This is a genomic window from Streptomyces sp. NPDC003247 (assembly GCF_042888135.1).
Classification (GTDB): Bacteria; Actinomycetota; Actinomycetes; order Streptomycetales; family Streptomycetaceae; genus Streptomyces.
Window position 1 is genome coordinate 111,854 of record NZ_JBIAPF010000002.1, and the last position, 57,671, is coordinate 169,524.

Below are 57,671 nucleotides of genomic sequence, written 5' to 3' on the forward strand. Positions count from 1 at the left end.
GTTCGCGGACGCCCGCACCCCCGCCGCCCTCGCCGTCGGCGAAGTCGAACCACACGGTGACGACCGCCCCGCGCGGTACCCCGGCACCGGGCGGCGGGTACTGCCGTACGACGTAGTCCACGACGGTGCGGTGGAAGTCGGGCCGGTCGGGCGCGGCCAGCAGCACTCCCTGTGCCGTGGCCGTCTCGCGCGCGTCCATGGCCATCAGGCCGACGAGTTTCGGCACGCGCACTTCGGGTGTTTTGGGCTGTATGAGCACAGATGTCACCCCCAGTGGTACCGGAAGAGTAGCCGCACGGCGGCGCCATCCGGAAGTGTTCGGTGCCTATCCGTAGTAATTTCCGCGCCTATTGGCTACACAGGGTAATCGCCGGTGAGGTCGAGGCGGTAGCAGTGCCCCTCCCGCCCGGCCCCCGGTGTCGTGAAGACCTCCGCCAGCCGCATACCGAGCCGCCGGGTGACCGCGATCGAACGGGCGTTGCGCGCGTCGACCATGGCCACCACACCCGGCACCCCGGCCGCCCGCACCCGCTCCAGCGTCATCCGCGCGGCGGCGGTCACATACCCCTGGCCCCAGTGGTCCCGGCCGAGCCGCCAGCCGATCTCGATCTCCCCCGTTGGCCCCCACTCCCGCTCCCAGGGCTGGGCGCCGGTGAAGCCGACGACCTGACCCGACGCGTCGAGCACGGTCCACAGGCAGAAACCGCGCTCGGCGTCGTGCCGGCGCTGGCGGGCGGTGAGCTCCTCGTAGACGGACAGTCCCGCGGGCCTGCCGCCGTGGAACTCCATGACGTCCGGGTGGGCGAAGGACCGGTGCCAGGCCACCGCGTCCTCGTCCGTGGGGACACGCAGCCGTACGACGGGGAGAACTCGGTTCACGGAGGCAGCCCTTCAGCCGGGTGATCGGTACCGCTGAATAGACTGCCCATGTCCCGTGCCGGCCGGCACACAGATGTCGAACTTGGGGAGATCCCGCCGTGACCGTCGAGACCGAGCCCCTCTCCGGAAACGCCGCCGACGTGATCGTCGTCGGGGCGGGCCCGGCCGGATCCACGACCGCGTACCACCTCGCCAAGGCCGGACTCGACGTACTCCTGCTGGAGAAGACCGAGTTCCCCCGCGAGAAGGTGTGCGGCGACGGTCTCACCCCGCGCGCGGTCAAACAGCTCGTGGCCATGGGCATCGACATCTCCGAGGAGGCCGGCTGGCTGCGCAACAAGGGCCTGCGCATCATCGGCGGCGGGGTCCGCCTCCAGCTGGACTGGCCGGATCTCGCCTCCTTCCCCGACTACGGACTCGTCCGCAAGCGCGACGACTTCGACGAACAGCTGGCGCGCCAGGCGCAGAAGGCGGGCGCGCGGCTGTACGAGCGCTGCAACGTCGGCGCCCCGATCGTCGACGACCGCACCGGCCGGATCACCGGCGTGCGCGCCAAGCTGGGCGAGGAGAAGCGCGACGTCACCTTCCACGCCCCGCTGGTCGTCGCCGCCGACGGCAACTCCACCCGGCTGTCCCTGGCCATGGGCCTGCACCGCCGTGAGGACCGTCCGATGGGCGTCGCGGTCCGCACCTACTTCACCTCCCCGCGCCACGACGACGACTACCTGGAGTCCTGGCTGGAGCTGTGGGACCGGCGGGGACCGGGCGAGGACCGGCTCCTGCCGGGCTACGGCTGGATCTTCGGCATGGGCGACGGCACCTCCAACGTCGGCCTGGGCGTCCTCAACACCTCCGCCTCCTTCAAGGAGCTGGACTGGCGCGAGGTCCTCAAGGCCTGGTGCGCCTCCATGCCGGAGGACTGGGGCTACACCCCGGAGAACATGACCTGCCCCATCCGCGGCGCCGCCCTGCCCATGGCCTTCAACCGCAAGCCCCACTACACCAAGGGCCTGCTCCTCGTCGGCGACGCCGGCGGCCTGGTGAACCCCTTCAACGGCGAGGGCATCGCCTACGCCATGGAGTCCGGTCAGATCGCCGCCGACGTCATCGTCCAGGCGCACGCCCGCGCCACCCCCGGCCAGCGCGAACTGGCCCTCCAGCGCTACCCGCAGATCCTCAAGGACACCTACGGCGGCTACTACACGCTGGGCCGCGCCTTCGTGAAGCTCATCGGCAACCCGAAGGTCATGAAGATCGCGACCCAGCGCGGCCTGACCCACCCCCTGCTGATGAAGTTCACCCTGAAGATGCTGGCGAACCTGACCGACCCGACGGGCGGCGACGCGATGGACCGCATCATCAACGGCCTGAGCAAGGTGGCGCCCAAGGCGTGACCGGCTCGACCGGCTCGACCGGCGGGGGCGAGACCCCTGCCGGTCCCGTGGGAAGCCCGAAGGGCCGCTGCCCCCGAGCGGCAGCGGCCCTTCGTCCCGTGTGCCGGGCGCGGTGGCGTGTCAGAGCACGCGCACCGCACCGGACGCCGGGTAGCCGGAGAGGTCCTGGATGACGACGCCCTTGGACGGGTTGGCCGCGTCCAGGTACTGGCCGTCGCCGATGTACACGCCCACGTGGTACGCGGAACCCTTGCCGCCCCAGTAGAGGATGTCACCGACCTGGAGGTCGGACAGGGAGACATCGGTGCCGGCCATCGACTGGTCCTGCGAGACACGCGGCAGGTCGACGCCGACCTGCCGGAACGCGGCCTGCACGAGCGAGGAGCAGTCCCACGCGTTGGGCCCGGTGGCACCCATGACGTAGGCGTCGCCCACCTGCGCCTTGAGGAAGGAGATGACCGTCGCCACGCTGCCGCTGGCCGGGGCGGAGACGGTCGTGGAGGCGGTGGTCAGGGTGGTCCGCTCCGAGGAGCGGGAGACGGCGGCCTCGGCGGCGGCCTTGCGGGCCTCCTCGGCGGCCTTCTTCTTCGCCTCGGCCTTCTTGGCGGCGGCGAGGTCCTTCTTGGCCTCCGCGGCCGCCGCGGCGGCGGCCGCGTCGCGCTCGGCCTCCAGCTGGTAGTTCGCCGCGGCCTGCTGCGTGGCCTCGGCGGACTGCGCGACCTGGGCGGCCAGGTCTCCCGTCAGCACGGGCAGTTCGAGCGTCTGCGTCACCGGCTCGGCGGCGTTGGCCGATCCTGACGCCGTGGCGACGGCCAGCGTGCCGAGAACACCACTGGCGACTCCGGCCCGCATCGCGATCGTGGACGCGCTGCGGCGGGGCTTCCGGTGGCTGCGTATGTGAGCGGTGTGGGACATGAGTACAACCGGTACCAGGGGCTCCTTCATACCTACAAGAAACGTGTGCTGCGCCACAATTGCTCAACCGCACCCCTGAATACCTGGTGGGGCGCTCCTTATTGACGCCTTAACGGGCAATGCGGACGCGGGCGCCCAAGCCTGTGATCATGGGCTTTCGCTGTTACGCCCGAATTGCCCCGCGCCTACCACTGGTTGCGACCGTTGGCCAAGCCCGGCTTTCGGGCGCCCCCTGTCGGTGTGGCGGAGGTCACGGAACGGTCGCCGATGCGCCGGCGTTCCGGGCGGGCGGGCCGCCGGGCTCCGCTCGTGAACGCGTGCACACGTCCACGCCCGGCCCTTCGACTCCTCCCAGTGTGTGTGCGTGCCCCCTATCAGGGACCCGCGTCCAACGCCAATTTGCATGCAAGGGAAGTTTCTTGATATTGAGACGCACCCCGCCGCCTGCGGTGACGAGCGCAAATGTCACCTCTTGTGATCACTCCGACGCTTCTTGTACGAAGATCACTGCTGATATGACTTCATGATCCATCGTCAGGTGGTGGAGATCACAAAGCTTGTGGAATACCCCGTGTCGCAGATCACAGAGCGGCAGGCATAAGATGCGGAGCAGTTGGGCTTGTGACCTGCTTCACATGTTCGCGATCTTCGCCGGGACGGGCGGGACTCGTGAGCCGGGTGGGGCGCGAGTGAGCCCACGCCATCGCCAGCAGTCAGTGCCGACTGAGAGGAGCGAGGAGCGGTGAACGCGTATGCGCCCATCCTCGTACTGGGAGCCCTCGGGGCAGGCTTTGCGATCTTCTCCGTGGTCATGGCCACGTTGATCGGGCCGAAGCGGTACAACCGCGCGAAGCTCGAGGCCTACGAGTGCGGAATCGAGCCGACCCCCACGCCGGCCGGCGGCGGGCGCTTCCCCATCAAGTACTACCTGACGGCGATGCTCTTCATCGTCTTCGACATCGAGATCGTCTTCCTCTACCCCTGGGCCGTCACCTTCGACGCCCTGGGGCTTTTCGGGCTCGTGGAGATGCTGCTCTTCGTGCTCACCGTCTTCGTCGCCTACGCGTACGTGTGGCGGCGCGGCGGCCTGGAATGGGACTGAGGGGCCTTTAGTCATGGGACTCGAAGAAAAGCTGCCGAGCGGCTTCCTGCTGACCACCGTCGAGCAGGCCGCGGGCTGGGTGCGCAAGGCGTCCGTCTTCCCCGCCACGTTCGGCCTCGCCTGCTGCGCCATCGAGATGATGACCACCGGCGCCGGCCGCTACGACCTGGCGCGCTTCGGCATGGAGGTCTTCCGCGGTTCGCCCCGCCAGGCGGACCTGATGATCGTCGCGGGCCGGGTCAGCCAGAAGATGGCGCCGGTGCTCCGGCAGGTCTACGACCAGATGCCGAACCCCAAGTGGGTGATCTCCATGGGCGTGTGCGCGTCCTCGGGCGGCATGTTCAACAACTACGCGATCGTCCAGGGCGTCGATCACATCGTCCCCGTCGACATCTACCTCCCCGGCTGCCCGCCGCGCCCGGAGATGCTGATGGACGCGATCCTCAAGCTCCACCACAAGATCCAGAACTCCAAGCTGGGCGTGAACGCCGAGGAGGCGGCCCGCGAGGCGGAGGAGGCGGCGCTCAAGGCCCTGCCCACGATCGAGATGAAGGGGCTGCTGCGGTGAGCGACGCGAACGGCACCCACGGCGGGAAAGCGACGAACGGACCCGGCGGGTCGTCCGGCACCCCGGGCGCGCCGGGCGGGTCGGGTACGCCGGGCGGGTCCGGCACCCCGAGTGGGCCGGCGACGGCGAACGGGCCGGAGACGGCGAACGGCTCGGGCAAGGCCGGTGGGTCGGAGACGGCGAACGGGTCGGGCGCGGCCGGCGGGCCGGAGACGGCGAACGGGTCGGGCAAGGCCGACGGACCCGGGCCCGGGAAGGCCAACGGGTCGGAGACGGTGAACGGGCCGGGCAAGGTGGACGGGGCGAACGGGGCGAATCCCGAGAAGGACCTCTCCGCCTCCAACCTCCCCGGCCAGCGCGGCGAGGGCGGCGAGGAGGTCCGCGTCCAGCGCGGCATGTTCGGCGCGAACAACGGCGGCGACACCTCCGGCTACGGCGGCCTGGTCCGCTCGGTCCGCCTCCCGGGACCGGCGAGCCGGCCCTACGGCGGCTGGTTCGACGAGGTCGCCGACGAACTGGAGGGCGCGCTGGAGGAGCAGGGCCTCCTCCCCGAGAACGCCATCGAGAAGACGGTCGTCGACCGCGGCGAACTGACCTTCCACATCGAACGCGAACACCTGCCGCGCGTCGCCCGCACCCTGCGCGACGACCCGGCCCTGCGCTTCGAGCTCTGCACCGGCGTCAGCGGCGTCCACTACCCGAACGACAAGGGCCGCGAGCTGCACGCCGTCTACCACCTGCGCTCGATCACCCACAACCGGCTGATCCGCCTCGAAGTCAGTGCCCCGGACACCGACCGGCACATCCCGTCCCTCGTCCCGGTCTACCCGACCAACGACTGGCACGAGCGCGAGACGTACGACTTCTTCGGCATCGTCTTCGACGGTCACCCGGCCCTGACGCGGATCATGATGCCGGACGACTGGCAGGGACATCCGCAGCGCAAGGACTACCCCCTCGGCGGCATCCCCGTCGAGTACAAGGGCGCCCAGATCCCGGCTCCGGACCAGCGGAGGTCGTACTCGTGAGCACTTCGCACGCCTCCCCTCGGGAGACCACCGAGGGCACCGTCTACACCGTCACCGGTGGCGACTGGGACGAGGTCGTCCAGTCCGCGTCCCGCGCCGACGACGAACGGATCGTCGTCAACATGGGTCCTCAGCACCCCTCCACCCACGGGGTGCTCCGCCTCATCCTGGAGATCGAGGGCGAGACCGTCACCGAGGCCCGCTGCGGCATCGGCTACCTCCACACCGGCATCGAGAAGAACCTCGAGTTCCGGACGTGGACGCAGGGCACCACGTTCGTGACGCGCATGGACTACCTGACGTCCTTCTTCAACGAGACCGCCTACTGCCTCGGCGTCGAGAAGCTCCTCGGCATCGAGGACCAGATCACCGAGCGAGCGAAGATCATCCGGGTGCTCCTGATGGAGCTGAACCGGATCTCCTCCCACCTGGTGTGCATCGCCACCGGTGGTATGGAACTCGGCGCCACCACGATCATGATCTACGGATTCCGTGATCGTGAACTGATTCTCGACATCTACGAGCTCATCACGGGCCTGCGGATGAACCACGCGTACATCCGCCCCGGCGGACTCGCCCAGGACCTGCCGCCCGGCGCGGTGGACCAGATCCGCGAGTTCGTGAAGAAGATGAGGAAGAACCTCCCGGAGTACGACAAGCTCGCCACCGGCAACCCCATCTTCAAGGCCCGCATGCAGGACATCGGCCACCTCGACCTGGCCGGCTGCATGGCCCTCGGCGCCACCGGCCCGATCCTGCGCTCCACCGGCCTGCCGCACGACCTGCGCAAGGCGCAGCCCTACTGCGACTACGAGACGTACGACTTCGACGTCCCGACCACGGACTCCTGCGACGCCTACGGCCGCTTCCTGATCCGCCTCGAGGAGATGCGCCAGTCCCTCGGGATCATCGAACAGTGCCTGGACCGGCTTCAGCCCGGCCCGGTCATGGTCGGCGACAAGAAGATCGCCTGGCCGGCCCAGCTCGCCCTGGGCCCGGACGGCCTCGGCAACTCCCTCGACCACATCAAGAAGATCATGGGCACCTCCATGGAGGCCCTGATCCACCACTTCAAGCTGGTCACCGAGGGCTTCCGCGTCCCGCCGGGACAGGCGTACGCGGCCGTCGAGTCGCCCAAGGGCGAGCTCGGGGTGCACGTCGTGTCCGACGGCGGCACCCGCCCCTACCGGGTCCACTTCCGCGACCCGTCCTTCACCAACCTTCAGGCCATGGCGGCGATGTGCGAGGGCGGCCAGGTCGCCGACGTCATCGTCGCCGTCGCGTCCATCGACCCCGTGATGGGAGGCGTCGACCGGTGACCACCTCTTCTTCGGAGCGGGCCGTCAGCCTGGGCATGCCCGAGCTGCCCGCGCCCGCCTACCCGGACGACGTCCGGGCCCGGCTCGAGCGGGACGCGCGCGACATCGTCGCCCGCTACCCCGACTCCCGCTCCGCGCTCCTGCCGTTGCTGCACCTCGTGCAGTCGGAGGAGGGACACGTCACGCGCACCGGGATGCAGTTCTGCGCGGACGTGCTCGGACTGACCACCGCCGAGGTCACCGCGGTCGCCACCTTCTACACCATGTACCGGCGCCGGCCGAGCGGTGACTACCAGGTCGGGGTCTGCACCAACACCCTCTGCGCGGTGATGGGCGGTGACGCGATCTTCGAGGAGCTCCAGGAGTACCTGGGCGTCGGCAACGGCGAGACCACCGACGACGGCAAGGTCACCCTGGAGCACATCGAGTGCAACGCGGCCTGCGACTTCGCGCCGGTCGTGATGGTCAACTGGGAGTTCTTCGACAACCAGACCGTGGAGAGCGCGAAACGCCTGGTCGACGACCTGCGGGAGGGACGGACCGTCTCGCCCACGCGCGGGGCGCCGCTGTGCACCTTCAAGGAGACCGCCCGGATCCTGGCGGGCTTCCCCGACGAGCGGGACGGCGCCGTGGAGGCGAGCGGCAGCGCGGGACCCGCGTCGCTGGCGGGCCTCCGCCTGGCCAGGGGAGAGACCGCACCCGCGCGTGTGGTCCACCCCCGCGACGGTGGACCGCACGACGAACCGCGCGACGGGGCCGTGCACGAGCCCTCGCCGACCGCCCACCTCAGTTCGCACGACGCGCCGCAGAACACATCGGCCTCCGACCCCGCCCACCCGGCAGGGCCCACCGCCGAGGAGGGGGAGTGATGACCTTGGCACCCGAGCTGAAAGGCAGCAGCCCCGAGAAGCTGCTCGCACCCGTGCTGTCGGCCTTCTGGGACGAGGACCGGTCCTGGACTCTGGACGTCTACCGGAGGCACGAAGGGTACGAGGGGCTCCGCAAGGCGCTCGCCATGTCCCCGGACGACGTGATCGCGTACGTCAAGGACTCCGGTCTGCGCGGGCGCGGCGGCGCGGGATTCCCGACCGGAATGAAATGGCAGTTCATTCCGCAGGGTGATGGAAAACCGCACTATCTAGTTGTCAACGCCGACGAATCGGAGCCGGGCACCTGCAAGGACATCCCGCTCCTGTTCGCGAACCCGCACAGCCTCATCGAGGGCATCGTCATCGCGTGTCACGCCATCAGGTCGTCTCATGCCTTCATCTATCTGCGGGGTGAAGTCGTCCCAGTTCTGCGGCGGTTGCACGAGGCCGTGCGTGAGGCCTACGCGGCGGGCTACCTCGGCGAGAACATCCTGGGCAGCGGACTCGACCTCGAACTCACCGTGCACGCGGGCGCGGGCGCGTACATCTGTGGTGAGGAGACCGCGCTGCTCGACTCGCTCGAAGGCCGCCGTGGTCAACCGCGGCTCCGTCCTCCTTTCCCTGCCGTCGCGGGCCTCTACGCGTGCCCGACTGTGGTGAATAACGTCGAATCGATCGCGTCAGTTCCCGCGATCCTGAACAACGGCAAGGAATGGTTCAGGTCGATGGGCAGCGAGAAGTCCCCGGGCTTCACGCTCTACTCGCTCAGCGGCCATGTCGCCGGCCCCGGCCAGTACGAGGCCCCGCTCGGCATCACCCTCCGTCAGCTCCTGGAGATGAGCGGCGGCATGCGACCGGGCCACCGCCTCAAGTTCTGGACGCCGGGCGGCTCCTCCACCCCGATGTTCACCGACGAGCACCTCGACGTCCCCCTCGACTACGAAGGAGTGGGCGCCGCGGGTTCCATGCTCGGCACGAAAGCCCTCCAGTGCTTCGACGAGACGACCTGCGTCGTCCGCGCCGTCACCCGCTGGACCGAGTTCTACGCCCACGAGTCCTGCGGCAAGTGCACGCCCTGCCGCGAGGGCACGTACTGGCTGGTGCAGCTGCTGCGGGACATCGAGGCCGGCAAGGGCGTCATGTCCGACCTCGACAAGCTGAACGACATCGCCGACAACATCAACGGCAAGTCCTTCTGCGCCCTCGGCGACGGCGCCGCCTCGCCGATCTTCTCCTCGCTCAAGTACTTCCGCGAGGAGTACGAGCAGCACATCACGGGCCGCGGCTGCCCGTTCGACCCGGCCAGGTCGACGGCCTGGGCCGACCGCACGGAGGTGAACGCATGACCGTGACCACCAGCGCTCCCGCGGGCGGAGGAGAGGCGGCGGTCCCGCCGGAGGACCTCGTCACGCTGACCATCGACGGCGCGGAGATCAGCGTGCCCAAGGGCACCCTGGTCATCCGGGCCGCCGAGCAGCTCGGCATCGAGATCCCGCGCTTCTGCGACCACCCCCTCCTCGACCCGGCCGGCGCCTGCCGCCAGTGCATCGTCGAGGTCGAGGGCCAGCGCAAGCCCATGGCGTCCTGCACGATCACCTGCACGGACGGCATGGTGGTGAAGACCCACCTCACCTCGCCGGTCGCCGAGAAGGCCCAGCACGGCGTGATGGAGCTGCTCCTCATCAACCACCCGCTGGACTGCCCGGTCTGCGACAAGGGCGGCGAGTGCCCCCTGCAGAACCAGGCCATGTCGCACGGCAACGCAGAGTCCCGCTTCGAGGGCCGGAAACGGACCTACGAGAAGCCCGTCCCCATCTCCACGCAGGTCCTGCTCGACCGCGAGCGGTGCGTGCTGTGCGCCCGCTGCACCCGCTTCTCCAACCAGGTCGCGGGCGACCCGATGATCGAGCTGATCGAGCGGGGCGCGCTCCAGCAGGTCGGCACCGGTGAGGGCGACCCGTTCGAGTCCTACTTCTCCGGCAACACCATTCAGATCTGCCCGGTCGGCGCGCTGACCTCGGCGGCGTACCGCTTCCGCTCCCGCCCCTTCGACCTCGTCTCCTCGCCGTCGGTCTGCGAGCACTGCGCCGGCGGCTGCGCCACCCGCACCGACCACCGGCGCGGCAAGGTCATGCGGCGGCTCGCCGCCGACGACCCCGAGGTCAACGAGGAGTGGATCTGCGACAAGGGGCGGTTCGCGTTCCGGTACGCGCAAGCGCGGGACCGGCTCGAGACGCCGCTCGTGCGGGACGCCGAGGGCGCCCTGGTACCGGCGTCCTGGCCGGAGGCGTTGCAGATCGCGGCCCAGGGACTGCTCGCCTCGCGCGGCCGGACCGGTGTCCTGACCGGCGGCCGGCTCACCATCGAGGACGCCTACGCGTACAGCAAGTTCGCGCGCGTGGCGCTCGACACCAACGACATCGACTTCCGCGCGCGCGTGCACAGCGGCGAGGAGGCCGACTTCCTGGCGGCGAGCGTGGCCGGACACGGCCGCGACCTCGACGGTACGGGCGTCACGTACGCCTCCCTGGAGAAGGCGCCCGCCGTCCTGCTGGTCGGGTTCGAGTCCGAGGAGGAGGCACCGGGCGTCTTCCTGCGGCTGCGCAAGGCCTGGCGCAAGCGCGGACAGCAGGTGTTCTCGCTGGCCACGCACGCCACCCGAGGCCTGGAGAAGGCGGGCGGCACGCTGCTGCCGGCCGCCCCGGGCACCGAGACCGAGTGGCTGGACGCGCTGGCCGGCGGCGTCGGCCTGGAGGACGCCGGCAGCCGGGCCGCCGAGGCGCTGCGCGCCGAGGGCGCGGTCATCGTCGTGGGCGAGCGGCTGGCCGCCGTGGCCGGCGGGCTCACCGCCGCCGTACGGGCCGCGAACGCGACCGGCGCCGGGCTGGTGTGGATTCCGCGCCGGGCCGGGGAACGGGGCGCGATCGAGGCCGGCGCCCTGCCGTCACTGCTGCCGGGCGGACGCCCGGCCATCGACCCGCGCGCGCGGGACGAGGTCGCGGCCGCCTGGGGCCTTGCCGTGCTCCCGCCCCGCTACGGCCGTGACACCGGGCAGATGATCGAGGCCGCGGTGGCGGGTGAGTTGCAGGCGCTGCTCGTCGCGGGCGTGGAGGTCGCCGACCTGCCCGACCCGGCACGCGCGCGTGAGGCGCTCGACGAGGTCGGCTTCGTGGTCTCGCTGGAGCTGCGGCCCGGCGAGGTCACCGAGCGCGCCGACGTCGTCCTGCCCGTGGCCGCGGTCGCCGAGAAGACGGGCGCCTTCCTCAACTGGGAGGGCCGCGTGCGTTTCTTCGAGGCCGCGCTCAAGCCCGACCAGATGACCCGCCGCCCGGCGCAGTCCGACGCACGGGTGCTGCAGATGCTGGCCGACGCCATGGACGTCCACCTGGGCCTGCCGGACCTGCGGACCGCCCGCGCGGAGCTGGACCGGCTCGGTGCCTGGGACGGGCCGCGGGCCGTCGAACCGGCGGAGAGCGCCGGCGTCCTGCCGCGGCCCGCCGCCGGTGAGGCCGTGCTCGCCGGGCACCGGCTGCTGCTCGACCAGGGGCTCCTCCAGCAGGGCGACGAGGCGCTCGCCGGAACCCGGCACGCCGCCCACGCGCGCGTGTCGGCCGCCACGGCCGCCGAAGCCGGCGTCGACGACGGCGGCGTACTCGCCGTGACCGGTACCGCCGGCACGGTCGAACTGCCCCTGCGGATCACCGAGATGCCCGACCGCGTGGTGTGGCTCCCGCTGAACTCCGTGGGCGGGGGCGTCGCCTCCGACACCGGGGCCCGGCCCGGGTCCCTCGTCCGCATCGGCCCGGCGACGACCGCCGCCGCAGCCCCCCAGGAGGTGGAGGCATGAGCCCGTACCTCGCCGCGGAAGACCTCTCGATGTTCGGCCGCGACCCGTGGTGGCTGGTCGTGGTCAAAGCGGTCTTCTGCTTCGCCTTCCTGATGGTGACCGTGCTGTTCTCCATCGTCTGGGAGCGCAAGGTCGTGGCCTGGATGCAGCTGCGCATCGGCCCCAACCGGCACGGGCCCTGGGGCATGCTCCAGTCGCTCGCCGACGGCATCAAGCTGATGCTGAAGGAAGACGTCATCGTCAAACGCGCCGACAAGGTGGTGTACGTCCTCGCGCCGATCGTCGCGGCCATTCCGGCCTTCATGGCGATCGCGGTGATCCCCTTCGGCCCGGCCGGCAACGAGATCTCGATCTTCGGCCAGCGCACCACGATGCAGCTCACGGACCTGCCGATCGCGATGCTCTACATCCTCGCGGTCGCCTCGGTCGGCATCTACGGCATCGTCCTCGCCGGCTGGAGCTCCGGATCCACCTACCCGCTCCTGGGCGGGCTGCGCTCCTGCGCGCAGATGATCTCCTACGAGATCGCGATGGGCGCCGCCTTCGCCTCGGTGTTCCTCTACTCCGGCTCCATGTCGACGTCGACGATCGTCGAGCAGCAGCAGGACCGCTGGTACATCCTCCTGCTGCCGGTCTCCTTCATCCTCTACATCGTCACGATGGTCGGCGAGACCAACCGCGCCCCCTTCGACATGCCGGAGTCCGAGGGCGACCTGGTCGGCGGCTTCAACACCGAGTACTCGTCGATCAAGTTCGCGATGTTCATGCTCGCCGAGTACGTGAACATGGTGACGGTCTCGGCCGTGTCGGTGACGCTCTTCCTCGGCGGCTGGCGGGCCCCCTGGCCGGTCAGCACCTTCTGGGAGGGCGCGAACCACGGCTGGTGGCCGATGCTCTGGTTCACCGTCAAGGTCCAGCTGCTGCTGTTCTTCTTCATCTGGCTGCGCGGCACGCTCCCCCGCGTCCGTTACGACCAGCTGATGAAGCTCGGCTGGAAGGTCCTCATCCCGGTCTCGGTGACGTGGCTGATGCTCGTCGCGACCGTGCGGACGCTGCGCAACGAGAACTACGACTTCGCCGACATCGCCCTCTACGTCGGCGGCGCCGTCCTGGTCCTGCTGCTGCTCTCCTTCGTCGCCGACATGTTCCGCGACCGCGGCAGGCAGCCCGAGGCCCCCGCCGAGCCGGCCGGCTTCGACCCGATGGCGGGCGGGTTCCCCGTTCCGCCGCTGCCCGGACAGGAGCTGCCGCCGGTGCCGAGGCGCCGCCCGCGCCGCGAGCGGGAGCTGATTGTCAGTGGTGGGTCCGATACTCACAGTGACGGAACTCTGGAGGGAAAGGAGGCGTCCGATGGCTGAGGAGCCCCAGGAGACCAAGCCCGGTTTCCAGAACCCGGTGGCCGGCTTCGGCGTGACCTTCAAGGCCATGTTCAAGAAGCGGCTGACCGAGCAGTACCCGGAGCAGCAGAAGACCACGGCTCCGCGGTTCCACGGACGGCACCAGCTCAACCGCCATCCGGACGGCCTGGAGAAGTGCGTCGGCTGCGAGCTGTGCGCGTGGGCCTGTCCCGCCGACGCCATCTACGTCGAGGGCGCGGACAACACCGAGGAGGAACGCTACTCGCCGGGCGAGCGGTACGGCCGCGTCTACCAGATCAACTACGCCCGCTGCATCCTGTGCGGCCTGTGCATCGAGGCCTGCCCCACGCGCGCGCTGACGATGACCAACGAGTTCGAGCTCGCCGACTCCAGCCGCGCCAACCTGATCTACACCAAGGAGCAGCTGCTGGCCGGCCTCGAGGACGGCATGGTCGACACACCGCACGCCATCTACCCCGGGACGGACGAGCAGGACTACTACCGGGGCCTGGTGACGGAGGCCGCGCCCGGCACCGAGCGGCAGGTCGCCGTCTCCAAGGGCGAGGCGCCGCAGGAGGCCGCCTCGACCTTCGGTGAGGGCGAGCCCGCCGCGGGGGAGGTGATCGGCCGATGAGCGCGCAGCTCGCCGCCCACTCCACCGTGCAGCTCGCCGCCTACTCCACTTCCACCGGGGAGGCGTTCCAGTTCTGGGTGCTGGGCACCGTCGCGGTGATCGGCGCCCTGTGCACCGTCTTCATGAAGAGGGCCGTGCACAGCGCGCTCTGCCTCGCCGCAACCATGATCGTCCTGGCGGTGTTCTACCTCGCCAACGGCGCCTACTTCCTGGGCATCGTGCAGATCGTCGTCTACACCGGCGCGATCATGATGCTGTTCCTGTTCGTGGTGATGCTCGTCGGCGTCACCGCGGCGGACTCCCTGAAGGAGACCATCAAGGGCCAGCGCTGGCTGGCCCTGCTGTGCGGGCTCGGCTTCGGCGTCCTGCTGGTCGCGGGCATCGCCAACGCCTCCCTGACGGAGTTCGACGGCCTCGCGGCGGCCAACGCCGGTGGCAACGTGGAGGGACTGGCGGCCCTCATCTTCACCAAGTACGTCTTCGCCTTCGAGATCACCGGCGCCCTGCTCATCACGGCCGCCGTGGGCGCCATGGTGCTCACCCACCGCGAGCGGACCGAGCGGGCCAGGACCCAGCGCGAACTGGCCGAACAGCGGGTGCGCGAGGGCAAGCACGTGCCGCCGCTGCCGGCACCGGGCGTGTACGCGCGGCACAACGCCGTCGACATCGCGGGCCTGCTGCCCGACGGCACCCCGTCGGAGCTCACGGTCAGCAGGACGCTCCGCGAGCGCGGCCAGATCCGTGACGTGTCCGCCGAGGCGCTGAGCGACCTCAAGGCGCTGGAGCGGCGCGCGGAGGAACGCCTGGAGCGGTCCGCGATCGAGCCGCCGCACGGGCGGAACTCCCGTCGCACCGAGGAGGCGTCCCAGTGAACCCGGTCAACTACCTGTATCTCGCGGCCCTGTTGTTCACGATCGGCGCGACCGGCGTGCTGATCAGGCGCAACGCGATCGTCGTGTTCATGTGCATCGAGCTGATGCTCAACGCCTGCAACCTCACGCTCGTCGCCTTCTCCCGGATGCACGGCAATCTCGACGGCCAGATCATCGCCTTCTTCACGATGGTCGTCGCCGCCGCGGAGGTCGTGGTCGGACTCGCGATCATCGTGTCGCTGTTCCGTTCCCGCCACTCGGCCTCGGTCGACGACGCCAGCCTGATGAAGCTGTAAGGGGTCGGAAGAATCGTGGAGAACCTGATCGCGCTGCTGATCGCGGCGCCCCTGCTCGGAGCGGCCGTCCTCCTGGTCGGCGGCCGCCGGCTCGATGCCGTCGGCCACTGGATCGGCACCCTGCTCGCGGCCGTCTCCTTCGTGATCGGCCTCGTCCTCTTCGCCGGTCTGCTCGGCAGGGACGCCGACGACCGGACGCTGACGCAGTACCTGTTCAGCTGGATCCCGGTCGAGGGCTTCCAGGCGGACGTCGCCTTCCGCCTCGACCAGTTGTCGATGACGTTCGTGCTGCTGATCACGGGCGTCGGCTCGCTGATCCACCTGTACTCGGTCGGGTACATGGAGCACGACGAGCGGCGCCGCCGCTTCTTCGGCTACCTCAACCTGTTCCTCGCGGCGATGCTGCTGCTCGTCCTCGCCGACAACTACCTGCTGCTGTACGTCGGCTGGGAGGGCGTCGGGCTCGCCTCCTACCTGCTCATCGGCTTCTGGCAGCACAAGCCCAGCGCCGCCACCGCCGCGAAGAAGGCCTTCCTGGTCAACCGCGTCGGCGACATGGGCCTGTCGATCGCCATCATGCTGATGTTCACCACCTTCGGCACCTTCGCCTTCGGCCCGCTGCTCGGCACGCACGAGGAGGCGGGGCTCGCCGGTGACGCGTCCGAGGGCCGGCTCACCGCCATCGCCCTGATGCTGCTGCTCGCGGCCTGCGGCAAGTCCGCCCAGGTGCCGCTGCAGTCCTGGCTCGGGGACGCGATGGAGGGCCCGACCCCGGTCTCGGCCCTCATCCACGCGGCGACGATGGTGACCGCGGGCGTCTACCTGATCGTCCGTTCCGCGGCGATCTTCAATCTGGCGCCCGACGCGCAGCTCGTCGTCACCGTCGTCGGCGCGGTCACGCTGCTGTTCGGTGCGATCGTCGGTTGCGCGAAGGACGACATCAAGAAGGCGCTGGCCGGCTCGACCATGTCCCAGATCGGCTACATGGTGCTGGCCGCGGGCCTCGGCCCCATCGGCTACGCCTTCGCGATCATGCACCTGGTCACGCACGGCTTCTTCAAGGCAGGCCTGTTCCTCGGCGCCGGCTCGGTCATGCACGGCATGAACGACGAGGTCGACATGCGCAGGTACGGCGGCCTGAGGAAGTACATGCCGGTCACCTTCGTCACCTTCGGCCTCGGCTACCTCGCCATCATCGGCTTCCCGGGCCTGTCCGGCTTCTTCTCCAAGGACAAGATCATCGAGGCGGCGTTCGCCAAGGGCGGCACCGAGGGCTGGATCCTCGGCGGCTGCGCGCTGCTGGGCGCGGCCGTCACCGCGTACTACATGACGCGCGTGATGCTGATGACGTTCTTCGGTGAGGAGCGCTGGAGGAACCGGCCCACGCGCTCGCCCGAGGCGCCGAGCGCGGAGCCCGCGGCCGCGCACCACGGCGAGACCGCTTCCGGCCACGCCGCCGCCGCGACGGCCGAACCGCACCCGCACGAGTCGCCCAAGATCATGACCGTCCCGATGGTCGTGCTGGCCGTCGGATCGGTCTTCGCCGGAGCCTTCTTCGGCATCGGCGAGCGCTTCGTGCACTGGCTCGAGCCCGTCACCGGGTTCGAACACGGCCACCCGCCGGTCAGCGCCCTCACGATCACCCTGTCCACGGTGGCGGTGATGGTGATCGGGGTGGCCGTCGCCTACGGGCAGTACGGGCGCCGCCCGGTCCCCGCGGTCGCCCCGCGCGGGTCGCTCCTCACCCGGGCCGCCCGGCGCGACCTGCTCCAGGACGACTTCAACCACGTCGTCCTGGTCCGCGGCGGCGAGCACCTCACACGGTCCCTGGTGTACGTCGACCACACCCTGGTGGACGGCGTCGTCAACGGCACGGCGGCCTCGGTCGGCGGCCTCTCCGGACGCATGCGCAAGCTGCAGAACGGCTTCGCGCGGTCGTACGCGGTCTCGATGTTCGGCGGTGCGGCGGTCCTCATCGCCGCGACCCTGCTGATGAGGGCGGTCTGATACCGATGTCCTTTCCTCTGCTGACAGCGACGGCGGCGCTCCCCGCGATCGGGGCGGTCGCCACGGCCGCCGTGCCGGCCGCGCGGCGCAACGCCGCCAAAGCGCTGGCGCTGCTGTTCTCGCTCGCCACCCTGGTCCTGGCGATCGTCGTCCTGGTCCGCTTCGACCCGGACGGCGACCGTTACCAGCTCACCGAGTCCCACTCCTGGATCGCGGACTTCGGCGTCCGCTACGAACTGGGCGTGGACGGCATCGCGGTGGCGCTCATCGCGCTCACGGCACTGCTGATCCCGTTCATCGTCCTGGCGGGCTGGCACGACGCCGACCCGCTGGAGACGGGCAGCAAGCGGTGGCGCCCGACCCAGGGCTTTTTCGCGCTGATCCTCGCCGTCGAGGCGATGGTGATCCTCTCCTTCGAGGCCACCGACGTCTTCCTCTTCTACATCTTCTTCGAAGCCATGCTGATCCCGATGTACTTCCTCATCGGCGGCTTCGGGGACCGGGCCCACGAGCACGGCGAGCAGGCGGCCGCCACCCAGCGGTCGTACGCGGCCGTGAAGTTCCTGCTCTACAACCTGGCCGGCGGGCTGATCATGCTGGCCGCGGTGATCGGGCTGTACGTGGTCGCCGGGAGCTTCTCGCTCACGGAGATCGCCGAGGCCCGGGCCAACGGTTCGCTCGACATGGCGACGACCACCGAACGCTGGCTGTTCCTCGGCTTCTTCTTCGCCTTCGCGGTGAAGGCGCCCCTGTGGCCGCTGCACACCTGGCTGCCCAACGCCATGGGGGAGTCCACCGCCCCGGTCGCCGTCCTCATCACGGCGGTCGTCGACAAGGTGGGCACCTTCGCGATGCTCCGCTTCTGCCTCCAGCTCTTCCCGGAGGCCAGCAAGTGGGCGACGCCCGCCATCCTCGTCCTCGCCCTGATCAGCATCATCTACGGGGCACTGCTCGCCGTCGGACAGCGGGACATCAAGCGGCTGGTGGCGTACGCGTCGATCTCGCACTTCGGCTTCATCATTCTGGGCATCTTCGCGATGACCAGCCAGGGCCAGTCGGGCGCGACGCTCTACATGGTCAACCACGGCATCTCGACGGCCGCGCTGATGCTGGTCGCCGGCTTCCTGATCTCGCGGCGCGGCTCCCGGCTCATCGCCGACTACGGCGGGGTGCAGAAGGTCGCCCCGGTGCTCGCCGGAACCTTCCTGATCGGCGGCCTGGCGACGCTGTCGCTGCCCGGCCTCGCGCCGTTCGTGAGCGAGTTCCTCGTCCTGGTCGGCACGTTCGCGCGCTATCCGGTGATCGGCATCATCGCCACCTTCGGCATCGTCCTCGCCGCGCTGTACACCCTCGTCCTCTACCAGCGGACGATGACGGGCCCGGTGAAACCCGAGGTCTCGGCGATGCCGGACCTCCGTGCGCGGGAGCTGCTGGTGGTCGCCCCGCTGATCGTGCTGCTGATCTTCCTGGGCGTCTACCCGAAGCCCGTCACGGACATCGTCGACCCGGCGGTGCAGCAGACGCTGTCCGACGTACAGAAGAAGGACCCCCAGCCCGAGGTGGAGGCGGCCAAGTGAGCGCAGCAGCCGTCCACAGCCTGTGGACAACAGCGGCCGACCCGATCACGAAGATCGACGCGCCGAAGATCGAATACGCGCAATTGTCGCCCACCCTGATCGTCGTCGGCGCGGCGGTCGTCGGGGTGCTGGTCGAGGCGCTCGTACCGCGCAAGTCCCGCTACGTCGCCCAGCTCTTCGTGTCCGTCGTCGCCCTGGCCGCCGCGTTCGCCGCGGTGGTGGCGCTGGCGGCCGACGGGTACGGCACCACCAAGGCGCGCATCGCCGCGATGGGCGCGATCGCCGTCGACGGACCCGCCCTGTTCCTCCAGGGCACGATCCTGCTGGCCGCCCTGGTCGGCCTCTTCACCTTCGCCGAACGGCGGCTCGACCCGGTGGCGCACGGCAACCGCGTCGACTCCTTCGCCGCGCAGGCCGCCTCCGTGCCGGGCAGCGACAGCGAGAAGGCCGCGGTCAGGGCCGGTTTCACGACCACCGAGGTCTTCCCGCTGCTGCTGTTCGCGGTCGCCGGCATGCTGGTGTTCCCGTCGGCCAACGACCTGCTGACCCTCTTCATCGCCCTGGAAGTCTTCTCCCTGCCGCTGTACCTGCTGTGCGCCCTGGCCCGCCGCAAGCGGCTCATGTCGCAGGAGGCCGCGGTCAAGTACTTCCTGCTCGGTGCCTTCGCCTCCGCGTTCACCCTGTTCGGCATCGCCCTGCTCTACGGCTACGCCGGCTCGGTGTCGTACGCGACCATCGCGCAGGTCGTCGACGGCACGGTCACCGGAGTGACCCCGGCGCTCGCCGACACCATGGGCAACGACGCGCTGCTGCTCGTCGGCGCCGCGATGATCGTCATGGGTCTGCTGTTCAAGGTCGGCGCGGTCCCGTTCCACATGTGGACGCCGGACGTCTACCAGGGCGCGCCGACCCCGGTCACCGGCTTCATGGCCGCCGCGACCAAGGTGGCCGCCTTCGGCGCGCTGCTGCGGATCCTGTACGTCGTGCTGCCCGGCCTGCGCTGGGACTGGCGGCCGGTCATGTGGGGTGTCGCGATCGTCACCATGCTGGGCGGCGCGATCGTCGCGATCACGCAGACCGACATCAAGCGGCTGCTGGCGTACTCGTCCATCGCGCACGCGGGATTCATCCTCGCGGGTGTCATCGCGACCACGCCGGACGGCGTCTCGTCCGTCCTCTTCTACCTCGGCGCGTACTCCTTCGTGACGATCGGGGCGTTCGCGGTGGTGACGCTGGTGCGGGACGCCGGCGGCGAGGCGACCCACCTGTCGAAGTGGGCGGGGCTCGGCCGTCGCTCGCCGCTGGTGGCGGCCGTGTTCGCGGTGTTCCTGCTCGCCTTCGCCGGCATTCCGCTGACCTCCGGGTTCGCCGGGAAGTTCGCCGTGTTCAAGGCGGCGGCGGAGGGCGGCGCGGCACCGCTCGTCGTGGTCGGTGTGATCTCGTCGGCGATCGCGGCGTTCTTCTACATCCGCGTCATCGTGCTGATGTTCTTCAGCGAGCCGAGGCCCGAGGGCCCGACCGTCGCCGTGCCGTCGCCGCTGACGACGACGGCGATCGCGGTGGGCGTGGCGGTCACCCTGGTGCTGGGCGTGGCGCCGCAGTACTTCCTGGACCTGGCGGGACAGGCGGGGGTGTTCGTGCGCTGAGCGCCGAGCATCCCGCAGGCCGGCCCGGCACCCGTTCCCGCGGTGCCGGGCCGTCGCCGTGCCGGCAGGCGGACGGCGGGGGACCGCCCCGCCCCGCGCCGCTCGATTCCGGCGAGCGACCTGTGGATAACTCCGAAGCTGTCAGTCCGGGCCCCTATCGTGGAGGCAGTGGTCGAAGGACGACGTACGGGGGCCATGCGATGGGCGGGACGGGCGGAATCAAGGAGATGACAGCGATCACCGGGACAATGGGGACGACAGACAGCGAGGCGCTGGCCACGCTGCACCGCGTCTTCGGCTACGACGCCTTCCGCGGCGAGCAGGAAGCGGTCATCGAGCACGTGGTGGCCGGCGGTGACGCCGTCGTCCTCATGCCGACCGGTGGCGGCAAGTCGCTCTGCTACCAGATTCCGGCCCTGGTCAGACCGGGTACGGGGATCGTCGTCTCGCCGCTGATCGCGCTGATGCAGGACCAGGTGGACGCCCTGCGGGCGCTCGGTGTGCGCGCCGGCTTCATGAACTCCACGCAGGGCTTCGACGAGCGGCGCGTGGTCGAGGCCGAGTTCCTGGCCGGTGAGCTGGACCTGCTGTACCTGGCCCCGGAGCGGCTGCGCCTGGACTCCACGCTGGACCTGCTCTCCCGTGGCAAGATCGCCGTCTTCGCCATCGACGAGGCGCACTGTGTCTCCCAGTGGGGCCACGACTTCCGCCCCGACTACCTGACCCTCTCCCTGCTCGGCGAGCGCTGGCCGGACGTCCCGCGGATCGCGCTCACGGCGACGGCCACGCACGCCACGCACCAGGAGATCACCCAGCGGCTGAACATGCCGGCGGCGCGGCACTTCGTGGCCAGCTTCGACCGGCCCAACATCCAGTACCGGATCGTGCCGAAGTCCGACCCGAAGAAGCAGCTGCTGAGCTTTCTGCGGGAGGAGCACGCGGGCGACGCGGGCATCGTGTACTGCCTCTCCCGCAACTCGGTGGAGAAGACCGCCGAGTTCCTCTCCCGCAACGGCATCGAGGCGGTGCCGTACCACGCCGGCCTGGACGCGGGCACGCGCGCGGCGCACCAGTCCCGGTTCCTGCGGGAGGAAGGCCTGGTCGTGGTGGCGACCATCGCCTTCGGCATGGGCATCGACAAGCCCGACGTGCGGTTCGTCGCCCACCTCGACCTGCCCAAGTCCATCGAGGGCTACTACCAGGAGACCGGCCGCGCGGGCCGCGACCGGCTGCCGTCGACGGCCTGGATGGCATACGGCCTCAACGACGTCATACAACAGCGCAAGCTGATCCAGTCCGGAGAGGGCGACGAGGCGTTCCGGCGGCGGGCGGCGGCCCACCTGGACTCGATGCTGGCGCTGTGCGAGACGGCCCGGTGCCGCCGAGGGCAGCTCCTCGCCTACTTCGGCCAGGAGCCGGACCCGGCGGGCTGCGGCAACTGTGACACCTGCCTCACCCCGCCGGAGACCTGGGACGGCACGGTCGCGGCGCAGAAGGTGCTGTCGACCGTCGTACGGCTTCAGCGCGAGCGGGGGCAGAAGTTCGGCGCGGTGCAGATCGTCGACATCCTGCTGGGCAAGCGCACCGCCAAGGTGATCCAGTTCGACCACGACCAGCTGTCGGTGTTCGGCATCGGCGAGGAGCTGACCGAGGGCGAGTGGCGCGGTGTGGTGCGGCAGCTGCTGGCGCAGGGACTGCTCGCCGTCGAGGGGGAGTACGGCACGCTGGTGCTGACGGAGGCCAGCGGGGCGGTGCTGCGGCGCGAGCGGGAGGTGCCGCTGCGCAAGGAGCCGAAGAAACCGACGACCGCGAAGACGGGCTCGTCCTCGTCCGGCCGCGGGGACCGCAAGGCCAGAACGACAGCCGCGGAGCTGCCCGAGGCACTGCTCCCCGCCTTCGAGGCCCTGCGCGCCTGGCGCGCGGAACAGGCCCGCGAGCAGGGCGTCCCGGCGTACGTCATCTTCCACGACGCTACGCTCCGGGAGATCGCCACGGTGTGGCCGGCGTCGGTGCGCGAGCTCGCCGGGGTCAGCGGAGTCGGCGAGAAGAAGCTGGCGACGTACGGGGAAGGCGTGGTCGCGGTGCTGGCGTCGCTGGGCGGAACCTCCGGCCCGGCCCCGGGCGCCTCCCCGGAAGCGGAGGGCCCGGACGGCCCGGTGGACTGGCCCGAGATGGAGGCGGAACCGGAGCCCGAGGACTGGATGTAGACGGCCGGACACCGGGACACGCCCGGGACGCGGCGGCTGCGAGCGGCAGCTTTCGGCCTACGCAGCCCTCGGCGTACGCAGCTTTCGGCGTACGCAGCTCTCGGCCTCCGTAGCCCTCGACGTACGCGGCTCTCGGCCTCCGTAGCTCTGGTGGTCCGCAGCCGGCCACGGCCTCTCAGCGGCCTCGGGCCGCGTACGCCCTGACGTCGGCGTCGGAGTCGGTCGTGGCCGTGGCGAGGGCCGCCCGGGCTCCCTCGGAGGCGCGGTGCCGGGTCAGGGCGAGGACGGCGGCCTTGCGGACGTCCGCGTTGGGGTCGGCCAGTGCCTTGGCGAGTGCCGGGACCGCGGTGTCTGCGGAGGCGGCCGCCAGGGCCGTGGCGGCCCCGGCGCGTACCTGCCACGCCGGGTCCGCCAGGGCCGTCACGGCGCGGGCGGCGAGCGGTGCGGGGCAGCCGACGGTGCCCAGGGCCCCGTAGGCGGCCGCGCGGACCAGGGCGTCGGCGTCGGTGGTGAGGGTGCTCAGCGCCGTGTGGACAGGGGCCACGTCGAAGGCGGTGCCCGTGTCCGTGCCGGGGCCGGTCGCGGAGGCGGCGTCCAGGTGTGCCGCGGTCACCGTGGCCAGCGCCTTGGCCACGGTGACGCGCACCTCGCGGGACGGGTCGGTGGAGGCCGTGCGGGCCAGTTCGGCGGCGGCTCCCACGGAGACCAGGGCGCGGACGGCCTCGATGCGGACGGCGATGTCCGTGTCCGTGAGGGCGGCCGTGAACAGGCCGGCGTCGCCCAGGCGCAGGGCGCGCAGGACGTCGAGCGCGGCGGCGCGGACGACGGGGTCGGGCTCGGCCAGCGCCGCGGCGAGGCCGTCGCGCAGGGCGGGCTCGGGCGGCAGGGTCTCGACCAGCTCGCGCAGTGAGGCCGCCGCGGCGGCACGCACCTCGGCGGCGGTGTCGCGCAGCGCCTCGGCGAGCGCGGGGCCACTGCCCGGCGGCACGGTCTCCGTGAGGACGGTGACCGCCTCGCGCCGCACGGCGGGGGCCGGGTCGCTCAGGTAGGGCCGCAGGGCGTCGAGGCCGGGCTGCTCGTCGGCGAGGGCGACCAGGGCCAGCAGACGGGACGAGGACTGCTCGGCGGAGGGCTCGGACTCCGCAGGGGGGAGAGGGACGGAGCCGACGGGGGCGGGCGCGTGGTCCGGTCCGGTTCCCGGAGCGGGGGACGCCACCGGAGCCACGTCGCGTGAGCCGGCCGTGGCCACGTTCTCGGGGCGGACCTCGCCGAGACGCCGGGACGGACCGCCGACCGGGGTGAACTCGTCGACCGGAACCAGATAGGGAGCCACGGGGCGGGCCGTGAACTCCATCGCACCGGAGGGGGACTTGTGCAGGTCGAGGTGGTGGAACCAGGACACGTCGTCACGGCGGGGGTGGTCGAGGCGGTCGTGGTAGAGGCCCCAGCGGGACTCCGTGCGGGCCAGGGAGGCCCGTGCGGCCATCTCCGCGCAGTCACGGATGAAGGTGACCTCGGCGCAACGCATCAGCTCGTGCGGGGTGGCGGCCCCCATCGCGGCGATGTCGTCCCGCATCCGCTCGAACGCCTCCAGGGCGAGGGAGAGCCGGGCACCGGACTTCGGCGGCGCCACGTAGTCGTTGACGAAGCGGCGCAGCTTGTACTCGACCTGGGTCTGCGGCGGGCCGTCCGGGTTGCGCAGCGGCCGGTAGACCAGTTCGTGCGCCTCGCGCAGCTGGTCCTGCGGCAATTCGCCCTCGTAAGGCTGGTACTGGGAGGCGTCCGCGCCCGCGAGGTCCCCGTACACGAACGCGCCGATCATGTAGTTGTGCGGCACGCACGCGAGGTCGCCGGCGGCGTACAGGCGCGGGACGGTGGTGCGGGCGTGGTCGTCGACGCGGACGCCGGAGGCCGAGTGGCCGCCGCACAGACCGATCTCGGAGATGTGCATCTCGACGTCATGGGTGCGGTAGTCGTGGCCGCGGCCGGAGTGGAAGGTGCCGCGGGTGGGGCGCTCGGTCGAGTGCAGGATCGACTCCAGCGCCGAGACCGATTCCTCGGGAAGATGGCTCAGTTTCAGGTAGACCGGGCCGCGGTCGGAGGCGACCTCCGCCGCGAACTCCGCCATCATCTGGCCCGACCAGTAGTCGGAGTCGACGAAGCGTTCGCCGTGCCGGTTGACCTGGTAGCCGCCGAAGGGATTGGCGACGTAGGCGCAGGCCGGGCCGTTGTAGTCCTTGATCAGCGGGTTGATCTGGAAGCACTCGATGCCGGTCAGCTCGGCGCCCGCGTGGTAGGCCATGGCGTAGCCGTCGCCCGCGTTGGTCGGGTTCTCGTACGTGCCGTAGAGGTAGCCGGAGGCGGGCAGGCCGAGCCGGCCGCAGGCGCCGGTGGCCAGGATCACCGCGCCCGCGCGGACGGTGACGAACCGCCCGGTGCGGGTGTGGAAGCCCGCCGCCCCCACGGCCCGCCGGTCGGGGCCCTCGCCCGCCGTCAGCACCCGCACCGGCATCACACGGTTCTCGATGCGGATCCGCTCCCGCATCTCGCGCCGCCGCAACTGCCGGTACAGCACCTTCTTCACGTCCTTGCCCTCCGGCATCGGCAGGACGTAGGAGCCGGAGCGGTGGACCTGGCGGACCGCGTAATCGCCTTGTTCGTCCTTCTCGAACTTCACACCGTACGACTCCAGCCGCTGCACCATGGCGAAGCCGCGGGTCGCGGTCTGGCGGACGGTGGACTGGTCGACGATGCCGTCGTTGGCGCGGGTGATCTCGGCGACGTAGTCGTCGGGCTCGGCGCGGCCGGGGACGACGGCGTTGTTGACGCCGTCCATGCCCATCGCGAGGGCGCCGGAGTGGCGGACGTGCGCCTTCTCCAGCAGCAGCACGTCCGCGCCGCGCTCGGCGGCCGTAAGGGCCGCCATCGTGCCGGCGGTGCCCCCGCCGATGACCAGGACGTCGCAGGTCAGCTCTTCGGCGTCGGTGAGCGCGGGGATCTGCACAGGGGTGTTGACGGGGGCCACCAGGGTGCCTTTCACGTGCCGAGGGAGGTGAGGACGTCGCGGCGCAGGGCCATGCGGGCCGGGTCGTCGTGGGCGGCGCGGTCGCGCGGGCGAGGGACGTTCCGGACGGCGAGGAGGCCGTTCGCGCCGAGCAGGGCGACGCGGTCGCCGAGGAAGAGGGCCTCGTCGACGTCGTGGGTGACGAAGACGACGGTCGCGCCCGTGCCGTGCAGCACGTCCACCAGCAGGTCCTGCATGCCGGCCCGGGTCTGGGCGTCGAGCGCGCCGAACGGTTCGTCCATGAGGACCGCGCGCGGCCCGGCGGCCAGGGCGCGGGCCAGCTGGGCGCGCTGGCGCTGTCCTCCGGAGACGCGATGGGGCAACTGCCGGGCCACGTCGGCGAGTCCGACGCGGTCGAGCCAGGAGTCGGCCTGCCTGCGGCGTTCCGCGCGCGGCCGGCCCCGCACGGCGAGGGCCAGCTCGACGTTGGCGCGCAGGGTGCGCCAGGGCAGGAGCGCGTCCTCCTGGAAGACCAGCGCGCGGTCCGCCGCCGGTCCGGTGATCCGGTGGCCGTCCTGCTCCACCGTGCCGGCGAGGGCGGGCAGCAGACCGGCCAGGGTGCGCAGCAGGGTCGACTTGCCGCAGCCCGAGGGGCCGACGACGGTGAGGATCTCCCCCGGGACCACGTCGAGATCGACGCCGGTCAGGGCGGGGGCGTCCGGGCGGCCGAGTGCGGCGGCGCGCAGGGTGAGCCGGGTACCGCGGACCGGTGTGGGTGCGGCCGCGTCCGGGCCGGCCGGACGGGGACAGGTGTTCTCCGCGCCGGTGGCGGTCGCGCCGGACGTGCGGCGCCGGGACGTCTCAGACGAGGTGCTCATCGTGTGCCTCCTCGGCCTCGGATGCGGGTCCCCCGCCGACGGGGGAGGCAGCGGACGGCACCGGCGCCGCGGCCCGTGCTGCACGCGGCCGGGCCACGGGAACGTACGAGGTCCGGGGCAGCCAGTGGGTGAGGCGGCGGCCCAGGAGTTCCACGGCCGTGGATGTCGCCCAGCCGAGGATGCCGATGGTGACCATGCCGACGAAGACGCCGGGGTAGTCGACGACCGTGTAGTCCTGCCAGGTGCGGTAGCCGACGCCGTACTGGCCGGAGATCATCTCCGCGGAGATCACGCAGATCCACGACACGCCGATGCCGACCGACAGGCCGCCGAAGATGCCGGGCAGCGCGCCCGGCAGGACGACCGAGCGGAGGACCCGCCACCGGCCGCCGCCCAGGGTGAGGACCGCTTCCTCCCAGACGGGGGAGAGGGCGCGGACCGCGTGCCGGGTGGAGACCAGCACGGGGAAGAAGGCGGCGGCGAAGGTGATGAAGACGATGCCCTGTTCGTTGGAGGGGAAGAGGAGGATCGCCACGGGGACCAGGGCGATCGCCGGGATGGGGCGGATCACCTCCAGGAGCGGGCCGAGCAGGTCCTCGGCGAGCCGCGAGCGCGCCACGAGCACCCCCACGGCCACTCCCAGGACGGCGGCCAGGAGGAATCCCGCGAGGATGCGGGTGACGCTGTCGGTGAGGTCCGTCCAGTAGTCGCCGCCGGTGAGCCGGTCGGCGAAGGCGCGGGTGACGTCGGTGACGGTGGGGAACTGCGAGAAGCGCAGCCAGAGGTCGATCTTCAGGCTGGTCACCAGCTGCCACAGGCCGAGGGCGGCGGCGAGGGAGAGCAGCCGCAGGGCATAGCGGCCGGAGCGCGGCGCGGGCCGGGTCACGCGGCACGCTCCAGGGCTTCGGCGTACGAGACGACGCGGGCGCCGCCGTGGGCGTCGGTGTAGGCCTGCGCGGTCGCCGGGGCGACGAAGGGGAGCAGTGCGGAGCCGTCCGCCACCCAGACCGCCTTGTCGGCGAACCAGAGGGTGCCGGTGTCGGCGTCGGGGACGTAGGCGGCGCGGATGCCGTCGGGGTGCGCGGCCACGTAGGCCAGCAGGTCGGCGGGTGAGGTGAAGGCCCGGGTCTCGGTGGCGCCCTTCGGCCAGACCTCGCTCCGGGCCGGTGGGGGCGTGGCGGCGAGCTGTTCGGCGTACGAGGAGCCGAGGGCCTTCTTCACGTACTGGTCGTCGACGAAGGCGTCCACGTCGATGTCCCCGGTCAGCTTCGCCGCCTTCAGGATCGACACGTCCTTCTTCAGGGCGGCGACCAGCTGCGGCTTGAGGGACGGGTCGAAGGTGGCGATGCCGTGGGCGCCGTTGTAGAGGTAGACGACCTCGGCGGGCAGGTCGGTGGCCTTCGCGACCTTCTCGGCCGCGGCGACGGGGTGTGCGGAGAGGTACGCGGTGGCCTCGGCCTGCGCCTTCAGGAACGCCTCCAGCACGGCCGGCCGTTCCTTCGCGAAGTCCTCGCGGGCGGTGACGCCGTGGAAGGTGGGCAGGTCGAGCTGGGCGCCGTCGTACAGGGCCTTCGCCTTGCCCTGGTGGACGAGCAGGCCGGGCCAGGCGACGAACTGGGAGAGGGCGTCCGCGCTGCCCGCCGAGAGTGCGGAGGCACCCACCGCGGGCTGCTGGTTGAGCTTCTCGATGCCCTTGTCCGGGTCGATGCCGGCGCGTTGCAGGGCCCGGACGAGGGTGCCGTCGGCGGCCGAGCCCACGCTCGTGGAGACCTTCTTGCCCTTGAGGTCGGTGAGGGAGGTCAGCTGGGAGTCGGGGGCGGTGACGATGGTGTTGAGGCCGCCGCGCAGGTTGTAGCCGGTGACCGAGACCAGATGGGTGGGGCGGCCGAGCTGCTTTCCGCGCGCCGCGTTGATGAGCAGGGGGAAGTCGCCCATCGAGCCGATGTCGATCTTGCCCGCGGTCATCTGGGCGGTGATGGGGGCGCCGGTGGCGAAGTCCTGCCACTGCACCTTGTAGGTGGTGCCGTCGCCGAGGGAGTTCAGCTGCTTCTCGAAGTAGCCGAGGGAGCGCAGGAGGGTTCCCGCGGTGACGGTGTTGATCGTCTTGGACTGGTAGCCGACGGTGACGGTGACCGTGGAGCCGTCACCGGCCTCGGCGTCGCCGCCGCAGGCGGTGAGGGGCAGCAGGAGGGTGGCGGCGAGGGCGGCCGCGATGCGTTTCATGGGGGGCGGACCTTTCACCGGAGCAGGTAGGGCATGTTGACCGTGACGGCTCCGGTGGGACAGCGGGCCGCGCACGGGCCGCAGTACCAGCACTCGTCGACGTGCATGTACGCCTTGCCGTTGCTCTCGTCGATGGCGAGGGAGTCCAGCGGGCACATGTCCACGCAGAGGGTGCAGCCGTCGATGCACTTCGACTCGTCGATGGTCACGGGCACGTCGGCCCGCTGGGGCACCAAGGGCATGGCTGTCTCCAGGGAAATCGCGTGGGAAATTCCGCGAGGCGGTGAACCGGTCGGCCCCTGCCGAACGATGAAGGGGTGGGACGCGAGGAAGCGAAGGGGGCGAGGGCCGGTGCGGTGGGTGTCAGCGGGAGCGGTGCAGCAGACCACTCATGGAGATGCGGTCGCCGCGGAAGCGGATGAACTCCAGGTCCACGGGGCGGCCGTCGGCGAGGTGGGTGAGGCGTTCCAGCATCAGGACGGCCGCCCCGCGCGGGGCTTCCAGTACGGCGGCGGAGTGGGCGTCGGCGCTCACCGCCTCCAGGGTGATCTCCGCGTGTCCGAGGCGTTGGCCGGTGGCGGCTTCCAGGAGGCGGAAGACGTCGGTGTTCTCCAGGTCGGCGCCGAGCAGGTCGGCCCCGATGTCGAGCGGGATGTAGGTCAGGTCGAGAGACAGGGGGAGACCGCCCAGGCGGCGCAGACGTTCGATGTAGAGGACATCGGCGCCGGGCGGGACGTGGAGGCGGTCGGCCACCGGAGCCGGCGCGGGCACGGGGGCCATGGTGCGGACCTCGTTGGTGACCTGGCCGTGTTCGTGCAGCGTCTCCGCGAGGCCCATCAGCCGGTCGAGTCCGTGCGGGTACTTCTGGGCCACGACCACCGTGCCGACACCGGGCAGGCGTTCCACGAGCCCCTCCGCCCGCAGGAGGTCGAGCGCCTGGCGGACGGTGTTGCGGGAAGCGCGGTAGTCGGTGGCGAGGGCGGACTCGTGGGGCAGCGTGCCGGCCGGGAAGCCGCCCGTGAGGAGCTGGCGGCGGAGGAGGTCGGCGAGCTGGCGGGCCTGGTCCGCGCGCAGCCGGCGACGTGCGCGGTGGGCGGCGACGGTGGTCGCGCCCTGGCCGGCGTGGTCTCGGACGCGCTCGGTGGATGGCATGTTCTGGACCATACCGAGGGGGGTGAGGAAGTGGTGTTGCTGAAGTATTGCGCCACCTGACGATGAGGCAGCGACCCTTCTGACCTGCTGTTTTCCGGTGTGCGCGGGAAAGATCTGCCACCCGGTCCGGCGCCGGGCGAGGGCTGCCGACGGGGTGTTCAGGCCAGTGCCGTCAACCCCGGGGCGAAGGTGATCAGGAGGGGCAGCAGCGGGACCAGCGCGGCGACCGTCGTCGTCAGCGCGCGGTGCCGGCGGAGCAGCCGTGGGGGTGGCTGGAGGAGGCGGTCCACGCGTTCCCCCAGGAGCCGGCGGCTCGACGCGCAGGACAGGACGCCCCGGTGCTGGTTCAGCTCGATCAGGGCCAGGGCCGTCGTCAGATGGCCGCAGCGGCGGGACGCGGTGTCGTCGGCGGCGAGTTCGACCAGCCGGTGGGTCTGGTCGCAGAAGTGGGCGAACAGCGGAATGCGCGGGAAGCCGGTCGCCAGGGCCGTCGACAGGTGCAGCAGCCAGTCGTGGTGGGCCCGGGCGTGACCGCGTTCATGGGTGAGGACCGCGTCGAGTTGAGGGGAGGTGAGGCGGTGCAGGGCACCGGTGGTCACGATCAGTTGGGGAGGGTTGCCGGGCATCCACCAGGCGTCCGGGTACTCGTCCTCCAGGACGAGCAGCGGGCCCCGGGCCGCGGGCAGGCCCGCGGGGAGGTCGGGGGCGCGCTCCCGCAGGTGGGCGCGGGCCGTGGTGCGCCGTCGGCGGGCTTCGGCCGCTTCACGGGCGAGCATCGCGGTGGTCCAGGCCGCCCCGCAGGCCAGCAGCAGGGTGAGGGCGGTCGCCCACACCGGGGCGGTGGACAGGTCGTACGCCTCGGTCACCGCCGGCGGGGCGGGGGCGAAGACCTGGGCGCGGACGGTCTGGAAGACGGCGGCGGCACCCAGCACCAGGGCGGTCAGACAGCACAGCAGGACCGTGGCGACCAGGCACTGCCACACCCACAGGGCCACCACCGGCTCCCGCTCGGTCCACGCGGCGCGGGTCAGCGCACGCGGGGCCGGCACGGCGGCCGCCAGCGCGACGGCGCTCAGCAGGAGCAGGCAGAGGGTCATGCCACGGGCTCCGGATCCTGGTCGGAGGGGACAGGGAGGGGAGAAGGCGGACCGGACGGGCGCGCTCCGGGTGCGCCCGCCCCGAGGGCGTGCGTACGGCGGGCCCGGTACGGGGACCGTGCCCGCCGCCAGTATGACGGCGACCGGTGCCGGAGTCAGCCCGCGAGAACCCGCCCGCTCACCTCGCCCAGCCCCACGCGCAGACCGTCCGGTCCCGGAGCCCAGGCCGACAGGGTCACCACGTCACCGTCCTCCAGGTACGTGCGCTTGCCGTCGGGCAGTTCCAAGGGGTCACGGCCGTTCCAGGTCAGCTCCAGCAGGGAGCCGCGCTGGTGTGCGGCCGGTCCGCTCACCGTGCCCGAACCGTACAGGTCACCGGTGCGCACGGAGGCGCCGTTGACCGTCAGATGGGCGAGTTGCTGGGCGGCCGTCCAGTACATGGTGGAGAAAGGGGGTTCGGAGACGATGTGACCGTTGACGGCGACGGAGATGCGCAGGTCGTAACCGGCGGGTTCGGTGGACGTGTCGTCCAGGTAGGGGAGCAGGGCATGGGTGCGCTCCGGGGGCGGGACGCGGGCCGCCTCCAGCGCCTCCAGCGGGGTGATCCACGCGGAGACCGACGTGGCGAAGGACTTGGCCAGGAACGGGCCGAGCGGTACGTACTCCCAGGCCTGGATGTCGCGGGCCGACCAGTCGTTGAGGAGGCACAGTCCGAAGACGTGCTCGCGGAAATCGGCCAGCGGGACCGGCCGGCCGTGCCGCGACGGCACGCCCACCACGAAGCCGACCTCGGCCTCGATGTCGAGCCGTGCGGACGGGCCGAAGACGGGGGCGGCGTCGGCGGGTGCCTTGCGCTGGCCCGACGGGCGGACGACGTCCGTGCCGGAGACCACGACCGTGCCGGCCCGGCCGTGGTAAGCGACGGGCAGGTGCTTCCAGTTGGGCAGGAGCGGGTCCGCGGCGTCCGGGCGGAAGATGGCGCCCGCGTTCCGGGCGTGGTGTTCGGAGGAGTAGAAGTCGGCGTAGTCGGCGACGTCGAACGGCAGGTGCAGGGTCACCGACGCCAGGGGGTGCAGGAGCGGGGCGAGGCGGTCGTGGCGGGAGGGGTCCGTGATCCACTCCGTCAGCGAGTTCCGCACCTCGGACCAGGTGCCGCGCCCGGCCGCCAGCAGGGGGTTGAGGGTCGGGCGGGCGAGGAGGGCGGCGTGCGGTGAGCCGCAGGCCCGGGCCGCCGCGCCCGCGTCCAGGATGTGGTCGCCGAGCCGGACGCCGATGGTCCGCTGCTCGGAGCCGGGGCGGGAGAAGACACCGTAGGGGAGGTTGTGCGGGCCGAAGGGGTCGCCCTCGGGAAGGCCGAAGGGGGGCAAGGGGGGCATCGGGTGCTGCCTCGCTTTCGTGCTCGCCGTGGATGCGCCGCGTGTGCGCCGCGCATGCGCCTTTGCGCACATGTGTTCGTCGTGGCCGGGGGGGGCGTTGTGTGTGGGTGTCCGCGGGTGCTCGACCCGACGGTCCGCGGGGGTGGTGCGAGGGGGTGGTGCGTGGGGGTGCCCGGCCGTCGCACACGTTACGGCTGACCTCGCGGGAGGGACACCGCGGCGAGCCGCGGAACGGATGACGAAAGTGACACGGGAGGTGACGGGATGAGGTGGCCGACTCGCAGCGCTCCGCTGTCACGCGGGCACGGGAAGTTGTCCACAGGCGGGACCGCAATCTTGACGGAGCGGTGCGAAAAGGGAGACTCTGGGCGGGTGCTGGAAGGCCTCGGGGAGGGGGCTTTCCCCTGGCACACCTGGGGGGCGGATGGCCATTGGGGAGGCCGGCCTCGGGTCGGCGCGGCGTGGTGCACGGCCGAAGCGGCTGGAAGCCACCATGCGCGGCAGACTCGGCCGGGAATGCGTGTACGTGCCGTCGTGCCGGTTCGGGCTGTTCGTGGCCTTGCGCCACTGGTGCCCGCCCGGTGGACGGGTGCTGATGTCGCCGGTCAACGACGACGTGATCTTCTTCGTGGTGCTCGCCGCCGGTCTGCGGCCGGTGCAGGCACCGTTGAACCCGCTGGACGCGTCGATCGACATCGATGCGGTGCCCGACGACGTGTGGGACTCGCTGTCCGCTGTGCTCACCACGAACCTCTACGGCAATCCGGACGACGCGCCGCGGCTGCGGGAGAAGTGCGACGCGAAGGGGATCCCCCTGTTCGAGGACGGCGCGCACGCCATCGGCAGCGAGGTGGGCGGCCGACCGGTCGGGACCTGGGGGGACGCCTCCGTCTTCAGCCTGTCCAAGCACGTCGGGGCCAAGGCCGGGGGCTTCCTGACGTGTGCCGACCCCGGTCTGCGCGAGGCCTTGGAGAAGGCCGGCGAGGACCTGCTGCTGCCCGGGCGGCTCGGCGCCGAACTCGCCTTCACCCTCCGCCCGTACGCGGAGGCGGCCGTGCGGGGGCTGCGGCTGCGGAGTGCCACGTGGGCCGCCATGCGGCTGCTCGGACTGACGGAGCGCGAGGAGATCAGGATGCCGTTGCGCGCGGACGAGCTGGCGCGGGCGGTCGACACGGCACCGGACCTCACCGCGCACGACTCCTGGGTCCGCGTCGACATGCACGACTACCGGCTGCGCTCCGGGCCGCTGCGCCTCGGCCGCATCGAAAGGAAGCTGGACCGTCTGGACGAGGTGCTGGACGCCTGCCGGGCGGGCACACGACTGCTGCGGTCGACGCCCTGGGCGAGACCGGGGCCGCCGCCGGACGCCCGGCCGGACCCCGGGGCCCCGGCCGACGCGCCGACCAGCCATCACACCGGCACCGGCACCAGCACCAGCGCTGGCGCCGGCATCGGAACGGGCACCGGCACCCGGACCGGTGCGGCGACCGGCTCCCGGAGCGGTGCGGCGACCGGCACCCGGAGCGGTGCCGCGACCGGTTCCCGGGCCGGCTCTCGGCCCGGCTCTCCGGCCGGTGGTGCGCAGGGCGTCCAACCACTCTTCCGGGTCCCTCTGTTCGTCGCCGACCGGGATGCCGCGATCGCGGCACTCGCCCGGCGGGGCATCGTCGTCGGGTATCTCTATGACCCGCCCCTGGACGACTACGCGGGGGCGGCGTTCACCGACCCCTCGCCCGATCCCGCCGGGGCCCGCTGGTTCGCGCGGCACGCGCTGCCCGTGGATCCGCTGCGGGCGCGCCGGGTCGTCGACGTGCTCCAGGAGTCCGGCGTCCGGCCGGCCGAGGCACCGGGAGGGCTGGAGCCGACGCGTGGCTGACACACGGGCCGGAACACAGGCCGGAACACACACCGAGGCGGAGGCCGGGAACCGGATCGGCCCGGCGGTCGATGGACGGAGCGGCCCGGCGGCCGGCGGAGGGACGGGGGGCCAGGCGCACGAGCCCGTCGCCCCGTCCGCCGGCCGGCCAGGCCCCGCCGGGGGCGCGGCCGGTCCCACGCCGGAGACGAGCGACCACGGCAGCGACCACGGCTCCGACTCCCTGTTCCGGAACGCCTACTTCCTCATGCTCAGCACCGGCGTCTCCGCCGTGCTCGGCCTGGGGTTCTGGCTGGTGGCCGCCCGCTACTACTCCGAGGAGGCCGTCGGGCAGGGCTCCGCCGCGATCGCCGCCATGCGACTGCTGGCCAGCATCACGGCGACGACGATGATCGGCGCCGTCGTCCGTTTCGTCCCGCGCGCGGGACGGGCGACGGGCTCCCTGGTGTGGCGGGCGTACGCGGCGAGTTCGGTGGTCGTGGCGATCGCCGCGGCGGTCTTCCTGCTCACCCTCGACCTGTGGGGGGCGTCGTACGCGCCGCTCGGTACTCCGCTCGCGGGGGCGGCGTTCGTCGTCGCCTGCGTGGCGTGGGCACTGCTCACCCTCCAGGACGGCGTGCTGACCGGACTGCGCAGATCGGGATGGGTGCCGGTCGGCAACGCGGTGTTCTCCCTCGGCAAGCTCGTCCTGCTGGTCGTATTCGCCGGCGCGCTGCCGGTGCTCGGCATCTTCGTGTCCTGGGCCGTCGCCATCGCGTTCTCGACGCTGCCGCTCGGCTGGCTGATCTTCCGCAGGCTCATCCCGCGCCAGGCCGCCGCCGACCGCGACCTGGAGCCGCCCCGGCTGAGGGAGATGGGCCGATTCCTGGCGGGCGACTCACTGGGCGCGCTGTTCAGCCTGGCGATGATCAACCTGCTGCCGGTGATGGTCGCGGTCCGCTTCAGCGCCGCCGAGAACGGCTACTTCTACGTGGCGTACACCGTCGGCGGGACGATGGAGTTCATGGCCATCAACATGGCCTCCTCCCTCACCGCGCACGCCTCGCACGACCCGCGCCACCTCGCCGACGGCGTGCGCGGGGCACTGCGCCGCATGACGTTGCTGCTCGTGCCGGTGGTGCTCGTCCTGGTGGTGTTCGCGCCGCAGATCCTGCTGCCGTTCCACCCGGACTACGCCGAGCACGGCACCACCGTGCTGCGGTTGCTGGCCGCCGGGGCGCTGCCGCGGGTCGTCGTGGAGCTGTACATCGGAGTGCTGCGCGTGCAGGGCCGCACCGGTGTGCTGGCCGCGCTCCAGGGCGCCATGTGCACGTTGGTGCTGGGCAGCGCGGCCGTGCTGTTCACCCCGGCCGGCATCGCCGGCGCGGGCTGGGCGGTGCTGCTGAGCATGTCGCTGATCGCCGTCGTCTCGGTGATCGGCCTGCGTGCCGCGCTGCGCACGCCCGTCCCCGTCGCCGCCGGTTCGTCCGTGCTCCTCGCCGACCGGGCCGCTCCCGCCCTCGCCCCGGTCGACGGGCCCGTCGGGGACGGCGCCCGGCCCGCCCGGCTGAACGCCACCGCCGGATACGGCACGAACTGGGCGCGCCGGGCGGCGTACGACCGCGGAGTCTCCGACGCGGACACCGTCGCGCTGTTCATAGGACGTCCCGGCTACGAGCGGGAAGCGCTGGAAGCGGACACGCTCGCCGTGATCGTCCGGTCCCGCCAGGGAGCCGCCGAGCCCGCCGGAAGCACCGGGAGTACCGGAAGCACCGGAAGCACCGGGGCGGCGCGCACGCCGGAGCCCGGCTACGAGGGCGACGGCATCTGGTCCGAGCGTGGCCAGCGGTGGCTGCGTGCCGGGCTATGGAGCCTGCTCGCCGCCACCGCCGTCGTCTTCTGGACGGCCCTGCGGCACCTGCCGTGGCTCGGCGGCTGGATCGACGGCGGTCTGGCCGCGCCGATGAGCGGGGCCGGGATGCTCGGCAGGCTGCCCGCCGCGGCGATCGTCGCCGGGCTCCTGATGTTCGTGCTGTTCGTCGCCGCCGTGACCCTGAGCGTGCGGCGCGACACCTGGCTTCCCGGGACCACCCTGGGTGTGATCGCGCTCGCCCTGTACTCCGTTCCCATCGCCCTCGGCCGGGAACCCAGGGCAGTGGGTGGGACGTTCTACCGGGAAACGGCCGCCTTCTTCGCCGAGACACTGGCCCTGCCCGGGCCCGAACCGCTGCTGCGCTGGGTGCCGCCCGTGTGCCAGTTGCTGTGCCTGATCCTCCTGTGGCTGCTGCTCGACCGGGTGGGCGACCGCTTCGGTGACCGGCTGCGCGGGTGGCTGCCGTGGGCGGCGCGCTGGGGGATCGTCTATCTCACCGCCGTGGGGGGCTGGGCGGGGAGAGAAGCGCTCGCACCCGTCGCACCGCCGCTGCTCCTTCTGCTGTTCCTGCTCGTCCTGCTCCTGTCCGTCCGCTGGGCCGAGCCACCGGCGGATGAACCGACCGGGGCGTCGGCCGATACACCGGCCGAAGCCGCGTACGAGAACACCCACCCGCACCAGCCGCCGTCCGACAGCACCCGTCCGACCCGACCGCCCGTGCACACCCGTCCCACCGACCGGAACCGAGACCCGTCCAGCGACTGACCAAGCTCAGAGCCGAACGCCAGGGGGGAACCGTCGTGCGTCCGCCAACCACTCCACGGGGCAGATCCGAACCGGAGCCCGTACCGGGCCCGGGAACCGGCGGGGCCGCCGCGTCCCAGCCGGAGCCCGCCTCGGCAACCGGGACCGCAACCGCAACAGCGACAGCGACCGCGACAGCGACCGCGACCGTTCCGGACGTCGTCGCTCCGGTACGTGGGGAGCCCGGTGAGCCCGGTGAGCCCGTGAGTGATCTCTCCGACCTCCCTCCCGCCCGCCCCTGGTGGAACACCGCGTTCCATCCGGGTGTCGCCCTGCTCGTCGCCCTCGCGCTGTGGGTCTGGGCGGTGACCCACACCGACGTCTCCGACCTCGACGACTTCGGCTTGGTCACCGCGGTGCACCCCACGTTCTGGGCGGGTCTGGTCGTACTCACCGCCGGCTTCTGGCTCACCGTGCGCGGCCCGCGCCGCCACCCCGCCTGGGCACCGGCGTACGTGCTCGGTCTGCTGGTGATGGAGCGCGCCACCCAGGCCGTGCTCTATCCGACGCCGCTGTACGCGTGGGCGTGGAAGCACGACGCGATCATCGACCACCTGCTGACGGCCGGCCGGCTGCAGAGCGAGGACGTCCTCGGCGACCTGGCCGTCTACGACCAGTGGCCCGGCTTCTTCGCCGCACAGGCCACGCTGGTCAAGCTGCTCGGCGTGGACTCCGCCGCGCAGTTCATGGCCTGGTGGCCGCTGGTCTCCAGCCTGATGCTGCTGCTTCCGCTGCTGCTGCTCTACCGCACGTTCACCGAGGACCGGCGCCTGATCTGGACCGCGGTCTGGCTCTTCTACGTCGCGAACTGGGTGGGCCAGGACTACTTCTCCCCGCAGTCCGTGGCCTTCGCCCTGCACCTCGGTGTGCTCGCCGTCGTCCTGCGCCGCTACGGCCGTCCCGGCCGGCCGGCGGCGCAGCAGCGTCAGGCGGTGTGGACGGTGCTGCTGACCGTGCTGGTCGTCGCCGTCGTCATCTCGCACCAGCTCACGCCGGGCATGCTGATCGTCTCGCTGGCCGCCCTGTTCCTCGTCCGCCACTACCGGGACAAGGTTCCGCTGATCACCACCGTGGTGATCTTCCTTGCCTGGTGTCTGACGGCCGCGCTGCCCTTCCTCTCGGCGACGATGCCCGAGATGATCCGCTCGATCGGCGACATCGGGGGCAACGTCTCCACCGGTTACGGTGCCACCCCGACCGGCACGGGCGCGGTGACGACCTCCTGGGCGGCCCGGCTGCTGTCGGCGTCGGTGCTGCTGCTCGCCGTCGTGGGCGTGCTGCGCCAGCCGGTGCTGCGCCACCGCGCGATGCCGCTGCTGCTGCTCGCCGCCGCACCGCTGCCGATGCTCGGCGCGAGCAGCTACGGCAGCGAGATGATCTTCCGGGTGCTGATGTTCATGCTGCCCGGCGCCGCCTTCTTCGCCGCGGCGGCGCTGCTGCCGCAGGTGCGCACCCTGACGGCGATGGAGAACAGCCGACAGGCCACCCCAGGCCCCGACCCAAGCCCCGACCCACGCCCCGACTCCGGCCCTGGCCCTGGCCCGATCCAGGGCCTGATCCAGAGATTGATCCAGGACCGGGACCGGGACCGGGGCCGGGGCGAGCGGCGCGAGCCCCGCCGCTACGTCTGGCTGCCGCTGCTCGCCCTCCTCGCCGGCACCCTCGCCTTCGTACCGAGCTACTCCGGCAAGGACCGCATCAGCTACTTCCCGCCCGCCGAAGTGGACCTGGTCCGGCAGGTGTTCGAGCAGGCGCCGGACGGCTCCCTGGTCGTCGCGGCCGACCGCAACTATCCGCTCGCCTTCGACCAGTACTGGAGAGTGGACCACTACTGGTTCCTCGACGACTCCCGCGAGCACGTCGACCGGATCGTGCGCGACCCGGCCGCCACCCTGGCCCGCGACATGTCCGCCGTGGAACCGTCCGGCCGCGCCTATCTCCTCTTCACCCGCGGCCAGTTCGCGGACGCCGAGATGAACGGGTTCCTCACCGAGGGGCAACTGGACCGCATCGAGGGGTCGATCGCCGCGTCACCCCTGTTCGAGCGGGTGGCCGCCAACGACGCCGGGACGGCGTACGCGCTGAAGGAGGCGGGCCGGTGACCCCGCAGGAACTCGTCGTCCGGATGCTGCCCCCGTTCGGCGGCTGGCTCGCCCTGTCCGCCCTCGCGCTGCCCGGCGGCTCCCCGCTCAGGGGCGCCGCGATGATCGCCTTCCTGGCGGCGGGCCCGGGCGCCGCCCTGCTCAGAATCTGCGGGCCCGCGCTGGCCACGGCCCCCGCCGCCGGGCCGGTCGAGCTCCGGGACCCCACCTTCGAACACCACTCCGACCTGCTGGAACGGCTGATGCTGACCGTCTTCGTGAGCGTGGCCGTCGTGCTGCTCGCCGCGACGGTCTTCATCGCCACACATGCCTTCAGCGCGCAGCGCGTCCTGCTCACGCTCACGCTGCTGACCACGGTCGCCGCGTTCTGCCCGCGGCTGCGCGCCTCCCCGCCGAGGACCGGGAAAGGTTCTGCTCTGTGAGGTCGCCCCACCCTTCAGGAGATGGCCGTCCGTCCGGCGACGGCCGCCGTCCACACCGCCACCGCCACCGGCGTCCGCGCCGCTTCCCCGTCCCCCGCAGGTCCGCCGGGCCCCACGCGTCCGCCGCCCGGCGGACGCGTGGTCCCACCTCCTCGGGCGGCCCCGCTCCCCGCCCCCGCTACCTCCTCCTGCTCGCGGTCGCCACGGCCCTGTCCGCCGTTCTGACCGCCTGCCTGGTCCTGCGAGACGGCTCCGGTCCGTGGGACGCCGGCTCCGACCGGGACCAGGCTTCGGGTTCCCGGCCCTCGGCCGTCGGCGGGGAGTGCGCCCCGACGGCGCTGCTGGAACCGCCCTGCGGCGCCTGGTTCGGCGCGTTCGTGCCGCACGACAAGAGCAATCTCTCCGAGAAGGTCCGCGACTACGAGGAACGCGTCGGCCGCACCCTCGACATCGTGTACACGTACCACGACATGTCCCGCGTCGAAGGCGACCGGCTGGAGGGCCAGTTGCTCACGGCGGAGGAGCAGCGGGTCGCCGCGGACGGCCACCTGCTGCTGCTGTCCTGGGAGAGCAAGTGGTGGGGCGGCACCGACGCCCAGCAGCCCACCTGGAAGCAGATAGCCGACGGCGACCTCGACGCGTCCGTCATAGACGTCCAGGCCAGGCGCGTCAAGGAGTTCGGCAAGAAGGTGTTCCTCTCCTTCGACCTGGAGATGGACACCCGCACCCCGGCCAACGGCACCCCCGAGGACTACGTCCGGGCCTACCGGCACATCCACGACCGGTTCCGGACCCTGGGCGTGACCAACGTGGTGTGGACCTGGATCACCACCGGCTACCTGGAACACGCCGACGTGATCAAACGGATGTACCCCGGCGACGACTACGTCGACTGGGTCGCCTACAACCAGTACAACTACTTCCGCTGTCACCAGGCGGGCTGGCTGACCTTCGCCCAGACCCAGCAGGCCACGCACGACTGGATCCGCGAGAACATCTCCGACGACAAGCCGCTGATGCTGTCCGAGTTCGGCACCGCGAACGACCCGTCCCACCCGGGCCGCCAGGCGGAGTGGTACGCGCAGGTGCCGTCGGTCCTCAAGGGGCTGACGGGGGTCAAGGCGGCGCTCCAGTGGAACTACCGCGACCCCGGCCCGCACTGCGATCTGGCGCTGGCCGACGACCAGGCGTGGAACAGCCTGCGCAAGGCGGTCTCCGACCCCTATCTCAACCAGCCCTTGGGGTAGGGAGGCGCGGGACCGGAGACCGCCTGCCGAACGGACCGGGACTCAGCCCGCGAACACGGGCCCACGCACCAGGGCGCGGGCCCGCCGGTACCACCGCCACGCGACCGTCTTCGCGCCGTCCCGGTAGGGCGCGACCCGCGCCCCCTCGCCCGCCAGCCAGGTCTCCACGTCGGCCAGGGTGTGGCCGCGGCGCACGATGAGCCGGGCGATGCGGTACCGCTCGTCCCGGTCGGAGCTGAGCGCGTGCCGTACGGCGGTGGCGGTCTCGTAGCCGGCGGCGGCCGCGGTACGGCGTACCCGCCCGCTGTTGTAGCCGTGCGGGTAGGCGAGATGGCGGACGCCGTGCCCGAGCGCGTCCTCCAGGACGGCCCGTGAGTCGCGCAGTTCACGCACGAGGTCCCGGGGCGGCAGGGTGTCGAGCTGGGCGTGCGTGACGGTGTGGCTGCCGACCTCCATGCCGCACCGCTCCAGCTCCGCCGCCTGCTCCAGTCGCATCATCGGGGCGGGCGGCAGGAGACTGCGGCCGCCCGGAGCGATGGCGCCGGTGGTCAGATAGGCGGTGGCGGACAGGCCCCGCCCGGCCAGCGTCTCGGCGGTCGGCCCCGGCAGGTCGGCGAAGCCGTCGTCGAAGGTCAGCAGCACCGGCCGGGCGGGCAGCGGCGCCCGCCCGGCGAGATGGTCGGCGAGCGCGCTGACCGTGACGGGTGTACGGCCGCTGTCCACGACGGCGTCGAGATGCGCCGCGAACTGCCGCGGGGTGACGGTGAACTCGGCGATCCAGTCGGGCGGGTCCTCCATCACGGCGTGGTAGAGGAACACGGGGATGCTCCCGCCGGAGACCGGGAAGCCGGCACCGCTCCCCGAACCATTCGCCCTGCCCCCAGGGCTGTTCGCCCCGGCTCCCGTGCCGTTCGTTCCGGCCCCCGAACCCCCCAGCCAGGCCCCCGGCCTACTCGCCCCGGCCCCGTTACGGCCTATGCCACTTCTGCCGTCCTCGGTCCCCGTCATCGTGACTCCCGGGAGGCGCGAGCCGCCCGCAGAGCCCGCCGGGCCCGCAGGTAGCCGACGGGCCCGTACAGCATCCCCCGGCGCTGCAACCGGGACAGCCGGCCCGGCCAGGGATGGCTGCGGTCGTCATGGTCGCCGGGGGTACGGGTGCCGTCGGTGTCCGCCTCACGGGTCGCGGTCAGGGCGCGGGCGTGGGCGAGGCCGCGGGGCAGCCGGGCCAGGAACGAGGGGAGGAGAGCGGGGCGGTTGACGAGGACGGCGGTGAGATAGGCGGTGAGGCCGGCGCCGTAGCCGTAGGCCTGCGTCTCCAGGTCCCGCCAGGTCTCCCGGTGGTGGTGCCAGACCAGGGCCTGCGGGGCGTAGTGCAGACGGTGGCCCTGGGCGAGGACGCGGACGAACCCGTAGAGGTCGTCGCCCCCGCGCGCGGGCGTGCCGGCACCGGTGGCCGGGTCGAAGCCGCCGACCGCACACAGTACGGAGCGGCGGAACGCCATGTTGGCGCCGGAGCCGAACCGGCCCGCCGTGAACGGGAACAGCGGCTCGTCGGCGGGCGGGTCGGCCGGGTCGTACGTACGGGCCGTGAAGCCCTTGGCGAAGCCGCCGTGGCTCTCCAGCAGCACCTGGGCGGGGGTGCGCAGCCGGGCCGGCAGGATCAGGCCGGTGACGCAGCCGAGTCCGGGGTCGGCGGTGAAGGGCGCGGTGAGTCCGGTCAGCCAGCGCGGGTCGGCGACCACGTCGTCGTCGGTGAAGGCGATCACCTCGCCGCGCGCGGCCTCGACGCCCCGGTTGTGCGCGACGGCGAGACCGGGCACCGGCTCGGTGACGTACCGCACGCGCTCGGCGTACTTGCGTTCGATCAAGTCCCGGGTCGTGCCGGTCACGGGTGCGTTGTCCACGACGACGATCTCGAAGTCGGGGTGGTCCTGGGCGAGCATCGAGTCGAGCGCGTGGGCGAGCTGCCCGGCACGTTCGCGGGTGGCGATCACGACACTGGTGTACGGCACGGAAGGCGCCGCGCCCGCGCTCCCGGACCGCTCGGTCTCCCCGGCGCCGTTGCCGTTCCCCACCCGCTCCGGGGCGATCCGCTCCCGTGCCAGGCCGGCGAGGACCGTCTTCGGGTCGGCGCCCTCCGGGACCCGTCCCAGGAGGGTGCCGACCGGCCGGCCATCCCTCCTGACCAGCAGGAACACTTCACCGTGGGTGACGGGAGGGCTGCCGGGCCCCGGCCTGAGGGTGGCCCCGGGACCCTCCAGGTCCAGCTCGGCGACCTGCACCGGCCCGATGGCGAGGAACCTCCGGATCTCCTGCTCCACGTGTGCGCGGGACATGAACCCCCCTGCTCTCATGAGCCTTCCCCTGCCATGAAGTCCCCTGCCCTCACGGGCACCTCTTGCGATGGCCCCGCGCTGGACCGGCGTCCGACCCGCTCCGAACCGGCGTCCGTCCCGTGCTGAACCGGCGTCCGACCCGTGCGGAACCGGCGTCCACCCCTCGCCGAACGGGCGTCCGCCCCGCCCGTCACGATCGCCGCAACTGCCGCAGCCGCCCCGCGCCCTTCAGCGCCCGTGCCGCCGTCGCCGCCAGCCTCGGCCGGGCCCGTACGAAGTGGTGCGCGCGGCGGGAGGGCTCACGGCTGAGCCAGTGGAGCGCGGCGCCCACCCCCGGACGCGTCCACGCCCCCTCGTACACGGGCAGTTCGCCCGTCTTCAGCGAGTCCTTGTACTCGGCCGCGCCCCGCCCCAGATCGAGCAGGCCGACGCCCTCCGCGGCCGACGCCTCGGCCATCCGCAGATGCAGCACCAGCCCCGGCGAGAACTTCGCGAACTCCGGGTCGTAGGCCGGGAACCAGCAGGCCAGGACGGACGCCGAACGCAGTCCGAAGTGCGCGGCGACGGGCCGCTCACCGGCGTAGAGCACGGACAGCGTGCCGGAGCACTCCGGGGCGCGCGTCTCGGCGAGGGCGTCCACGAGCCGGGTGATCCACTCCTGCGCGAACCGGTCCCGGCGGCCGGTCCTGCGGTACTGAGCCGACTTCCACGCCATGAGCGTGCGCAGCGCGGCCGGGTCGCGCTCGTCGAACACGAACCGCAGCGGCCCGGCCTGGCGGCCCAGCCTGCGTTCCTTCGCGAGCGTCGTCTTCAGGAACTTCGGCGACTGCGCGCGCAGCACGGACTCGTAGGTCTCGTACCCCTTCTCCACGTCGATGACGTAGGAGGCGTACTCGGCGGCCACCTGCGGCAGGAACAGCCCCTGTTCCGCCTCCAGGTTGTCGAAGGCGAAGCTCGACAGGGAACACGCCCGCATCAGTTCGTCCGCGTTCAGCCCGAGGCCCGGGCTCAGGACGGCTCCCTGGGCGTCCGACACGCCGTACGCGAGGGCCTGGCCCCGGCCGAGCCGGCCCCGCTCGTGGGGCAGGAAACCGACCGGCTCGCGCCCCTCGTACACCACCGCCACCCGCGCGCGCGGCCGCACCCGGCCCACGGCGTCGGTGAACTCCGGTTCCATGAACGGATTGCGCGGGACCGCGGACGCGGCGCGCAGCGCGCGCCACCGCTCCCGATCCCCCTCGCCGAGCTCCTCCGGCCCGAGCACACGAACACGTCCACTGCTCAACCTGACCCCCCGATCAAGTCCCCCCTGGACACTTGGACGGTACCGCTCCAGGTAGTTCGGGCGGTAGGTAGCGGAGCATGTTGTTGCCAATCGGTGCAGAGGCCTTTAACCGCCCTGTACCCGGCGTTGCGTGTGAAAGCCGTTTCCGGCCGTCCCTCCCCGTCTTCCCGCGGATCGCCCACAAGGGAAGGTGAGTTGGGGACGGCGGGGATCCGTATTCTCTGATCATGGCCGCACCCTTCGCAGATGCCGCGCGCTGCGCCGCGTACTCCCTCATCGCCACCGACCTGGACGGAACGCTGCTCCGCGGCGACGACACCTTCTCCGACCGGTCCCTCGACGCGCTCGCGCGGGTGGCGGCCGCCGGCGCCCGCCACCTGGTGGTGACGGGCCGCCCGGCACCCCGGGTCCGGCCGCTGCTGGCGAACCTGCACAGCCGGGGACTCGCGGTGTGCGGCCAGGGTGCACAGGTGTACGACGCCGGCGCGGACCGCCTGCTGTGGTCGGTCACCCTGGACCGGGAGCTGGCGGAGACCGCGCTGGGGAAGATCGAGGCCGAGGTCGGCGAGGTGTACGCGGCCGTCGACCAGGACGGCGTCGACGGGCTGACGCTCATCGAGCCGGGCTACCGGATGCCCCACCCGACCCTGCCGGCCCTGCGCGTCGGGTCGCGCGACGACCTGTGGTGCGAGCCCATCAGCAAGGTGCTGCTGCGCCACCCCACCCTGTCCGACGACGAGTTGGCGGCGACGGCCCGCTCGGTGGTCGGTTCGCTCGCGACCGTCACCATGTCCGGGCCGGGCACGGTGGAACTCCAGCCGTGCGGCATCACCAAGGCGACGGGGCTGGCGCTGGCCGCCGAACACCTCGGGCTGAGGCCCGAGGACACGCTGGCCTTCGGTGACATGCCCAACGACATCCCGATGTTCGACTGGGCGGCGCGCGGTGTCGCGATGGCCAACGCCCACCCCGAGCTGAAGGCGGTGGCCGACGAGGTGACGACGTCGAACGAGGACGACGGCGTGGCCGTCGTCCTCGAACGACTCTTCCCCTAGGGCGAGTCCCGTGGGTGTGTCCCGCGGGACACACCCCGCAGGAGCGTGTCCCGCGCCCGGCGTAGGTCAGTACGCGCCGAACACGTTGTCGATGGAGCCGTAGCGCGCGGCCGCGTAGTTGCAGGCCGCGGTGATGTTGGCGACCGGGTCGTACGGGTCGTACGAGGTGCCGGGCACGTGGTACGCGGCGAAGGTCGGGTCGATGACCTGGAGCAGCCCCTTGGACGGGGTGCCCTTGGCCGCGTTGGAGTCCCAGAGGTTGATGGCCTTCGGGTTGCCCGACGACTCGCGGAGGATGTTGCGGTGGATGCCGTTGTACGTGCCCGGGATGCCCCGCTCGGCCATGATCGCGAGCGACTCGCGGATCCAGCCGTCGAGGTTGTCGGGGTACCCGGCGACCGTGGTGGCCGACGTGGTGGTGACCGACGTCGTGGGGGCGGCGGAGGCGCTGGTGGCGGCCATGAACGGAAGGGAGAGCACGGCGGCGCCGGTGCAGACGGCGGCGACGGTGCGGGCGAGGCGGGTGCGGCGGGGCTGAGCGGCAGCAGACATGGCGGAATTCCTCTCCGGCGCCTGCGGGGTGAGCTGTCGGGTTCGGGCGGGGAGGTGCCCGGCCGGCCGCCGTACGGGTACGGCGGCGCGACTTCACCCCTAGCCGGGGCCGTTACGTGCGTGACGTACGGCCCGGCGTTCTACCTGGGTCCCCCGCTCCTGCCGTGCGTGAGTGTTCGTCGATGGGTGGTGAAGGGCGGCGGCAGGATTCGGCGTCCGCCCGACTTGTGGCGGGAACGTATGCGAGAGCACATGTCCGGAACAAGTGGCGGAGTCACACCACACCCCTATTGACCATGATCCGAGCGGTATGGGGTGCTTGATCCTTTGCTGTCGTGAAACGTCAACTGGCTTGGCGCAAAGCGGAGTCACAGGTTTCGGCGTGGGGAGTGAGGTGGGGGTGGGGAGTGAGCCAACTCACCCGTCAGTACAATAGGGGCCAAACGGACAATGAGCCCTAAGTCCTTTGTAAAAGGGCGTGTTGTGCCGGTGAGTCGGCGGCGGGGGTCAGTGGACGGGGCGTGTCGTGCGGTGCAGCCAGGGCGACGCGGCCAGTACGGCCAGGCCGGCGGCGACCGCCATCGCGCCGCTGACGCCGAAGAGGACGGGCCGGGACACGTCGTCGTGGAGCCGCGCCACCTGCGCCTGGATGCCGCCCGCGAGCGCCGCGGAGAGGAACCACAGCGCCGTGGTCCACCCGGCGAACGCGGCCGGGGCGAGCCTGGTGGTGGCCGACAGTCCCGAAGCCTTCACGAGGACGCCGCCGAGGCCGAGCAGCAGGCACGAGCCGACGATCCACCCACCGGACATGGGGTGCGCGTCGCTGCCGCCGTGCCCGCTCGTCGGCACCACCAGCAGCAGGGACGCCGAGCCGCCGAGGACGACCCCGAGTGCGGTCGTGGGCCCGGTGCCCGGCCCGCGGCGGCCCGGCCGCGCCCACAGGAACGCCACCACGGGAGCGAGGGCGGCCTCGGCGGCGCAGAGCGCCGGCAGGTACCAGCTCACCGGGAAGTCGAAGCCGGGGATCGTGGCCCCGGCGCCCGCCGGGGCCGGCAGCAGTGTCGTGGAACATGCCTGGAGGAGCGCGAGGTCGAACGCGGTCGAGGCGAGGAACAGCACGACGCACGGACGCAACCGGCCGCGCTCCCGCGCGGTCACCGCCGGGCTGGTGAACAGCACCGCGAAGCAGGCGACCGGGGCGAGCACCGCGAGCAAGGTGAGCAGGTTCACGACAACGTCAAGGGTGAGCCACCCCGACGCGGCCAGGTAGACCGCGAACGCGGTGACGACCACGGCCCCGGTGACGGCCCGGTGGACCGCCCGGCGTACCGGGGCCGAGCGCGCGAGGGACCGGGGGGAGAGGGCGACCCTGACGGCCGTCGGCGTCGATCGCGGGGTGCGCGTGCGCCTTCGTCCGGTCGGGTGAAGGCTCCCGGTCGGGCGAGGGCGGCCGGTCAGGCTCCCGGTCGGGGGAGGGCTCCCGGTCGGGTGAGGGGGGTCGGTCGGGGGAGGGCTCCCGGTCGGGTGAGGGTGGCCGGTCGGGGGAGGGCTCCCGGTCGGGTGAAGGCTCCCGGTCGGGCGAGGGCGGCCGGTCAGGTGAAGGCGGCCGGTCAGGTGGCGGCGGCCGGTCGCGTACTGCGCCAGGCCGCACGTCATGCCGACCGCGGCCGCCGCGAACCCCCAGTGCCGGCCGTGGTGGTCGCCGAGTCCGCCGATGATCACCGGTCCCGCGAGGGCGCCGAGGCCGAGCGCCGAGCAGTAGAGGGCGAAGTCCGCGTCGCGGCGGTGATCGCCGGCGCGGCGGAGCGTGCCGACCAGGGTGGCGGCGTTCGGCCTGACGAGCCCGGTGCCGGCGACGACCAGGCCGAGGCCCACCCAGGTCGTGCCGGTGGTGGGCACGGCCAGGGCGTAGAGCCCGCAGGCGGTCAGGGCGCCACCCCACAGCACCGAGCGGTACGGGCCCAGGGCGCGGTCGGCGAGCCGGCCGCCGGCGACGGAGGCCAGGTGGACGAGGGCGCCGAGAGCCGCCGCGAGGGGGACGGCGGTCCCGGCCGGCATGCCCAGACCGCCGTGGGCCACCGCGTCGGTGAAGTGGAGGACCAGGACGGCCTGCACCCCGAGGAACGAGAAGCGTTCCCAGGCCGTCAGGCCGCAGAGGGCGAGCAGGCCCCCGGGGCGGCCGGGGAAGCGGCGGCCCGGGACGGCGTCGTCGCGCGGAGGGGGCCGGTCGGCGGATTCGACGTCTACCTCTGCGCTGGACATGAATCACTACTTCCCGGTCAGTCGATAAATGTCCGTTCGTATCGGCTGATCAGAAACATACCGGTCGTGATCGAAAGCCGCTCGGGCTCATCCGGGCTCCTCCCGTCGTCTCCCGGTCGAGCGACGTGGGGGGCCGGGGGACGTGGGGGCTTATCAGTGATCGAAACGTGACCGGATACGCTGACGCGAGTGATGGCAGAGACCTATCGACAAACCGTGTAACCGCGAGTAGACACCAGCAGACAGGAGACCCCTCGTGACCGTCGTCGGGCCGTTCGGGCTGAGCGTGCGGGACCAGGCTCTGGAAGCCGATGTCCAGGCCGGATTGACGGCTGTCGAGGAAGGCTTGCTCGAGGCCACCAAGAGCGAGGTTCCCTTCATCACGGAAGCCGCCCAGCACCTGGTGCGGGCGGGCGGAAAGCGGTTCCGGCCCCTGCTCGTGATGCTCGCGGCGCAGTTCGGCGACCCGTACGCGCCCGGGATCGTGCCGTCGGCCGTGGTGGTGGAGCTCACCCACCTGGCCACGCTGTACCACGACGACGTGATGGACGAGGCGACCGTACGGCGCGGGGTGCCGAGCGCGAACACGCGCTGGGGGAACTCGCTCGCCGTCCTCACCGGGGACTTCCTCTTCGCCCGGGCCTCGCACATCCTCGCCGACCTCGGGCCCGAGGCGGTCCGGGTGCAGGCGGAGGCGTTCGAGCGGCTGGTCACCGGGCAGATCCTGGAGACGGCGGGGCCGACGGACGGGCGGGACCCGGTCGAGCACTACCTCGACGTGCTCGGCGGCAAGACCGGCTCGCTGGTGGCCGTCTCGTGCCGGTTCGGCGCGATGATGTCGGGCGCCGACGAGACGGTCGTGGACGTGCTGACGCAGTACGGCGAGCGGCTGGGAGTCGCCTTCCAGCTCGCGGACGACGTCCTGGACATCGCGTCGGACTCCCACGAGTCGGGCAAGACGCCGGGCACGGACCTGCGGGAAGGAATCCCGACGCTGCCCGTGCTGCGGCTGCGGGAGCGGGCGGAGCGCCTGGCGCTGCCCGAGGACGTGGCACTCTGCGAGCTGTTGGACTCCGACCTGAGCGACGACGCACGGCACGCGGAGGCACTGGCCGCCCTGCGCGCCCACCCCGCGCTGGAGCAGGCCCGCGCGGACACCGTGCGGTACGCGAAGGACGCGCGGGCCGTGCTGGCGCCGCTGCGGGAGTGCGGGGCCAAGAAGGCGCTGATGGAGCTGTGCGACGCGGTGGTGCACCGGGCCGGGTGAGGTGCCCCGCCCCCTACGGGTGACCGCCCGTCACCCGCTCCCGTGTCATACCGCAGGCGTAGGCGGAGTTGAGTCCTCGGGTTGACGTATGTCGTGGGCCGATTTGGTCAGATGGAGACCACGGAGAACCCCAATCCTCACCGATTCGGGTGAGAATGGCGGCTTGAGGTGGGGTCGTTCGCGACATGACCAGCCGCCGCCGACGACGGAGGTAAGGCACACATGGCACCGTACGCATCCGACGACAGCACGCGCGCCGGGGAGACCGACGACGACCCGCGCGTCGGACGGCGCAAGGCCGTGCGGTACGTCGTTCCGGTCACCGTGGCGGGTGTCGCGGCGGCGACGATCGGGCTCGTCCCGGCGTTGGCCGACTCGGGCGACCCCGACCTGCCGAAGATCAGCGCGCAGCAGCTCATAGAGAAGATCGCCGCGTCCGACGTGCAGCAGCTCTCCGGCACGGTGAAGATCAGCACCGATCTGGGCCTGCCCGACCTGGGCGGCCTGGAGAGCGGGCTGCTCTCCGGGGCCACCGGGGAGAGCGGCGGCTCGTCCGCCGACCCCTCGGCCAAGCTCACCGAACTCGCCTCCGGCACGCACACCCTGCGCGTCGCCGCCGACGGCCCGGACCGGCAGAAGCTCTCCCTCCTGGAGAACGCCGCCGAGTACAGCGTCATCCACAACGGCACGGACGTGTGGGCGTACGACAGCGCCTCCGACGAGGTCTACCACTCCACCGTCGAGAAGAACGCGAAGGACGACGGCACGCCCGTGCCCGCCACCCCCAAGGAGCTCACCGAGGAAGCCCTGAAGGCGGTGGACGACACCACCTCGGTCACCGTCGACGGGACCGCCCAGGTCGCCGGCCGCGACGCCTACAAGCTGGTCGTCAAGCCGAAGCAGTCCGGCTCGACCGTCGGCGCGATCAGCGTGGCCGTGGACGCGGAGACCGGGCTGCCGCTGAAGTTCACGCTCACCCCGAGCGGGGGCGGCGCGGCCGTCGTGGACGCCGGCTTCACCCAGGTCAGCTTCGCCCGGCCGGTCGCCTCCACCTTCGAGTTCACCCCGCCCGAGGGCGCCAAGGTGACCGAGGGGGAGGCCGCCGACCCGGCCGAGGCGCCCGAGGACTCCGGCGCCCCCTCCGAGGAGGAGCTGGGCGAGGACCTGGCCGGCCTCGATGTCCTCGGCGACGGCTGGACGTCCGTGGCCGCCTTCGACACCGGCGGCACGGGTGCCGCCTCCGCCGGGGACCTGCCCGACGCGGGCGCTCTCGGCGGCTTCCTGGGCTCCTTCGGCGACAAGGTCACCGGCAAGTTCGGCTCCGGGACCGTCTTCTCCACCCGTCTGATCAACGCCCTGGTCACGGACGACGGCAAGGTCTACGTCGGTGCCGTCACCAAGGACGCCCTGGTGAAGGCGGCCGATTCGGCACGGTGAGCGGCCGACCCGGGCGGTGAGCGGCCGACTCGGGGCGGTGACCGGCCCGACGACCACCAGTGGACAGCGGATCGGGGGAGCCGATGGACGGCGACGCGGCGGCGGCGCCCGGGACGGTGCCGGGAGCGGTGCCAGGAGTGGCGCCCGGGACGGTGCCGGGAGCGGCGCCCGGGACGGTGCCAGGAGTGGCGCCCGGAACGCTGCGGGGAAGGGCGCCGGGTGTGGCGCCAGGTGCGGTGCCGGGAATGGCGCCGGATGAGGACTTGGGTGCGGGCGACCCCGTCATCCGCACCCGCGCCCTCACCAAGCGCTACCGCGGCGGGCAGCTCGCCGTCGACGGCCTCGACCTGGCCGTCCCGGCGGGCAGCGTCTTCGGCTTCCTCGGCCCGAACGGCTCCGGCAAGACCACCACCATCCGCATGCTGATGGGCCTCGTCGAACCGACCTCCGGCACGGCCCGGGTCCTCGGGCGGCCCATGCCACGGGCCGCCCGCACCGTCCTCCCGCACGTCGGCGCCCTCATCGAGGGCCCGGCCCTCTACGGCTTCCTCTCCGGCCGCGACAACCTCCTGCGCTACGACGCCGCCGACCCGACCGCCGATCCGCGCACCCGGCGCCCGCGCGTGGCGGCGGCGCTGGACCGGGTGGGGCTGACGGCCGCCGCCGGCAAGAAGGCGAAGGCGTACTCGCTCGGCATGAAACAGCGGCTGGGCCTCGCCGCGGCGCTGCTCCAGCCCCGCCGCCTGCTCGTCCTCGACGAGCCGACCAACGGCCTCGACCCGCAGGGCATGCGCGAGATCCGTGTCCTCGTCCGCGAGCTGGCCGCCGACGGCACCACCGTCTTCCTCTCCTCCCACCTCCTCGACGAGATCGAGCAGGTCTGCACGCACGCGGCCGTGATGGCGCGCGGACGCCTTCTCGTCCAGGGCCCGGTGGCCGACCTGGCGGCCCGGGCGCGCGGCCGGCTCGTCGTGACCACCCCGGATCCGGCGGACGCGGCCCGCGTGCTGAAGGAACAGGGGGTGGGCGACGTCGTCGTCACCGAGGACCGGGTGACGGGCGAGCCCGGCGGCCTGGAACTCGCGGATCTGAACGCCGCGTTGGTGACGGCGGGCGTCCGGGTGCGCGGCTTCGGTGTGGAGCGGGCCTCACTGGAGGAGGCGTTCGTGGCACTCACGGGGGAGGGTTTCGATGTCGCGGGCTGAATCGGCCGCGGCGGTGCAGGCTGCAACGGCTGCCGCGGTGCGGGCCGAAGGCGTCCGAGGGGCAGGCCCGTTGTGGACCCTCGGCCTCTTCCGCAGCGAGCTGACCGTCACCCTCCGCCGCTGGCGCACCCTCGCCCTGCTGGCCGTACTGGCGGCCGTGCCGGTCCTGGTCGGGATCGCCGTGAAGATCGAGACCGGGGACGGGGCGACGGCCGGGCAGCGGGGCGGCGGCGGTGAGGCGCCGGCCTTCATGGCGCAGATCACCAACAACGGCCTGTTCCTGGTGTTCACCGCGTTGGCCGCCACGCTCCCGTTCTTCCTGCCGATGGCCGTGGGGGTCGTCGCCGGCGACGCGCTCGCCGGTGAGGCGAACGCCGGCACCCTGCGCTACCTCCTGGTCGCCCCCGCCGGCCGCACCCGCCTCCTGCTCGCCAAGTACGCGACGGCGACGGCCTTCTGCCTGCTGGCCACCTTCGTCGTCACGGTGTCGGCGCTCGCGGTCGGCGCGCTGCTGTTCCCGCTCGGTGACCTCACGACGATCTCCGGCACCCGCATCTCCTTCGCCGACGGCCTGACGCGGGCCCTGCTGATCGCGCTGGTCGTCGCCGTCTCCCTCCTCGGCGTGGCCGCGCTCGGCCTGTTCGTCTCCACGCTCACCGACAGCGGCATCGCGGCGATGGCGACGACCGTGGGGCTGGTGATCACCGTCCAGATCCTCGACCAGATCCCCCAACTGCACGCGATCCAGCCGTACCTGTTCTCCCACTACTGGCTGTCCTTCGCCGACCTGATGCGCGACCCCGTCTACTGGGAGGAACTGCGCAGGAACCTCGGACTGCAAGGCCTGTACGTGGCCGTCTTCGGCTCGGCGGCGTGGGCGCGGTTCACGACGAGGGACATCACCGCGTAGTCGGGACCGTCCCGGGCTCGGTTTCCGTCCCGGCCCCGGTTTCCGTCTCGGGCTCGGTTCCCGTCCCGGTCTCCGTACCGTTCCCGGTCTCGTAGGGGAAGCGCGCCAGCGGCGCCTCCCGGACGAAGAACGTCTTGGCGCGTGCGAGCGCCTCCGTGTCGTTCAGGACGTCACCGGGCTTGCTGCCGTTGCCGAGCAGCACTCCGCCGAACCGCATCCCCATGTACGCGGCCGAGTTGTGCAGCGCGCCGACCAGCGGGTCGGCGACCACCTGCTCCTCGTGGGCCAGCGCGGTGACGCCCCACAGGGTGCGGCCGGCGAGCGTCGCCTTGAAGTCCAGGCCGGGGGTGCGCAGCCAGCCAGACCAGTGGTCCAGGTAGCGCTTGGTGTGTCCGGAGAGTGTGTACCAGTACAGCGGCGAGGCGATCACGAGGTCCGTCGCCGCGAGCGTGGCGTCGAGCAGCAGGCCCGCGTTGCCCTCGGTGGGGCGGACGTGGTCCTCGTCGTGACGCAGGTCCTCGAAGTCGGGCAGCGGGTGCTCGGCGAGGGCGAGCCACCGCTGTTCGACGTCGGCGGGCAGCTGTTCGGCGGCCCGGCGGGCCAGCAGTTCGGTGTTGCCGGCGCTGCGGGCACTGCCCAGCAGGAACAGGAAACGGCGGGTGCTCACGGTCTTCCCCCAGGTGATAGGCGTGCAGCAATAAGACGCCTGTGCATTATATGCGCATGCAATTACCTTCGCCAAGGCTGATCGGACGATGCCGCTTCGCCGAGGCCGCCGCCGGGCACCAGGACCCCGCTCGCCGCCTCCGCGCGCGCCGCCAGGGAGAGCAGCAGTGCCTCCCGTCCGTGCGGCGCCACGGCCTGGAGTCCCGCCGGGCAGCCGTCCGGTCCGATCCCCGCCGGGAGGCTGAGCGCCGGATGCCCGCTGAGGTTGAACGCCCAGGTGAGCGCCGTCGAGTAGCGCGCTCCCGGGCCCTCGTGGCCGTGCGGCGGATGGGGGGTCGTGGGGGTCAGCAGCAGGTCGGCCCGGGCGAAGAACGCGGCCAGCCGGGAGTCGTTGACCCTCCGCACGGCCTCCGCGACACCGCCGTCACCTCCGCGCCCAGCACCGCCACCCGTGCCTGCGCCTGCGCCCGCGCCTGTCGCACGGAGCGCCAGCCACGCCGGGCCGGGGTCCTCCAGCCGCGGCGGCGGCACCTCGGCGCGCAGCAGCCGTACGGCACCGGCGTCCGCGAGGCGAACGGCGGCGGCGCGGGCCAGAGCCACGAGTTCCGGGTCGGGAGCGGCGAAGCCGAGATCGGGGGAGAAGACGGCGGTGGGCGGATCGGCGACGGGCGGACGGACGTCGGCCGGCTCGGCGGCGGACAGATCGGTGACGGGCGCATCGGTGACGGGCGCATGGGTGACGGGCGGATCAGGGACAGACGGATCGGGGACAGGCGGATCGGGGACAGACGGATCGGGGACAGGCGGATCGGGGACAGGCGGATCGGACCGGGATGCGTCGAGCGCACCGGACGCTCCCGCCGCGCCCGCCGCCCCGGCCATCACCCGCCAGTAGGCCTCCGCGTCCGCCGCGTACCGCGCGAGCACGCCGGGCGCCGCCAGCCCCGTACGGTCGGCCGACGGGAGGCTGCCCCCGGTGACCTTCAGGCCGAGGATCCCGCACCACGCCGCCGGTATCCGCACCGATCCCGCCCCGTCACTGCCGGTCGCCAGCGGCACCAGGCCGGCCGCGACCGCCGCCGCGGAGCCGGCCGAGGAGCCACCCGGCGTGCGGTCGGCACGCCAGGGGTTGACGGTACGGCCGTGCGCTCCGAGCCCCCAGGTCTGCCATGCGGTCCCCGGCCCGGGCACGGCCGTCGCGCCCACCGGCACGCATCCGGCGTCGGTCAACGGCCCCGCCGTCCGCAGCCCGTACCGGCCCTTGACGCCGATCGGCACCCCGGCCAGCGGCAGCCGCTCACCCGCGGCGACCCGCACGTCGACCTCGGCCGCCGCCGCCATCGCCGCCTCCTCCCACACCTCGACGAAGGCGCACACCGCACGGTCGGCCCGCCGGATCCGCTCCAACGCCCCGGCGACGGCGTCGACGGCCCGCAGCCGCCCCGCCCGCACGGCGTCGGCGATCCCGACGGCGGGAGGCAGCGGAGGGAACGGCGAAGGGGCCGGCGACGGGAACGGCGGCGGGGCGGGCGGGGTCAACGGGTCCGCCGTATGGTCGTGCCGGTGAGGCGGCACAGCGGCTCGCTCTCGCGGGGCGGTTCCCCGGACAGGTCGCCGAGGCGCCAGGACGGAACCCAGGGCACGCGGTACACGTCGATGGCCGACTCGATCGGCCGGATCCGCTGGACGAGCGGCCGGGGCAGGCGGCCCGGGGCGTCCGCGACCAGGACGACCGCCTCCAGGTCCAGTCCGGTCGGCGACTCCGCGCGCCGGAAGACCTCCAGGGCCCGCAGGGCGGACTCGATGCCGGTCGCGTGCGTCCGGGCGACCAGCAGGACGGACGAGGGCGCGTCGGGGCCCGGCCAGTCGCGTCCGCAGTCGTGACCGCCGTAGACGGCGGCGAGCGTGGAGGTTCCGGCCCCGCCGTGGGCGGCGAGCCACGCGAAGCGCCGGGGAGTGGCGGTCGGGGCGGCCACGGACTCGTACGGCCCCGGCACCGGCCCCGGCGCGGCCACCGGTCCACGGATCCAGATCTCCGGTCCGCGCTGCCCGTCCGTCGTCCGCATGTCCGTGCTCCTTCGTACTGACTGTGCGGGCCGCTCCTTGGAACGAGCCTGTGACGTCGTGGTGACGCCAGGAAAGGGAGCGGGCGGAGAAACTCAACAGTACGTGTACGTGTGCGTGCACGGATCATGAGCACCAGGTACGTGCACGGGATACGTGTCCGAGTGAGGAAAACCGATGTCGCGACTCAGCCGCGAGAAGAAGCGGGAACAGCAGCACGCCGGGCGGCAGGCCGCCGTGGTGGCGCCACTCGACGTGCACGTGTCCGGGGGCGGGCCGGCGACGATCGGCGGTGTCCCGGTCGTCCCCGCCGACGGCCAGGAGATCCAGCACGCCGTCCTGGGCCACCTGCACCGCATCGCTCTGGCCACCGGCCATCCGGTCGCCGCCACGGTGCACGACGAGCGCATCGGCTACGTCGTTCCCCTGCGCGTCGAACCGGACGGATCCAGCCATTTCGCGGGCGAGCCGCTGCGGGTGGCGCCGCCGCAGGAGCCGCCCGCGCCGTCCCGCCACGACAAGCCCACGCACGCCCTGCGATCCGTGCCCGAACCGGTGAACGAGACGGCCCCCACCTTCCCGCTGCGCACCGTCCCGGAGCCCCGACCCCGACCCCGACCCCAGATCCCCCCACAGTCACACTCACAGCCGCGGCCGCAGCCGCTCCCCCAGGCGCACCCGCAGGGCGACGTCCCGGCCCCCGGCACGGTCGTCGCCCCGACGGGCGTCTTCGGTCCGCCGCCCGCGATGGACACCCCTCCGCCCGCGGACACGGGTGGCAGCACTCCCGACGCCGGACCGGAGCCCGACGGCAGCCCTGTCTTCGGCCGCACCCTCGGCTCCCGCCCCGACTCGGACCCCGACCCCAAGCCGACTCCCGCCCGCGGCTTCGACGCCGTCGCGGAGGCCGTGCTCGGCGACGACCCCCGCTCGCTCCCGGGTGACGGCGGCGCGCCCGCACTCCTCGCGGAGCCGATGGCGCAGATCAACGCGGCTGTGCGGGCGGGCAGGACGCAGGTGGCGGCGGCGCTCGCGGAACAGACCGTCGCACAGGCCTCGGAAACGCTGGGACCGGAGCACCCCGAAGTGCTCCGGCTGCGGGAACTCGGCGCGTACATCGCCTACCTGTCGGCCGACCCGCTCCGGTCCTTCCACGTCTCCCTCGACCTGGCCCGGATCCACCACCGCACGCGCGACACGGAGGCCGCGTACGGCAACGTCCTGAGCGCGGCGACGGCCTGGCGCGCCGTACGTGACCCCTTGCAGGGGCTCAACCTGGGAACCGAGCTCCTGGCACTGTGGACGGAGTTGACCACCGGGGAAGGGCCGGCCGCCGAGGACGTGGAGCAGTTGGAATCGGCACGTGCCCGCATGACGCGGCTGGCCGAGCGGGCCCGGAACTCCGGCTCCCTCCCGCACGGCTGATTCGGTGGCCGGGGGCCGGGACCCTGGGGTGCACGACCGAGCTCAGTGCACGCAGAACTCGTTCCCCTCGGGGTCCGCCATCACCACCCACTCCCCGGACGGATCCCTCACCTCCCGCAGCACACTCGCCCCGAGCGCGGTCAGCCGTTCGACCTCGGCCGCGCGCCGCCCGTCGCCGGGATGCAGATCGAGATGGAGCCGGTTCTTGCCCGTCTTGGCCTCCGGCACCCGCTGGAACAGCAGCCGCCGCCCGAGCCCCGTCCCACGATCCGGATCGAACGGGTCCTCGGGATGCCGTACGGCGATCAGGTCCCGGAAGGCGGGCCGGCCGTGGTGCTCCACCGTCGCCGCGCCCGTCAGCGCGCCGAGTGCCAGCAGCCGTTCGATGAACGCGCTGTTGTCCTCCACCTCGTAGCGCAGCGCGGCGGCCCAGAAAACGGCCTGGGCGTGCGGGTCGGCGCTGTCGACGACGAGCTTCCAGTGCACGGGCGTGGGGGTGGGTGCGGGCGTCGGTGTCTCCGTCATGGGACCAGTTATAGGGCTCCGGCCGCGCGGACCGGACGCCTCCGCGCGCCCTCGCGCGTCGTGGCCCGCACGGGTGTCGACCGCCGTCTGCCTACGGCTTGGCGACCGGAGCGGTGGCCGGAGCTGGAGCG

General features: G+C 72.2%; 48 protein-coding genes and 1 riboswitch (2 of these 49 running past the window's edge). Of the genes, 27 read left to right on the plus strand and 21 right to left on the minus strand.

What is annotated here, in order from left to right:
• Together ACFYWQ_RS05395 and ACFYWQ_RS05400 are read right to left on the minus strand one after the other, a co-directional pair.
• Positions 1-232, minus strand: partial view of a PASTA domain-containing protein gene (locus ACFYWQ_RS05395; protein ID WP_389513070.1) — the 5' portion only. The gene continues 83 nt to the left of window position 1, outside the view; the window shows 232 of its 315 coding nt (coding positions 1-232); the start codon lies at positions 230-232; its stop codon lies off the left edge, out of view.
• Positions 233-354: 122 nt separating this feature from the next.
• Positions 355-879, minus strand: a complete 525-nt coding sequence (locus ACFYWQ_RS05400; protein ID WP_389513072.1) for a GNAT family N-acetyltransferase — start codon at positions 877-879, stop codon at positions 355-357.
• Between the two features lie 98 nt (positions 880-977).
• On the opposite strand from ACFYWQ_RS05400, the gene ACFYWQ_RS05405 reads away from it, so the two are divergent.
• Positions 978-2,273 (plus strand): geranylgeranyl reductase family protein, encoded by a 1,296-nt coding sequence (locus tag ACFYWQ_RS05405; RefSeq protein ID WP_389513074.1) that lies wholly within the window; start codon positions 978-980, stop codon positions 2,271-2,273.
• 120 nt (positions 2,274-2,393) lie between these two features.
• On the opposite strand, the gene ACFYWQ_RS05410 is transcribed toward ACFYWQ_RS05405, so the two are convergent.
• On the minus strand, positions 2,394-3,218 hold the full coding sequence (locus ACFYWQ_RS05410) for a C40 family peptidase (protein WP_389513076.1): 825 nt from the start codon (positions 3,216-3,218) through the stop codon (positions 2,394-2,396).
• 712 nt (positions 3,219-3,930) lie between these two features.
• On the opposite strand from ACFYWQ_RS05410, the gene ACFYWQ_RS05415 reads away from it, so the two are divergent.
• The 15 genes from ACFYWQ_RS05415 (at position 3,931) to recQ (ending at position 22,518) form a co-directional block, all read left to right on the plus strand.
• Complete coding sequence (locus ACFYWQ_RS05415; protein WP_030494815.1) at positions 3,931-4,290, plus strand: NADH-quinone oxidoreductase subunit A; 360 nt, start codon at positions 3,931-3,933, stop codon at positions 4,288-4,290.
• Positions 4,291-4,303: 13 nt separating this feature from the next.
• On the plus strand, positions 4,304-4,858 hold the full coding sequence (locus ACFYWQ_RS05420; RefSeq protein WP_055635348.1) for an NADH-quinone oxidoreductase subunit B family protein: 555 nt from the start codon (positions 4,304-4,306) through the stop codon (positions 4,856-4,858).
• 275 nt (positions 4,859-5,133) lie between these two features.
• Positions 5,134-5,886 (plus strand): NADH-quinone oxidoreductase subunit C, encoded by a 753-nt coding sequence (locus tag ACFYWQ_RS05425; RefSeq protein ID WP_389514340.1) that lies wholly within the window; start codon positions 5,134-5,136, stop codon positions 5,884-5,886.
• Positions 5,883-7,205: an NADH-quinone oxidoreductase subunit D gene (locus tag ACFYWQ_RS05430; protein ID WP_389513078.1), complete on the plus strand. Its 1,323-nt coding sequence runs from the start codon at positions 5,883-5,885 to the stop codon at positions 7,203-7,205. The genes ACFYWQ_RS05425 and ACFYWQ_RS05430 overlap by 4 nt, the downstream gene beginning before the upstream one ends.
• Complete coding sequence (gene nuoE, locus ACFYWQ_RS05435; RefSeq protein WP_389513079.1) at positions 7,202-8,074, plus strand: NADH-quinone oxidoreductase subunit NuoE; 873 nt, start codon at positions 7,202-7,204, stop codon at positions 8,072-8,074. The genes ACFYWQ_RS05430 and nuoE overlap by 4 nt, the downstream gene beginning before the upstream one ends.
• Positions 8,071-9,420 carry an NADH-quinone oxidoreductase subunit NuoF gene (gene nuoF, locus ACFYWQ_RS05440; protein ID WP_389513080.1) on the plus strand — a complete coding sequence of 450 codons (1,350 nt, stop codon included), beginning with the start codon at positions 8,071-8,073 and terminating at the stop codon, positions 9,418-9,420. Before nuoE ends, nuoF begins: the two co-directional genes overlap by 4 nt.
• Entirely contained in the window at positions 9,417-11,921 is a 2,505-nt protein-coding gene (locus tag ACFYWQ_RS05445; protein WP_389513081.1) for an NADH-quinone oxidoreductase subunit G, read from the plus strand. The genes nuoF and ACFYWQ_RS05445 overlap by 4 nt, the downstream gene beginning before the upstream one ends.
• Complete coding sequence (nuoH, locus tag ACFYWQ_RS05450; RefSeq protein WP_389513082.1) at positions 11,918-13,279, plus strand: NADH-quinone oxidoreductase subunit NuoH; 1,362 nt, start codon at positions 11,918-11,920, stop codon at positions 13,277-13,279. The genes ACFYWQ_RS05445 and nuoH overlap by 4 nt, the downstream gene beginning before the upstream one ends.
• Positions 13,272-13,913, plus strand: a complete 642-nt coding sequence (gene nuoI / locus ACFYWQ_RS05455) for an NADH-quinone oxidoreductase subunit NuoI (protein ID WP_389513083.1) — start codon at positions 13,272-13,274, stop codon at positions 13,911-13,913. The genes nuoH and nuoI overlap by 8 nt, the downstream gene beginning before the upstream one ends.
• On the plus strand, positions 13,910-14,785 hold the full coding sequence (locus tag ACFYWQ_RS05460; RefSeq protein WP_389513084.1) for an NADH-quinone oxidoreductase subunit J: 876 nt from the start codon (positions 13,910-13,912) through the stop codon (positions 14,783-14,785). The genes nuoI and ACFYWQ_RS05460 overlap by 4 nt, the downstream gene beginning before the upstream one ends.
• Positions 14,782-15,081: an NADH-quinone oxidoreductase subunit NuoK gene (nuoK, locus tag ACFYWQ_RS05465; RefSeq protein ID WP_003998919.1), complete on the plus strand. Its 300-nt coding sequence runs from the start codon at positions 14,782-14,784 to the stop codon at positions 15,079-15,081. Before ACFYWQ_RS05460 ends, nuoK begins: the two co-directional genes overlap by 4 nt.
• A gap of 15 nt (positions 15,082-15,096) precedes the next feature.
• The gene (gene nuoL, locus ACFYWQ_RS05470) at positions 15,097-17,088 is read left to right on the plus strand and encodes an NADH-quinone oxidoreductase subunit L (RefSeq protein WP_389513086.1); all 1,992 of its coding nucleotides are present in this window, start codon (positions 15,097-15,099) and stop codon (positions 17,086-17,088) included.
• A 5-nt stretch (positions 17,089-17,093) separates the two neighbouring features.
• Positions 17,094-18,665 (plus strand): NADH-quinone oxidoreductase subunit M, encoded by a 1,572-nt coding sequence (locus ACFYWQ_RS05475; RefSeq protein ID WP_389513088.1) that lies wholly within the window; start codon positions 17,094-17,096, stop codon positions 18,663-18,665.
• Positions 18,662-20,311 carry an NADH-quinone oxidoreductase subunit NuoN gene (gene nuoN, locus ACFYWQ_RS05480; RefSeq protein ID WP_389513090.1) on the plus strand — a complete coding sequence of 550 codons (1,650 nt, stop codon included), beginning with the start codon at positions 18,662-18,664 and terminating at the stop codon, positions 20,309-20,311. The genes ACFYWQ_RS05475 and nuoN overlap by 4 nt, the downstream gene beginning before the upstream one ends.
• A gap of 200 nt (positions 20,312-20,511) precedes the next feature.
• Entirely contained in the window at positions 20,512-22,518 is a 2,007-nt protein-coding gene (gene recQ / locus ACFYWQ_RS05485; RefSeq protein ID WP_389513092.1) for a DNA helicase RecQ, read from the plus strand.
• A 175-nt stretch (positions 22,519-22,693) separates the two neighbouring features.
• Here the strand turns inward: recQ and ACFYWQ_RS05490 are convergent, their stop codons facing one another.
• The 8 genes from ACFYWQ_RS05490 to fahA all read right to left on the minus strand — a co-directional run bounded on the left by ACFYWQ_RS05490 (position 22,694) and on the right by fahA (position 32,239).
• On the minus strand, positions 22,694-25,546 hold the full coding sequence (locus tag ACFYWQ_RS05490) for a fumarate reductase/succinate dehydrogenase flavoprotein subunit (RefSeq protein WP_389514342.1): 2,853 nt from the start codon (positions 25,544-25,546) through the stop codon (positions 22,694-22,696).
• An 8-nt stretch (positions 25,547-25,554) separates the two neighbouring features.
• The gene (locus tag ACFYWQ_RS05495) at positions 25,555-26,400 is read right to left on the minus strand and encodes an ATP-binding cassette domain-containing protein (RefSeq protein WP_389513093.1); all 846 of its coding nucleotides are present in this window, start codon (positions 26,398-26,400) and stop codon (positions 25,555-25,557) included.
• On the minus strand, positions 26,384-27,286 hold the full coding sequence (locus ACFYWQ_RS05500; protein WP_389513095.1) for an ABC transporter permease: 903 nt from the start codon (positions 27,284-27,286) through the stop codon (positions 26,384-26,386). Before ACFYWQ_RS05500 ends, ACFYWQ_RS05495 begins: the two co-directional genes overlap by 17 nt.
• Positions 27,283-28,623 (minus strand): ABC transporter substrate-binding protein, encoded by a 1,341-nt coding sequence (locus ACFYWQ_RS05505; protein ID WP_389513097.1) that lies wholly within the window; start codon positions 28,621-28,623, stop codon positions 27,283-27,285. The genes ACFYWQ_RS05500 and ACFYWQ_RS05505 overlap by 4 nt, the downstream gene beginning before the upstream one ends.
• A 14-nt stretch (positions 28,624-28,637) precedes the next feature.
• Positions 28,638-28,865, minus strand: coding sequence for a ferredoxin family protein (locus ACFYWQ_RS05510; protein ID WP_030790138.1), 228 nt, complete (start codon positions 28,863-28,865; stop codon positions 28,638-28,640).
• Positions 28,866-28,986: 121 nt separating this feature from the next.
• A complete protein-coding gene (locus ACFYWQ_RS05515) occupies positions 28,987-29,775 on the minus strand; it encodes a GntR family transcriptional regulator (RefSeq protein WP_389513099.1) in 789 nt (262 codons plus the stop codon).
• Between the two features lie 158 nt (positions 29,776-29,933).
• Positions 29,934-30,872, minus strand: a complete 939-nt coding sequence (locus ACFYWQ_RS05520) for a M56 family metallopeptidase (protein WP_389513101.1) — start codon at positions 30,870-30,872, stop codon at positions 29,934-29,936.
• A 155-nt stretch (positions 30,873-31,027) separates the two neighbouring features.
• A complete protein-coding gene (fahA, locus tag ACFYWQ_RS05525) occupies positions 31,028-32,239 on the minus strand; it encodes a fumarylacetoacetase (protein WP_389514344.1) in 1,212 nt (403 codons plus the stop codon).
• A gap of 433 nt (positions 32,240-32,672) precedes the next feature.
• Here fahA and ACFYWQ_RS05530 point away from each other — a divergent pair, with 433 nt between their 5' ends.
• The 5 genes from ACFYWQ_RS05530 (at position 32,673) to ACFYWQ_RS05550 (ending at position 40,551) form a co-directional block, all read left to right on the plus strand.
• Positions 32,673-34,124 (plus strand): DegT/DnrJ/EryC1/StrS family aminotransferase, encoded by a 1,452-nt coding sequence (locus tag ACFYWQ_RS05530; RefSeq protein ID WP_389513103.1) that lies wholly within the window; start codon positions 32,673-32,675, stop codon positions 34,122-34,124.
• A complete protein-coding gene (locus ACFYWQ_RS05535; RefSeq protein WP_389513105.1) occupies positions 34,117-36,741 on the plus strand; it encodes a lipopolysaccharide biosynthesis protein in 2,625 nt (874 codons plus the stop codon). The genes ACFYWQ_RS05530 and ACFYWQ_RS05535 overlap by 8 nt, the downstream gene beginning before the upstream one ends.
• Before the next feature lie 242 nt (positions 36,742-36,983).
• Complete coding sequence (locus tag ACFYWQ_RS05540) at positions 36,984-38,882, plus strand: glycosyltransferase (protein ID WP_389513106.1); 1,899 nt, start codon at positions 36,984-36,986, stop codon at positions 38,880-38,882.
• Positions 38,879-39,304, plus strand: coding sequence for a hypothetical protein (locus ACFYWQ_RS05545; protein WP_389513108.1), 426 nt, complete (start codon positions 38,879-38,881; stop codon positions 39,302-39,304). The genes ACFYWQ_RS05540 and ACFYWQ_RS05545 overlap by 4 nt, the downstream gene beginning before the upstream one ends.
• Positions 39,301-40,551, plus strand: coding sequence for a glycosyl hydrolase (locus ACFYWQ_RS05550; RefSeq protein WP_389513110.1), 1,251 nt, complete (start codon positions 39,301-39,303; stop codon positions 40,549-40,551). The genes ACFYWQ_RS05545 and ACFYWQ_RS05550 overlap by 4 nt, the downstream gene beginning before the upstream one ends.
• A gap of 42 nt (positions 40,552-40,593) precedes the next feature.
• Here ACFYWQ_RS05550 and ACFYWQ_RS05555 read toward each other — a convergent pair whose 3' ends face one another.
• The 3 genes from ACFYWQ_RS05555 to ACFYWQ_RS05565 all read right to left on the minus strand — a co-directional run bounded on the left by ACFYWQ_RS05555 (position 40,594) and on the right by ACFYWQ_RS05565 (position 44,151).
• Positions 40,594-41,370 carry a polysaccharide deacetylase family protein gene (locus tag ACFYWQ_RS05555; RefSeq protein ID WP_389513112.1) on the minus strand — a complete coding sequence of 259 codons (777 nt, stop codon included), beginning with the start codon at positions 41,368-41,370 and terminating at the stop codon, positions 40,594-40,596.
• Between the two features lie 185 nt (positions 41,371-41,555).
• On the minus strand, positions 41,556-42,887 hold the full coding sequence (locus tag ACFYWQ_RS05560) for a glycosyltransferase (RefSeq protein WP_389513114.1): 1,332 nt from the start codon (positions 42,885-42,887) through the stop codon (positions 41,556-41,558).
• A 190-nt stretch (positions 42,888-43,077) separates the two neighbouring features.
• Positions 43,078-44,151, minus strand: coding sequence for a GNAT family N-acetyltransferase (locus tag ACFYWQ_RS05565; protein ID WP_389513116.1), 1,074 nt, complete (start codon positions 44,149-44,151; stop codon positions 43,078-43,080).
• A gap of 248 nt (positions 44,152-44,399) precedes the next feature.
• On the opposite strand from ACFYWQ_RS05565, the gene ACFYWQ_RS05570 reads away from it, so the two are divergent.
• Positions 44,400-45,227 (plus strand): HAD family hydrolase, encoded by an 828-nt coding sequence (locus tag ACFYWQ_RS05570; protein ID WP_389513117.1) that lies wholly within the window; start codon positions 44,400-44,402, stop codon positions 45,225-45,227.
• Between the two features lie 66 nt (positions 45,228-45,293).
• On the opposite strand, the gene ACFYWQ_RS05575 is transcribed toward ACFYWQ_RS05570, so the two are convergent.
• Both ACFYWQ_RS05575 and ACFYWQ_RS05580 read right to left on the minus strand, forming a co-directional pair.
• Positions 45,294-45,779 (minus strand): transglycosylase SLT domain-containing protein, encoded by a 486-nt coding sequence (locus tag ACFYWQ_RS05575; protein WP_389513119.1) that lies wholly within the window; start codon positions 45,777-45,779, stop codon positions 45,294-45,296.
• A 5-nt stretch (positions 45,780-45,784) separates the two neighbouring features.
• A riboswitch (cyclic di-AMP (ydaO/yuaA leader) is annotated at positions 45,785-45,964 on the minus strand.
• Positions 45,965-46,286: 322 nt separating this feature from the next.
• A complete protein-coding gene (locus tag ACFYWQ_RS05580) occupies positions 46,287-48,041 on the minus strand; it encodes a peptide MFS transporter (RefSeq protein ID WP_389513121.1) in 1,755 nt (584 codons plus the stop codon).
• Between the two features lie 256 nt (positions 48,042-48,297).
• Between ACFYWQ_RS05580 and ACFYWQ_RS05585 the strand changes: the two genes are divergently transcribed.
• From ACFYWQ_RS05585 to ACFYWQ_RS05600, 4 genes are all read left to right on the plus strand, one after another.
• Positions 48,298-49,308: a polyprenyl synthetase family protein gene (locus ACFYWQ_RS05585; RefSeq protein ID WP_389513123.1), complete on the plus strand. Its 1,011-nt coding sequence runs from the start codon at positions 48,298-48,300 to the stop codon at positions 49,306-49,308.
• 222 nt (positions 49,309-49,530) lie between these two features.
• The gene (locus ACFYWQ_RS05590) at positions 49,531-50,745 is read left to right on the plus strand and encodes an outer membrane lipoprotein carrier protein LolA (RefSeq protein WP_389513125.1); all 1,215 of its coding nucleotides are present in this window, start codon (positions 49,531-49,533) and stop codon (positions 50,743-50,745) included.
• A gap of 245 nt (positions 50,746-50,990) precedes the next feature.
• Positions 50,991-51,950 carry an ABC transporter ATP-binding protein gene (locus ACFYWQ_RS05595; protein WP_389513127.1) on the plus strand — a complete coding sequence of 320 codons (960 nt, stop codon included), beginning with the start codon at positions 50,991-50,993 and terminating at the stop codon, positions 51,948-51,950.
• Entirely contained in the window at positions 51,937-52,860 is a 924-nt protein-coding gene (locus tag ACFYWQ_RS05600; RefSeq protein ID WP_389513129.1) for an ABC transporter permease, read from the plus strand. The genes ACFYWQ_RS05595 and ACFYWQ_RS05600 overlap by 14 nt, the downstream gene beginning before the upstream one ends.
• Here the strand turns inward: ACFYWQ_RS05600 and ACFYWQ_RS05605 are convergent.
• The 3 genes from ACFYWQ_RS05605 to ACFYWQ_RS05615 form a co-directional block, all read right to left on the minus strand.
• Positions 52,850-53,527, minus strand: a complete 678-nt coding sequence (locus ACFYWQ_RS05605) for a flavodoxin family protein (protein WP_389513132.1) — start codon at positions 53,525-53,527, stop codon at positions 52,850-52,852. The two genes, ACFYWQ_RS05600 and ACFYWQ_RS05605, sit on opposite strands and share 11 nt — an antisense overlap.
• A gap of 62 nt (positions 53,528-53,589) precedes the next feature.
• Positions 53,590-55,008 (minus strand): amidase family protein, encoded by a 1,419-nt coding sequence (locus ACFYWQ_RS05610; protein WP_389514347.1) that lies wholly within the window; start codon positions 55,006-55,008, stop codon positions 53,590-53,592.
• A 53-nt stretch (positions 55,009-55,061) separates the two neighbouring features.
• Positions 55,062-55,592: a DUF6668 family protein gene (locus ACFYWQ_RS05615; protein ID WP_389513134.1), complete on the minus strand. Its 531-nt coding sequence runs from the start codon at positions 55,590-55,592 to the stop codon at positions 55,062-55,064.
• Between the two features lie 175 nt (positions 55,593-55,767).
• Between ACFYWQ_RS05615 and ACFYWQ_RS05620 the strand changes: the two genes are divergently transcribed.
• On the plus strand, positions 55,768-57,015 hold the full coding sequence (locus tag ACFYWQ_RS05620) for a tetratricopeptide repeat protein (RefSeq protein WP_389513135.1): 1,248 nt from the start codon (positions 55,768-55,770) through the stop codon (positions 57,013-57,015).
• A 42-nt stretch (positions 57,016-57,057) separates the two neighbouring features.
• Here ACFYWQ_RS05620 and ACFYWQ_RS05625 read toward each other — a convergent pair whose 3' ends face one another.
• Positions 57,058-57,540: a VOC family protein gene (locus ACFYWQ_RS05625; protein WP_389513137.1), complete on the minus strand. Its 483-nt coding sequence runs from the start codon at positions 57,538-57,540 to the stop codon at positions 57,058-57,060.
• A 91-nt stretch (positions 57,541-57,631) separates the two neighbouring features.
• A protein-coding gene (gene rarD, locus ACFYWQ_RS05630) for an EamA family transporter RarD (RefSeq protein WP_389513139.1) crosses the window boundary here: on the minus strand, positions 57,632-57,671 show its final stretch. It continues 1,040 nt past the right edge of the window; the window shows 40 of its 1,080 coding nt (coding positions 1,041-1,080); its start codon lies beyond the right edge, outside the window; the stop codon is at positions 57,632-57,634.

Excerpts from the sequence above, each read along its gene's own strand:
- ACFYWQ_RS05410 (WP_389513076.1), bottom strand. The coding sequence starts at position 3,218 with ATGAAGGAGCCCCTGGTACCGGTTGTACTCATGTCCCACACCGCTCAC.
- ACFYWQ_RS05420 (WP_055635348.1), top strand. The coding sequence starts at position 4,304 with ATGGGACTCGAAGAAAAGCTGCCGAGCGGCTTCCTGCTGACCACCGTC.
- ACFYWQ_RS05445 (WP_389513081.1), top strand. The coding sequence starts at position 9,417 with ATGACCGTGACCACCAGCGCTCCCGCGGGCGGAGGAGAGGCGGCGGTC.
- nuoH (WP_389513082.1), top strand. The coding sequence starts at position 11,918 with ATGAGCCCGTACCTCGCCGCGGAAGACCTCTCGATGTTCGGCCGCGAC.
- nuoI (WP_389513083.1), top strand. The coding sequence starts at position 13,272 with ATGGCTGAGGAGCCCCAGGAGACCAAGCCCGGTTTCCAGAACCCGGTG.
- ACFYWQ_RS05460 (WP_389513084.1), top strand. The coding sequence starts at position 13,910 with ATGAGCGCGCAGCTCGCCGCCCACTCCACCGTGCAGCTCGCCGCCTAC.
- ACFYWQ_RS05475 (WP_389513088.1), top strand. The coding sequence starts at position 17,094 with ATGTCCTTTCCTCTGCTGACAGCGACGGCGGCGCTCCCCGCGATCGGG.
- recQ (WP_389513092.1), top strand. The coding sequence starts at position 20,512 with ATGGGCGGGACGGGCGGAATCAAGGAGATGACAGCGATCACCGGGACA.
- ACFYWQ_RS05495 (WP_389513093.1), bottom strand. The coding sequence starts at position 26,400 with ATGAGCACCTCGTCTGAGACGTCCCGGCGCCGCACGTCCGGCGCGACC.
- ACFYWQ_RS05505 (WP_389513097.1), bottom strand. The coding sequence starts at position 28,623 with ATGAAACGCATCGCGGCCGCCCTCGCCGCCACCCTCCTGCTGCCCCTC.
- ACFYWQ_RS05510 (WP_030790138.1), bottom strand. The coding sequence starts at position 28,865 with ATGCCCTTGGTGCCCCAGCGGGCCGACGTGCCCGTGACCATCGACGAG.
- ACFYWQ_RS05515 (WP_389513099.1), bottom strand. The coding sequence starts at position 29,775 with ATGCCATCCACCGAGCGCGTCCGAGACCACGCCGGCCAGGGCGCGACC.
- ACFYWQ_RS05520 (WP_389513101.1), bottom strand. The coding sequence starts at position 30,872 with ATGACCCTCTGCCTGCTCCTGCTGAGCGCCGTCGCGCTGGCGGCCGCC.
- ACFYWQ_RS05530 (WP_389513103.1), top strand. The coding sequence starts at position 32,673 with ATGGCCATTGGGGAGGCCGGCCTCGGGTCGGCGCGGCGTGGTGCACGG.
- ACFYWQ_RS05560 (WP_389513114.1), bottom strand. The coding sequence starts at position 42,887 with ATGTCCCGCGCACACGTGGAGCAGGAGATCCGGAGGTTCCTCGCCATC.
- ACFYWQ_RS05570 (WP_389513117.1), top strand. The coding sequence starts at position 44,400 with ATGGCCGCACCCTTCGCAGATGCCGCGCGCTGCGCCGCGTACTCCCTC.
- ACFYWQ_RS05575 (WP_389513119.1), bottom strand. The coding sequence starts at position 45,779 with ATGTCTGCTGCCGCTCAGCCCCGCCGCACCCGCCTCGCCCGCACCGTC.
- ACFYWQ_RS05580 (WP_389513121.1), bottom strand. The coding sequence starts at position 48,041 with ATGTCCAGCGCAGAGGTAGACGTCGAATCCGCCGACCGGCCCCCTCCG.
- ACFYWQ_RS05590 (WP_389513125.1), top strand. The coding sequence starts at position 49,531 with ATGGCACCGTACGCATCCGACGACAGCACGCGCGCCGGGGAGACCGAC.
- ACFYWQ_RS05595 (WP_389513127.1), top strand. The coding sequence starts at position 50,991 with ATGGCGCCGGATGAGGACTTGGGTGCGGGCGACCCCGTCATCCGCACC.
- ACFYWQ_RS05600 (WP_389513129.1), top strand. The coding sequence starts at position 51,937 with ATGTCGCGGGCTGAATCGGCCGCGGCGGTGCAGGCTGCAACGGCTGCC.
- ACFYWQ_RS05615 (WP_389513134.1), bottom strand. The coding sequence starts at position 55,592 with ATGCGGACGACGGACGGGCAGCGCGGACCGGAGATCTGGATCCGTGGA.
- ACFYWQ_RS05620 (WP_389513135.1), top strand. The coding sequence starts at position 55,768 with ATGTCGCGACTCAGCCGCGAGAAGAAGCGGGAACAGCAGCACGCCGGG.
- ACFYWQ_RS05625 (WP_389513137.1), bottom strand. The coding sequence starts at position 57,540 with ATGACGGAGACACCGACGCCCGCACCCACCCCCACGCCCGTGCACTGG.